Annotated in this window: 55 protein-coding genes and 1 riboswitch (2 of these 56 only partly in view); of the genes, 33 read left to right on the forward strand and 22 right to left on the reverse strand. The window is 68.6% G+C overall.

All coding sequences use genetic code 11. The features are described from left to right. Positions 1 to 284 carry the 5' portion of an SGNH/GDSL hydrolase family protein gene (locus tag AC1MFL_RS14905; RefSeq protein WP_479810682.1) on the reverse strand. It extends 613 nt beyond the left edge of the window, so the window shows 284 of its 897 coding nt (coding positions 1-284); it begins with the start codon at positions 282 to 284; its stop codon lies beyond the left edge, outside the window. A gap of 269 nt (positions 285 to 553) precedes the next feature. On the opposite strand from AC1MFL_RS14905, the gene typA reads away from it, so the two are divergent. The 3 genes from typA to AC1MFL_RS14920 all read left to right on the forward strand — a co-directional run bounded on the left by typA (position 554) and on the right by AC1MFL_RS14920 (position 4,059). Then, entirely contained in the window at positions 554 to 2,482 is a 1,929-nt protein-coding gene (typA, locus tag AC1MFL_RS14910) for a translational GTPase TypA (RefSeq protein ID WP_301224858.1), read from the forward strand. A 34-nt stretch (positions 2,483 to 2,516) separates the two neighbouring features. Next, a complete protein-coding gene (locus tag AC1MFL_RS14915; protein ID WP_479810684.1) occupies positions 2,517 to 2,894 on the forward strand; it encodes a hypothetical protein in 378 nt (125 codons plus the stop codon). A gap of 355 nt (positions 2,895 to 3,249) precedes the next feature. Then, complete coding sequence (locus AC1MFL_RS14920) at positions 3,250 to 4,059, forward strand: type IV toxin-antitoxin system AbiEi family antitoxin domain-containing protein (protein ID WP_479810686.1); 810 nt, start codon at positions 3,250 to 3,252, stop codon at positions 4,057 to 4,059. 255 nt (positions 4,060 to 4,314) lie between these two features. Here the strand turns inward: AC1MFL_RS14920 and AC1MFL_RS14925 are convergent, their stop codons facing one another. After that, positions 4,315 to 4,584 carry a putative acetyltransferase gene (locus AC1MFL_RS14925; RefSeq protein WP_479810688.1) on the reverse strand — a complete coding sequence of 90 codons (270 nt, stop codon included), beginning with the start codon at positions 4,582 to 4,584 and terminating at the stop codon, positions 4,315 to 4,317. Positions 4,585 to 4,751: 167 nt separating this feature from the next. Here AC1MFL_RS14925 and fdxA point away from each other — a divergent pair, with 167 nt between their 5' ends. The 5 genes from fdxA to AC1MFL_RS14950 all read left to right on the forward strand — a co-directional run bounded on the left by fdxA (position 4,752) and on the right by AC1MFL_RS14950 (position 9,284). After that, complete coding sequence (gene fdxA / locus AC1MFL_RS14930; RefSeq protein ID WP_226762298.1) at positions 4,752 to 5,078, forward strand: ferredoxin; 327 nt, start codon at positions 4,752 to 4,754, stop codon at positions 5,076 to 5,078. 11 nt (positions 5,079 to 5,089) lie between these two features. Continuing rightward, a complete protein-coding gene (gene dapC, locus AC1MFL_RS14935; RefSeq protein WP_479810690.1) occupies positions 5,090 to 6,238 on the forward strand; it encodes a succinyldiaminopimelate transaminase in 1,149 nt (382 codons plus the stop codon). Positions 6,239 to 6,467: 229 nt separating this feature from the next. Next, on the forward strand, positions 6,468 to 7,751 hold the full coding sequence (locus tag AC1MFL_RS14940; RefSeq protein WP_479810692.1) for a citrate synthase: 1,284 nt from the start codon (positions 6,468 to 6,470) through the stop codon (positions 7,749 to 7,751). A gap of 225 nt (positions 7,752 to 7,976) precedes the next feature. Continuing rightward, positions 7,977 to 8,615 (forward strand): TetR/AcrR family transcriptional regulator, encoded by a 639-nt coding sequence (locus AC1MFL_RS14945; RefSeq protein ID WP_479810694.1) that lies wholly within the window; start codon positions 7,977 to 7,979, stop codon positions 8,613 to 8,615. Positions 8,616 to 8,672: 57 nt separating this feature from the next. Then, a complete protein-coding gene (locus AC1MFL_RS14950) occupies positions 8,673 to 9,284 on the forward strand; it encodes a hypothetical protein (RefSeq protein ID WP_479810696.1) in 612 nt (203 codons plus the stop codon). A gap of 3 nt (positions 9,285 to 9,287) precedes the next feature. Here AC1MFL_RS14950 and AC1MFL_RS14955 read toward each other — a convergent pair whose 3' ends face one another. Further along, entirely contained in the window at positions 9,288 to 10,139 is an 852-nt protein-coding gene (locus AC1MFL_RS14955; RefSeq protein WP_479810698.1) for a hypothetical protein, read from the reverse strand. A gap of 68 nt (positions 10,140 to 10,207) precedes the next feature. Continuing rightward, positions 10,208 to 11,218: a 2,3,4,5-tetrahydropyridine-2,6-dicarboxylate N-succinyltransferase gene (gene dapD, locus AC1MFL_RS14960; protein WP_479810700.1), complete on the reverse strand. Its 1,011-nt coding sequence runs from the start codon at positions 11,216 to 11,218 to the stop codon at positions 10,208 to 10,210. A gap of 169 nt (positions 11,219 to 11,387) precedes the next feature. Here dapD and dapE point away from each other — a divergent pair, with 169 nt between their 5' ends. Further along, a complete protein-coding gene (gene dapE, locus AC1MFL_RS14965; RefSeq protein WP_479815486.1) occupies positions 11,388 to 12,485 on the forward strand; it encodes a succinyl-diaminopimelate desuccinylase in 1,098 nt (365 codons plus the stop codon). Positions 12,486 to 12,623: 138 nt separating this feature from the next. Here dapE and AC1MFL_RS14970 read toward each other — a convergent pair whose 3' ends face one another. The 4 genes from AC1MFL_RS14970 to AC1MFL_RS14985 form a co-directional block, all read right to left on the reverse strand. Then, positions 12,624 to 13,457, reverse strand: a complete 834-nt coding sequence (locus AC1MFL_RS14970) for an amino acid ABC transporter permease (RefSeq protein ID WP_479810702.1) — start codon at positions 13,455 to 13,457, stop codon at positions 12,624 to 12,626. Beyond that, complete coding sequence (locus AC1MFL_RS14975) at positions 13,454 to 14,104, reverse strand: amino acid ABC transporter permease (RefSeq protein WP_479810704.1); 651 nt, start codon at positions 14,102 to 14,104, stop codon at positions 13,454 to 13,456. Before AC1MFL_RS14975 ends, AC1MFL_RS14970 begins: the two co-directional genes overlap by 4 nt. 99 nt (positions 14,105 to 14,203) lie before the next feature. Next, positions 14,204 to 15,088: a glutamate ABC transporter substrate-binding protein gene (locus AC1MFL_RS14980; RefSeq protein ID WP_479810706.1), complete on the reverse strand. Its 885-nt coding sequence runs from the start codon at positions 15,086 to 15,088 to the stop codon at positions 14,204 to 14,206. Between the two features lie 59 nt (positions 15,089 to 15,147). Beyond that, positions 15,148 to 15,903, reverse strand: a complete 756-nt coding sequence (locus tag AC1MFL_RS14985; protein ID WP_479810708.1) for an amino acid ABC transporter ATP-binding protein — start codon at positions 15,901 to 15,903, stop codon at positions 15,148 to 15,150. 403 nt (positions 15,904 to 16,306) lie between these two features. Here AC1MFL_RS14985 and AC1MFL_RS14990 point away from each other — a divergent pair, with 403 nt between their 5' ends. The 4 genes from AC1MFL_RS14990 (at position 16,307) to AC1MFL_RS15005 (ending at position 19,277) form a co-directional block, all read left to right on the forward strand. Beyond that, positions 16,307 to 17,089 (forward strand): LOG family protein, encoded by a 783-nt coding sequence (locus AC1MFL_RS14990; protein ID WP_479815488.1) that lies wholly within the window; start codon positions 16,307 to 16,309, stop codon positions 17,087 to 17,089. Positions 17,090 to 17,139: 50 nt separating this feature from the next. Further along, on the forward strand, positions 17,140 to 17,502 hold the full coding sequence (locus AC1MFL_RS14995; protein WP_479810710.1) for a DivIVA domain-containing protein: 363 nt from the start codon (positions 17,140 to 17,142) through the stop codon (positions 17,500 to 17,502). Between the two features lie 113 nt (positions 17,503 to 17,615). Then, entirely contained in the window at positions 17,616 to 18,875 is a 1,260-nt protein-coding gene (locus AC1MFL_RS15000) for a hypothetical protein (RefSeq protein ID WP_479815490.1), read from the forward strand. A 234-nt stretch (positions 18,876 to 19,109) separates the two neighbouring features. Further along, positions 19,110 to 19,277, forward strand: a complete 168-nt coding sequence (locus AC1MFL_RS15005; protein ID WP_301224828.1) for a DUF3117 domain-containing protein — start codon at positions 19,110 to 19,112, stop codon at positions 19,275 to 19,277. Positions 19,278 to 19,425: 148 nt separating this feature from the next. On the opposite strand, the gene AC1MFL_RS15010 is transcribed toward AC1MFL_RS15005, so the two are convergent. Beyond that, positions 19,426 to 20,058 (reverse strand): O-methyltransferase, encoded by a 633-nt coding sequence (locus AC1MFL_RS15010; protein WP_479810711.1) that lies wholly within the window; start codon positions 20,056 to 20,058, stop codon positions 19,426 to 19,428. A gap of 340 nt (positions 20,059 to 20,398) precedes the next feature. On the opposite strand from AC1MFL_RS15010, the gene sigE reads away from it, so the two are divergent. From sigE to AC1MFL_RS15025, 3 genes are all read left to right on the forward strand, one after another. Then, entirely contained in the window at positions 20,399 to 21,034 is a 636-nt protein-coding gene (gene sigE / locus AC1MFL_RS15015) for an RNA polymerase sigma factor SigE (RefSeq protein ID WP_226762284.1), read from the forward strand. Positions 21,035 to 21,042: 8 nt separating this feature from the next. Then, on the forward strand, positions 21,043 to 22,155 hold the full coding sequence (locus AC1MFL_RS15020; protein WP_479810713.1) for a hypothetical protein: 1,113 nt from the start codon (positions 21,043 to 21,045) through the stop codon (positions 22,153 to 22,155). 80 nt (positions 22,156 to 22,235) lie between these two features. Continuing rightward, positions 22,236 to 22,631 carry a twin-arginine translocase TatA/TatE family subunit gene (locus AC1MFL_RS15025; protein ID WP_479810715.1) on the forward strand — a complete coding sequence of 132 codons (396 nt, stop codon included), beginning with the start codon at positions 22,236 to 22,238 and terminating at the stop codon, positions 22,629 to 22,631. Here AC1MFL_RS15025 and AC1MFL_RS15030 read toward each other — a convergent pair whose 3' ends face one another. The 3 genes from AC1MFL_RS15030 to AC1MFL_RS15040 are packed head-to-tail and all read right to left on the reverse strand — an operon-like array spanning position 22,632 to position 25,898. Then, a complete protein-coding gene (locus AC1MFL_RS15030) occupies positions 22,632 to 23,831 on the reverse strand; it encodes an Mrp/NBP35 family ATP-binding protein (protein ID WP_479810717.1) in 1,200 nt (399 codons plus the stop codon). 11 nt (positions 23,832 to 23,842) lie between these two features. Next, a complete protein-coding gene (locus AC1MFL_RS15035) occupies positions 23,843 to 24,634 on the reverse strand; it encodes a DUF1003 domain-containing protein (RefSeq protein ID WP_479810719.1) in 792 nt (263 codons plus the stop codon). Then, a complete protein-coding gene (locus tag AC1MFL_RS15040; RefSeq protein WP_301224814.1) occupies positions 24,615 to 25,898 on the reverse strand; it encodes a magnesium transporter MgtE N-terminal domain-containing protein in 1,284 nt (427 codons plus the stop codon). The genes AC1MFL_RS15035 and AC1MFL_RS15040 overlap by 20 nt, the downstream gene beginning before the upstream one ends. A 77-nt stretch (positions 25,899 to 25,975) precedes the next feature. Between AC1MFL_RS15040 and AC1MFL_RS15045 the strand changes: the two genes are divergently transcribed. After that, complete coding sequence (locus AC1MFL_RS15045) at positions 25,976 to 26,890, forward strand: YflT domain-containing protein (RefSeq protein WP_479810722.1); 915 nt, start codon at positions 25,976 to 25,978, stop codon at positions 26,888 to 26,890. Between the two features lie 127 nt (positions 26,891 to 27,017). Here the strand turns inward: AC1MFL_RS15045 and AC1MFL_RS15050 are convergent, their stop codons facing one another. Further along, the gene (locus tag AC1MFL_RS15050; RefSeq protein WP_479810724.1) at positions 27,018 to 28,601 is read right to left on the reverse strand and encodes an aminopeptidase P family protein; all 1,584 of its coding nucleotides are present in this window, start codon (positions 28,599 to 28,601) and stop codon (positions 27,018 to 27,020) included. 93 nt (positions 28,602 to 28,694) lie between these two features. Here AC1MFL_RS15050 and AC1MFL_RS15055 point away from each other — a divergent pair, with 93 nt between their 5' ends. Then, complete coding sequence (locus AC1MFL_RS15055) at positions 28,695 to 29,540, forward strand: PHP domain-containing protein (RefSeq protein ID WP_479810726.1); 846 nt, start codon at positions 28,695 to 28,697, stop codon at positions 29,538 to 29,540. Between the two features lie 114 nt (positions 29,541 to 29,654). Here the strand turns inward: AC1MFL_RS15055 and AC1MFL_RS15060 are convergent, their stop codons facing one another. From AC1MFL_RS15060 to AC1MFL_RS15070, 3 genes are all read right to left on the reverse strand, one after another. Continuing rightward, on the reverse strand, positions 29,655 to 30,527 hold the full coding sequence (locus tag AC1MFL_RS15060; protein WP_479810728.1) for a DNA-methyltransferase: 873 nt from the start codon (positions 30,525 to 30,527) through the stop codon (positions 29,655 to 29,657). Between the two features lie 8 nt (positions 30,528 to 30,535). Further along, complete coding sequence (locus AC1MFL_RS15065; protein ID WP_479810730.1) at positions 30,536 to 32,329, reverse strand: DEAD/DEAH box helicase; 1,794 nt, start codon at positions 32,327 to 32,329, stop codon at positions 30,536 to 30,538. Between the two features lie 311 nt (positions 32,330 to 32,640). Beyond that, positions 32,641 to 34,161, reverse strand: coding sequence for an RNB domain-containing ribonuclease (locus tag AC1MFL_RS15070; protein ID WP_479810732.1), 1,521 nt, complete (start codon positions 34,159 to 34,161; stop codon positions 32,641 to 32,643). A 41-nt stretch (positions 34,162 to 34,202) separates the two neighbouring features. Between AC1MFL_RS15070 and AC1MFL_RS15075 the strand changes: the two genes are divergently transcribed. Beyond that, positions 34,203 to 34,874 carry a ferritin-like fold-containing protein gene (locus tag AC1MFL_RS15075; protein WP_479810734.1) on the forward strand — a complete coding sequence of 224 codons (672 nt, stop codon included), beginning with the start codon at positions 34,203 to 34,205 and terminating at the stop codon, positions 34,872 to 34,874. Positions 34,875 to 34,952: 78 nt separating this feature from the next. On the opposite strand, the gene thiE is transcribed toward AC1MFL_RS15075, so the two are convergent. Continuing rightward, positions 34,953 to 35,660: a thiamine phosphate synthase gene (gene thiE, locus AC1MFL_RS15080; protein WP_479810736.1), complete on the reverse strand. Its 708-nt coding sequence runs from the start codon at positions 35,658 to 35,660 to the stop codon at positions 34,953 to 34,955. Positions 35,661 to 35,686: 26 nt separating this feature from the next. Beyond that, positions 35,687 to 35,820, forward strand: a riboswitch (TPP riboswitch). Between thiE and AC1MFL_RS15085 the strand changes: the two genes are divergently transcribed. From AC1MFL_RS15085 to AC1MFL_RS15100, 4 genes are all read left to right on the forward strand, one after another. Then, the gene (locus AC1MFL_RS15085; protein ID WP_479810738.1) at positions 35,813 to 37,375 is read left to right on the forward strand and encodes an FAD-dependent oxidoreductase; all 1,563 of its coding nucleotides are present in this window, start codon (positions 35,813 to 35,815) and stop codon (positions 37,373 to 37,375) included. (Overlaps the previous riboswitch by 8 nt.) Further along, the gene (gene thiS, locus AC1MFL_RS15090) at positions 37,372 to 37,608 is read left to right on the forward strand and encodes a sulfur carrier protein ThiS (protein WP_479810739.1); all 237 of its coding nucleotides are present in this window, start codon (positions 37,372 to 37,374) and stop codon (positions 37,606 to 37,608) included. Before AC1MFL_RS15085 ends, thiS begins: the two co-directional genes overlap by 4 nt. A 5-nt stretch (positions 37,609 to 37,613) precedes the next feature. Continuing rightward, the gene (locus AC1MFL_RS15095; RefSeq protein WP_479810741.1) at positions 37,614 to 38,429 is read left to right on the forward strand and encodes a thiazole synthase; all 816 of its coding nucleotides are present in this window, start codon (positions 37,614 to 37,616) and stop codon (positions 38,427 to 38,429) included. Positions 38,430 to 38,510: 81 nt separating this feature from the next. Then, a complete protein-coding gene (locus AC1MFL_RS15100) occupies positions 38,511 to 39,176 on the forward strand; it encodes a 4a-hydroxytetrahydrobiopterin dehydratase (protein ID WP_479810743.1) in 666 nt (221 codons plus the stop codon). 55 nt (positions 39,177 to 39,231) lie between these two features. On the opposite strand, the gene AC1MFL_RS15105 is transcribed toward AC1MFL_RS15100, so the two are convergent. From AC1MFL_RS15105 to AC1MFL_RS15115, 3 genes are all read right to left on the reverse strand, one after another. Further along, positions 39,232 to 39,534 carry a hypothetical protein gene (locus AC1MFL_RS15105; protein WP_479810745.1) on the reverse strand — a complete coding sequence of 101 codons (303 nt, stop codon included), beginning with the start codon at positions 39,532 to 39,534 and terminating at the stop codon, positions 39,232 to 39,234. Between the two features lie 72 nt (positions 39,535 to 39,606). Continuing rightward, on the reverse strand, positions 39,607 to 39,831 hold the full coding sequence (locus AC1MFL_RS15110) for a DUF3107 domain-containing protein (protein WP_479810747.1): 225 nt from the start codon (positions 39,829 to 39,831) through the stop codon (positions 39,607 to 39,609). 54 nt (positions 39,832 to 39,885) lie between these two features. Then, positions 39,886 to 40,467, reverse strand: coding sequence for a TetR/AcrR family transcriptional regulator (locus AC1MFL_RS15115; protein WP_479815492.1), 582 nt, complete (start codon positions 40,465 to 40,467; stop codon positions 39,886 to 39,888). A gap of 168 nt (positions 40,468 to 40,635) precedes the next feature. On the opposite strand from AC1MFL_RS15115, the gene moeB reads away from it, so the two are divergent. Together moeB and AC1MFL_RS15125 are read left to right on the forward strand one after the other, a co-directional pair. After that, the gene (moeB, locus tag AC1MFL_RS15120; RefSeq protein WP_479810749.1) at positions 40,636 to 41,856 is read left to right on the forward strand and encodes a molybdopterin-synthase adenylyltransferase MoeB; all 1,221 of its coding nucleotides are present in this window, start codon (positions 40,636 to 40,638) and stop codon (positions 41,854 to 41,856) included. 43 nt (positions 41,857 to 41,899) lie between these two features. Beyond that, complete coding sequence (locus tag AC1MFL_RS15125; RefSeq protein ID WP_479810751.1) at positions 41,900 to 42,934, forward strand: SDR family NAD(P)-dependent oxidoreductase; 1,035 nt, start codon at positions 41,900 to 41,902, stop codon at positions 42,932 to 42,934. Here the strand turns inward: AC1MFL_RS15125 and AC1MFL_RS15130 are convergent. Together AC1MFL_RS15130 and AC1MFL_RS15135 are read right to left on the reverse strand one after the other, a co-directional pair. After that, entirely contained in the window at positions 42,931 to 44,619 is a 1,689-nt protein-coding gene (locus AC1MFL_RS15130; protein ID WP_479810752.1) for an HNH endonuclease signature motif containing protein, read from the reverse strand. The genes AC1MFL_RS15125 and AC1MFL_RS15130 overlap by 4 nt on opposite strands. Positions 44,620 to 44,833: 214 nt before the next feature. Next, positions 44,834 to 46,171 carry a glutamyl-tRNA reductase gene (locus tag AC1MFL_RS15135; protein ID WP_479810754.1) on the reverse strand — a complete coding sequence of 446 codons (1,338 nt, stop codon included), beginning with the start codon at positions 46,169 to 46,171 and terminating at the stop codon, positions 44,834 to 44,836. A 158-nt stretch (positions 46,172 to 46,329) separates the two neighbouring features. On the opposite strand from AC1MFL_RS15135, the gene hemE reads away from it, so the two are divergent. The 8 genes from hemE to AC1MFL_RS15175 form a co-directional block, all read left to right on the forward strand. Next, on the forward strand, positions 46,330 to 47,427 hold the full coding sequence (hemE, locus tag AC1MFL_RS15140; RefSeq protein ID WP_479810756.1) for a uroporphyrinogen decarboxylase: 1,098 nt from the start codon (positions 46,330 to 46,332) through the stop codon (positions 47,425 to 47,427). A 3-nt stretch (positions 47,428 to 47,430) separates the two neighbouring features. Continuing rightward, positions 47,431 to 48,930 (forward strand): protoporphyrinogen oxidase, encoded by a 1,500-nt coding sequence (gene hemG, locus AC1MFL_RS15145; RefSeq protein WP_479810758.1) that lies wholly within the window; start codon positions 47,431 to 47,433, stop codon positions 48,928 to 48,930. Between the two features lie 1,040 nt (positions 48,931 to 49,970). Further along, the gene (gene hemQ / locus AC1MFL_RS15150; protein ID WP_479810760.1) at positions 49,971 to 50,684 is read left to right on the forward strand and encodes a hydrogen peroxide-dependent heme synthase; all 714 of its coding nucleotides are present in this window, start codon (positions 49,971 to 49,973) and stop codon (positions 50,682 to 50,684) included. Then, positions 50,681 to 51,961, forward strand: coding sequence for a ferrochelatase (locus AC1MFL_RS15155; protein ID WP_479810762.1), 1,281 nt, complete (start codon positions 50,681 to 50,683; stop codon positions 51,959 to 51,961). The genes hemQ and AC1MFL_RS15155 overlap by 4 nt, the downstream gene beginning before the upstream one ends. Then, complete coding sequence (hemC, locus tag AC1MFL_RS15160; protein ID WP_479810764.1) at positions 51,958 to 52,956, forward strand: hydroxymethylbilane synthase; 999 nt, start codon at positions 51,958 to 51,960, stop codon at positions 52,954 to 52,956. The genes AC1MFL_RS15155 and hemC overlap by 4 nt, the downstream gene beginning before the upstream one ends. A 20-nt stretch (positions 52,957 to 52,976) precedes the next feature. After that, positions 52,977 to 53,978, forward strand: a complete 1,002-nt coding sequence (locus tag AC1MFL_RS15165; protein ID WP_479810766.1) for a uroporphyrinogen-III synthase — start codon at positions 52,977 to 52,979, stop codon at positions 53,976 to 53,978. After that, complete coding sequence (gene hemB / locus AC1MFL_RS15170; protein ID WP_479810768.1) at positions 53,975 to 54,955, forward strand: porphobilinogen synthase; 981 nt, start codon at positions 53,975 to 53,977, stop codon at positions 54,953 to 54,955. Before AC1MFL_RS15165 ends, hemB begins: the two co-directional genes overlap by 4 nt. After that, positions 54,955 to 55,561 carry the 5' portion of an LLM class flavin-dependent oxidoreductase gene (locus AC1MFL_RS15175; RefSeq protein ID WP_479810770.1) on the forward strand. It continues 497 nt past the right edge of the window, so 607 of the gene's 1,104 nt are visible here — the first part of the coding sequence; the start codon lies at positions 54,955 to 54,957; the stop codon falls past the right edge of the window. Before hemB ends, AC1MFL_RS15175 begins: the two co-directional genes overlap by 1 nt.

Consider the following 55,561-nt stretch of genomic DNA (forward strand, 5'->3'; position numbering starts at 1 on the left):
ACCACCTCGTTGCGGCCGTTGGCAGGATTCCGGTAAATGGTGCCCGCGGGCATGCCTGCCGTTGCGGTCCCCTGGGCGAGTTTCCTGGTGCCGTTGGAGCCTGCAGCCAGAGGCTCGCCGGGAGCCCCGGCAGGCGCAGGAACGCTCTGGCCGTAGAGACCGTAAAGGGGGGATTCCCCGGCGCCGTCGGCGGGGGTGGAAGGGGCCTGCCCGCAGCCGGCAACCAGGATGCCTACGGCGATCATCGGTGCGGCCAAGCGGGACAGAGCCGGGGCGTATCGCATGGATGTCTCCGGGTTGGCTGCTGCTGTCCCAGCAATGATGGGGCATGAAGGCCGTAAAATCCAGTGATTTTACTCACGCCCGCGGCCAGATCTCCCGCGCTGACTGCCCGGGCCGGTATGCCGGGATTGAGGGATTTTAGGCCAATAAATGCCCTTGCGTTTAGAATGGATGAAGGTGCCCTGTGCCAAAGGGGCGTAACCGTCGTGCGTTCCGGTTGGAAATGTCGCGATACAACAGCTGACTTCACCACTGAATCGAGCAATAACGCATGTCTGAAACCACCACCAACACCGCGGTAGCCACTGCATCGCGCAGTGACCTGCGCAACGTCGCGATCGTGGCCCACGTTGACCACGGCAAGACCACTCTGGTCGACGCCATGCTCAAGCAGACCAACTCCTTTGCCGCGCACAACCACCTCGAAGACCGGGTCATGGACTCCGGCGACCTCGAGCGCGAAAAGGGCATTACCATCCTGGCCAAGAACACCACCGTGGCCTACAACGGACCGTCCTCCAAGGGCGAGACCATCACCATCAACGTCATCGACACCCCCGGCCACGCCGACTTCGGTGGCGAGGTCGAGCGCGGCCTGTCGATGGTCGACGGCGTCGTCCTCCTCGTTGACGCCTCTGAGGGCCCGCTGCCCCAGACCCGCTTCGTCCTTCGTAAGGCCCTCGCCGCCCACCTGCCGGTGATCCTCCTGGTCAACAAGACCGACCGTCCCGACGCCCGGATCGACGAAGTCGTCCACGAGTCCATGGACCTGCTCCTGGGCCTGGCCTCCGACCTGGCCGACGAAGTTCCGGACCTCGACCTGGACAAGATCCTCAACGTCCCGGTTGTCTACGCCGCCGCCAAGGTTGGCCGTGCGTCCCTCGAGCAGCCCGCCGACGGTTCGGCTCCCGAGAACGAGGACCTCGAGCCGCTGTTCCAGGCCATCATCGAGCACATCCCGGCTCCGACCTACAACCCGAACGGTGTCCTCCAGGCGCACGTCACCAACCTGGACGCCTCCCCGTTCCTCGGCCGCCTGGCGCTGCTGCGTATCTACAACGGCACCCTGCGCAAGGGCCAGACCGTTGCCTGGGCCCGCGCCAACGGTGAACTCAAGAACGTCAAGATCACCGAACTGCTGGCCACCAAGGCGCTGGACCGCGTTCCGACCGAGTCCGCCGGCCCCGGCGAGATTGTCGCCGTCGCCGGCATCGAGGACATCACCATTGGTGAGACCCTGACTGACGTCGACAACCCGCAGCCGCTGCCGCTGATCACCGTCGACGATCCGGCCATCTCCATGACCATCGGTATCAACACCTCGCCGCTGGCCGGCCGGGTTAAGGGTGCCAAGGTCACGGCCCGCCAGGTCAAGGACCGCCTGGACAAGGAACTGATCGGTAACGTCTCCATCAAGGTGCTCCCGACCGAGCGTCCGGATGCCTGGGAAGTCCAGGGACGTGGCGAGCTCGCGCTGGCCATCCTGGTCGAGCAGATGCGACGCGAAGGCTTCGAGCTGACCGTCGGCAAGCCGCAGGTTGTCACCAAGCTCGTCGACGGCAAGGTCCACGAGCCGATGGAGCACATGACCATCGACGTGCCGGAAGAGTACCTCGGCGCCGTCACGCAGCTCATGGCTGCCCGCAAGGGCCGCATGACCAACATGGCGAACCACGGCACCGGCTGGTGCCGCATGGAGTTCATCGTTCCGGCCCGTGGCCTGATCGGTTTCCGCACCAAGTTCCTCACGGACACCCGCGGCGCCGGCATCGCAGCGTCCATCTCCGAGGGCTACGAGCCCTGGGCCGGCCCGATCGAATACCGCACCAACGGTTCGATGATCGCCGACCGCGCCGGTGTTGTGACGCCGTTCGCCATGATCAACCTGCAGGAACGCGGATCCTTCTTCGTCCGCCCCACCTCCGAGGTCTACGAGGGCCAGATCGTCGGCGAGAACTCCCGCGCCGATGACATGGACGTCAACATCACCAAGGAAAAGAAGCTCACCAACATGCGTGCCGCTTCGTCCGACACCTTCGAGAACCTGACGCCCCCGCGCGACCTGACCCTCGAAGAGTCCCTCGAATTCGCCCGCGAAGACGAGTGTGTCGAGGTCACCCCGGAATCCATCCGGATCCGGAAGCTCATCCTCGACGTCAACCAGCGCGCCAAGTCCAACCGCGCCCGCGCGAAGGTCTAGTTTCCGCGTTCTGCGCTGAAACAACGGATTATTTGTGAATAAGAGAGCTGCCGGCATGGCAGGCGGTATTGCCGCCGCCGTGCCGGCAGCTCTTTTTGCTGCCCTCGCGGGCACGATGCTGCACGGGCAGGACATCCTGGTCGCAGGCGTCGACGTGCCATGGGGTGCCGCCGCCGCGCTGGTTCTGCTGGGGGCCGTGGAGTTGTGGCTCGGCGCCGCGTTCCGCTCGGCGCTTCCGACGGCGGCCTGCGGCGCCCTCTGCTATGCGCTGGCGGGCTGGTGGTCCACGATGGGGAACGGCAAGCGGCTCATCATCGGCGACCTGGCCGGGAACCTCTGGATCTACGGCATCGCGGTGGTCACCGTCGGCATGCTGGCCTGGTGCCGGCGCTACCGCCCGCTCCGCACCTGAGCCCCCGCAGGCGTGCCCGCTGACACCCCCGCAGGCAGTCCCGCTGTCACCCCCGCACCACCCCACCCGCCCGCCCCGGGGGACATGCCCATTCTTGGAGGCCGCGGGTGGGCATAACGGCACTATGTCCAATCTCTGCACCCTGCGGGGGACATGCCCATTCCCGCTCCCCCCGCAGCCGGGGACATGTCCATCCTTAGCGCTCCGCCCGGGGACATGCGCATTGCCGGCAGCGGGGGAGCAACCCCGGACGCGGAGCGTGTCCTCCAAGAGGCCGGTCCACCGGGCCTGTCCTTGTGCACATAGCGGGGCGGGGCCCTGTTCCTTTCTGAGCCTCCGGCGCCACGATGTCCGCATGGTCAATCTCACCGAAGTACTGTCCAACTACGACGGCGTTGCCCGCGCCAAACACCTCGCTGCCGCCGGCGTCTCGGACTTCCAGCTCAAGTCCGCCCTCGCCTCGGGGGCGGTTTCCCGGGTGGCCCGCGGCGTCTACGCTGTCCCCGGCGCCGATGCCCGGCTCATAGCCATCCGGTCGCTGCCGGCGGAGCCAGCATGTGCCACGGCGGCGCAGTTCCAGGGCCTCTGGGTCCTGGAACCGCCCGGGCAACCCCATATTGCCGTCCCGCACAGCCGCAGCTATCCAGGCTTCATTTGCCACCGGTCCGCGGCACCGCCCGCCCTGCTGGACACCGTTGTGCAAAGCCTGCGCTGCCTGCCCGAACTCGACGGCCTGGTGATTGCCGAATCCGCCGTCGTCCTCAAGAGCCTGTCACTCACGGCCCTACGGCAGCGGCTGTCCGGCCGCAATGATGTGAGGGCGCGCCGGATGGCGGCCCGGATCGTGCCGCAATCGCAGTCCATCATCGAGTGCATGGCCCGGTACTGGCTGCGGAGGGCCGGTTTTCATGTGGAGTCCCAGGTCAACATCCCCGGCATGGGCCACCTCGATCTCATGGTCGACGGCAGGCTCGGCATCGAGACGGACGGTGCAGGCTTCCACATGGACCGGGCTAGCTTTGAGGAGGACCGGCGGCGCTGGAACGTGACAACCCGGCGCGGCATCCCCATCCTTGTTGTCAGCTACTCCCTGCTCCTGAACCGGCCCGAGGAGTTCATCGCCATGGTCCGCGAAGCACTGAACGGGCTCTCTGTTGCCGCCTAGCACTGGGCATGGCCTCCGGCTACTGCTTGTCGGCCGCCGGAAATGTCCGTCGTTCACAGCCCCCGCTGGACATGGCCGCCGTCCGGCGCCGGGACTTCAGGGACATGCCCCACGCATCCGGCCGCCGATGGACATAGTGGCTCTATGTTCATCGGTGCAGGCCAAGGGAGGGCATGTCCACTCGGCGGGCGGGTCGGTGCAGGCCAAGGGAGGGCATGTCCCCCCGGTGGCACTGGGCCTGGCGGCGGGGGCACCTCAGGGGAGGGCATGTCCCCCGGGGAGCGCGGGGCCGCGGGGAGCGCGGCGGGGCGGGGCCGGCGGGACCTGCTTGGCGGCCACCACCAGCGCCAGCGGGACCACGACGTCGGAGCGGCGGGTGCGGATGGTGCAGCCGCCGTCGGTGCGTGCCACCAGCTCACCCAGGGCGTCCGTCAGGCCGCCCTCCACCCGGTACCTGACAACCACCCGGGTTCCCAGATCGGCGGCGGCAAGGAACTGCTGGGGCAAACTCGTCGGGGAACTCACACGTTCATACTAGGTCCGGTAGATTCAATAGTGCGGACCCGTGTGACGCCCGGCTAGGTTCGCGGGAACGGCCCGGGAGATAATAGGCTCAGAAGTCAGCAGCCCGGCGCTCAGGCCGGGAGCAGCTTTCCGGCGGTCGCCGGAACCAACGTGGAGAGGCCAGGGACGTGACGTACGTAATCGCGCAGCCGTGTGTAGATGTCAAGGACAAGGCATGTATTGAAGAGTGCCCCGTCGATTGCATCTATGAGGGTGAGCGTTCCCTGTACATCCACCCCGACGAGTGCGTGGACTGCGGTGCCTGCGAGCCTGTCTGCCCCGTCGAAGCCATCTACTACGAGGATGACACTCCCGAGGAATGGGCCGACTACTACAAGGCCAACGTTGAATTTTTCGACGACCTGGGGTCCCCGGGCGGGGCCGCCAAGGTCGGCAACACCCACACGGACCACCCGATGATCGCCGCCCTGCCGCCGCAGAACCAAGAGAGCTAAGGCGGACATCGGTGACATCTGCGCTGCGCAGCTTCGGCCTCAGCCTGCCCGACTACCCGTGGGAGGCCCTGGCGCCGTACATTGCCAGGGCAGCCGAACACCCCGGGGGAGTGGCCAACCTGTCGATCGGGACTCCGGTGGACGCCACCCCCGAAGTGGTTCAGGAGGCGCTGCGCTCGGCAGCGAACGCCCCCGGCTACCCTACGGTCCACGGCACGGCCGGACTCCGGGAAGCGATCGCCGCGTGGTTTGAACGCCGCCGCGGCGTGCCGGGGCTGGACCCGCAGGACATCATGCCCACCGTGGGGTCCAAGGAGCTCGTGGCCTGGCTCCCGTTCCTGCTCGGCCTCAAGGCTGGCGACGTCGTCGTCCGTCCCACCGTCGCCTACCCCACCTATGACATCGGCGCCACGTTCGCCGGCGCTGAGCATGTCGCCGCGGACAATCTCGATGAGCTCGACGCCGCCACCCGCGCCAGGGTGCGCCTGGTCTGGGTCAACTCCCCGGCCAACCCCACTGGAAGCGTCCGCGACGCCGAATCGCTCCGCGGGATCGTCCGGCAGGCCCGCGCGCTCGGCGCCGTGGTGGCTTCGGATGAGTGCTACGCCGAACTGGGGTGGGGCGAATGGGACGTCCAGCGAGGGGGAGCCCCGGTGCCCAGCATCCTGGACCCACAGGTCGCGGAAGGCTCCCATGAAGGCCTGCTGGCCGTGTACTCCCTGAGCAAGCAGTCGAACCTGGCCGGTTACCGTGCCGCTTTTGTGGCCGGTGACCCCGCCATCATGGCGAACCTGGTCAACAGCCGCAAGCACGCGGGCATGATCGTTCCCTACCCGGTCCAGGAAGCCATGCGGGTCGCCCTCGGCGACGATGCGCACGTCCAGGCGCAGAAGGACCTCTACCGGGGGCGCCGGGAACGGATCGTGCCGGCGCTCGAGCGCTTTGGGCTGACCATCCACGAATCCCGGGCAGGGCTCTACCTCTGGGCCACCGCGGGCGAAGCCACCTGGGACACGGTTGGACGGCTCGCGGACCGCGGGATCGTCGTCGGCCCGGGGGTTTTCTACGGCGACGCCGGCAACGGATTCATCCGCGTCGCGCTGACGGCAAGCGATGAGCGGATCGACGCCGCCGCCTCGCGTCTGGCCGCCGGCCCGTAACAATGCTGTGACACGTGCCACAACTGGCGCGTTCTGGCGGGTTCCGGATGGCCTCGGATTAGTGCCACCCGGAAACTGCCGGTAGTTTTTAACTGACTATCAATGGTGGCTTTCCACAAGAAGGCAGCGCAGCCGTTGGAATCCGTGTCCAAAACAGGTTCCGTGGGCGGCTTCACCAAAAGTTGGACCAGCTTTCTACAGAGGCCCCCGAGGCCTCAGAGGAGACTCCATGACTGAGACCACCAGCGCAACCCTGCGCCATGCCGGCGGCGAGCTCGAACTCCCGCGCATCAAGGTTGTAGAAGGAAACGAAGGCTACGACGTTTCCAAGCTGCTGAAGCAGACCGGTGCCGTTGCTTTCGACCCCGGCTTCATGAACACCGCAGCAACCACTTCCGCCATCACCTACATCGACGGCGACGCCGGTATCCTCCGGTACCGCGGATACCCGATCGAGCAGCTCGCCAAGCACTCAAGCTTCCTTGAAGTTTCGTATCTGCTGATCTACGGCAACCTGCCGACCACCACCGAACTGGAAGCATTTGACCAGCGGATCCGCCACCACACCCTGCTGCATGAAGAGCTGAAAGGCTTCTTCAGCGGCTTCCCGCGCGACGCCCACCCGATGCCGGTGCTGTCCTCGGCCGTGTCCGCGCTCTCCACGTTCTACCAGGACTCGCTGGACCCCTTCAACGCCGAACAGGTTGAGGTCTCAACCTACCGGCTGCTGGCGAAGATGCCGGTCATTGCGGCGTACGCCCTGAAGAAGAGCATCGGCCAGCCGATGCTCTACCCGGACAACTCCCACAACCTCGTGGAGAACTTCCTGCGTCTGAGCTTCGGCCTGCCCGCCGAGCAGTACGAGGTGGACCCGGTCGTTGCCAAGGCGCTGGACCTGCTCCTGATCCTGCACGCCGACCACGAGCAGAACTGCTCGACCTCCACGGTCCGGCTGGTCGGCTCCTCCAACGCCAACCTCTTCGCCTCGGTCTCGGCCGGCATCAACGCCCTCTTCGGCCCCGCCCACGGCGGCGCCAACGAGGCAGTGCTGAAGATGCTGCGCCAGATCCAGGCCGACGGCACCAAGCCCGAGGACTACATGGAGAAGGTCAAGAACAAGGAAGACGGCGTCCGCCTGATGGGCTTCGGACACCGTGTCTACAAGAACTACGACCCGCGCGCCAAGATCGTGAAGGCCACGGCCCACGAGATCCTCACGAAGCTCGGCGGTAACGACGAACTCCTGGAGATCGCCCTGCGCCTCGAAGAGAAGGCCTTGAATGATGACTACTTCATCCAGCGCAAGCTCTACCCGAACGTGGACTTCTACACCGGCCTGATCTACAAGGCCATGGGCTTCCCGGAGAAGATGTTCACCGTGCTCTTCGCGATTGGGCGCCTGCCGGGCTGGATCGCCCAGTGGCGTGAAATGATCAGCGACCCCAACACCAAGATCGGCCGCCCGCGGCAGCTGTACATCGGCGAGCCGGAGCGCAACTACCCCTCGGTGTAATACCCGGGGCATGACCCAGCAGTACGACGCCGGCCGCGCACCCCTCGGGGTGCGCGGCCGGCGTCTTTTGCATTCCGGGGCCGGGCCGGGGCCGGGCCGGGGCCGGCCGGGCCGGGCCGGCCCGGGTGCGGCTCCGGTGGGCGGGGGCCGCCCCTGACCCAGGCGGGACGATCCCGGACGGTGTGGCCCGACGTCGTCCGCGCACATCCGTGCTAAAACAGACTAATGCCCAAATTTGTCGACGCCGCACTGCGGCGCCAGGAAGTGGTCGAAGCGGTCTTCCGGATCGTCGCAGCGGACGGGCTGGAACGGGCCTCGCTCCGCGAAGTCGCGGACGAGGCGGAACTGGCGGTCGGGTCGGTCCGGCACTACTTCGCCAGCAGCGACGAACTCCTGACGCATTCCTTCGGGGTCGTTGTGGACCGGATCGTCAGCCGGCTGACGGCGGCCGACGAGCGCCTCGCGGAGGCGCGGCCCGGGACCCCGGAACACCACCAGGGCGTGTTAACCCTGCTGGGCGAGTTTCTTCCGCTGGATCAGGAACGCGCCGTTGACGCCTGCGTCTGGATGGCGTTCAAAAACGCCGCCAGGACCAAACCGTTCCTGGCCCCGGAAGCCGACCGGAGCCACCGCGCCGTCGCCGCGATCGTCGGGCGGCTCGTGATGGAAGTTGCCTCGGCGGCAAACACAGACGCGGCCATGGACCAGCAGCGGCTGGTCACGGAGGCGGAGCGGCTGCTGGCCACCCTGGACGGGCTCACCATGCACGCACTGCTGCAGCCCGAATGGATGACCGCGCAGATGTGCACCGACGTGCTGGAGTCCCATCTCACCGGACTGGTCAGCTACACCGGCGGGCATTAACGTGCGTTAACTTGAGGAATAGACTGGAAACGTACGTCTTGCCAAGGAGGCAATCGGATGCACCACACAGGCGGGCCGGGCTGGCGAATCACCATGGACACTTCGGGTCCCATGCTCATTGCACTTTATGTTCGCGACGCCGCCGGCCTTGACAGCGCGGGGCACCCTGCGCTCTGCCAGGCGGCACCGAAGATCCGGGCAGCGGACCACACCCACCTCATCGCGGAGGTTGGCGGGCTGAGCGCGCTCAAGACGGAATGGGAAGCCTGGTGGGAACAGCTCCTGAAGGCCCATCCCGAGATGTCCCCGGAACTGGGGCCGCCCGGCTTCCGCGCCTTCGGTAATTCCCCTGCCCTCCGCCGTGTGCTGCAGGCGCATTTCGGCGCGGCGCTGTCCTGGGCACGGGAGCGCCGCGGCGAGTACGTTGCCCTTGAGGCGGAGCGCGAAGCCGCCGGCGGGGTGCAGTTGCTGCAGGACATGGTTGAGGACCGGCTGCTTGAGGTGGGCCGCGCCGCCAACGACTTCACCCTGACCATCGTTGAACTGCCCCTTGCCGAGCCGCGGGCCTGGTACCTGGAGCCGGATAAAATCATCATGAGCACCGAGCTGCTGTCCCAGCCGGAACTGTTCCGCAGCTACGTGAAGCCCGTGGTGGACCTGCTGGTCTGAGCTCTACGGCTTCGGTGCCTCGGCGACCGTGACCCTGACCTGTCCCGCCGGTACCTCGGCGGACTGCCAGCCGTTGCGGGCCTGGCGCGACCAGCTACGGCCCTCCGCCTGGACTTCCGTGATGGAGAGGGCCTTGGCGTTGGCAACCGCCCACTGCGCCACGGCCCAGGCCTGGGTCCCCTCGGCGTCCAGCAGGAGTGTGCGGCCCTCGGTGGAGGCCGGGAGGCCGCCGAAGGCCGCGGCCAGACGCTCCTGCACGGCAGCCGTGTCGCCCGCGGCGTCCGGGTCCCGCAGCGAGCAGTCGAGTCCCGCGGGGGTCTGGCCGGTCAGCGACGAGGCGAAGGCGCGGGCCATCACCTCGTGCTGGGCGTAGGCGTCAGGATAGGCGGAGCGCTGGACCGTCTGCGCGGCCACGGTGATGTCGAGTGTCTCGTAGCCGGGGACCTTCGCGAGGGCATCGTAGAAGGCATTGGTCGCGTGGTACGGATCCATCACCTGCTCCAGTGTCCCCCAGCCCTGGGAGGGGCGCTGCTGGAAGAGCCCGCGGGAGTCCGGCCCCGCCTGGTCGCCGTGGCCGATATTGCGGAGTTTGGATTCCTGCATGGCCGTGGCCAGTGCGATGCTTGCCGCCCGGGCCGGGAGCCCCCGGCGGACGGCGACGGCGGTGATCAGGCCGGCGTTGGCGGCCTGGTCCGTGGCGAGGTCCGCGCTGCCGCCGCCCGCGGCCGTGCAGTGTTCGGTGATGAGGACCTCGGACCGCTGCACGAAGGCCATCGCGGTGAAGGTTCCGCCCGCGACCATGGCCAGGGTCAGGAGCAGCACGAATCGACGGCGCAAACTGCCTCTGCGTGCCACGAAACTACTCCCTCGGGCCCTTTCCGGGCCGGTACATTCTGCAAACGCCTGGCGTTCCGCACCCAACCTTAGTTGGCGTGCAGGGCCTCGTTGAGTTCCACGGTCTGCCCCTGACGCGGGAGGACCTCCACTTCACCGGTGGAGGAGTTGCGCCGGAAGAGCAGGTTGGGGACGCCGGAGAGCTCCACGGCCTTTACGACCTGGCTGGTGTCCTTGCCGTCGGCGTCCTTGGCGCCGACGACGCGCACGCGGGTTCCTGCCGTGACGTAAAGCCCGGCCTCGACGACGGAATCGTCGCCGATGCTGATGCCCACGCCCGAGTTGGCGCCCAGCAGCACCCGCTTGCCCAGGGAGATCTTTTCCTTGCCGCCACCGGAGAGAGTCCCCATGATCGACGCGCCGCCGCCGACGTCGGAGCCGTCACCGGCGACCACACCGGCCGAGATGCGGCCTTCCACCATGGACGTGCCAAGCGTGCCGGCGTTGAAATTCACAAAGCCCTCGTGCATGACCGTGGTGCCCTCGGCCAGGTGCGCGCCGAGTCGGACCCGGTCGGCGTCGGCGATGCGCACACCGGAGGGAATGACGTAGTCGACCATGCGGGGGAACTTGTCCACGCCAAAGACAGTGACGGCGCCGCGCTTGCGCAACCGGGCCCGGGTCAGTTCGAAGCCCTCGACGGCGGCGGGCCCGAAGTTGGTCCACACCACGTTGGGGAGATTGCCGAAGATGCCGTCCAGATTGATGCTGTTTGGCTGCACCAGCCGGTGCGAGAGCAGGTGCAGGCGCAGGTAGGCGTCGGCAGTGTCCGCCGGGGCCTCGTCGAGGTGGATCTGGACGAACACGACCTTCTGCTCGGTGCCGCGGTCGGGATCGGCCCCTGTCTCGGCGATGTCCAGCAGCGACTGGTCCGCGTTGGCGACGTCGCGGAGGCGGTCTGTGGCCGTTCCGAGGGCCGGAGCCGGGAACCAGACGTCCAGGACGGTGCCTTCACCGCTGCCGGTGGCGATCGTGGCGACGCCGTAACCATAGGCGGAGCGGGCGTCTGCGGGCACAGCGGAAGAAGCGGTTTCAGTCATGCCCCAAGTCTATAGACGGCACATGCCCTCCCCGAAACCGGTTACAGCCGGGGCGGCGGGGAAGTTCAGCGGATAAAGTGGGACGGTGACTGCCCCGGACTTGAACGCGCACCCGACCGCCCGCCCGCACGCCGCCCGCCCGCACGCCGCCCGCCCGCACGCCGCCCGCCTGGACCTGCGCCAGGACGTGGCGCTGCTGACGGCGGCGCTCATCGACATCTACAGCGTCTCCGGTGAGGAGGGGGAGCTGGCCGATGCCGTGGAGCATGCCCTCCGCGCCATCCCGCAGCTCGAGCTGGTCCGGGACGGGGACTCGATCATCGCCCGCACCAACCTCGGCCGCGCCGAACGCGTCATCCTGGCCGGGCACCTGGACACCGTGCCCCTGCCGACCACGGAGGGCTCCCTCGGCAGCGTCCCGTCCTACTGGCCTTCAGGGGCACCCGGCGAGGGCATCCTCTACGGCCGCGGGTCCACCGACATGAAGGGCGGCGTCGCCGTGCAGCTGGCGCTGGCCGCAGGGCTGTTCGACGGCGGCGCGGAACCGGACAAGGACATCACCTTCGTGTTCTACGACCATGAAGAGGTCGAGGCCGTCAAGAGCGGGCTGGGCCGGCTCGTCCGCAACCACGGCGGCCTGCTGGGCGGGGACTTCGCGATCCTGCTGGAACCCACGGACGGGACGGTGGAGGGCGGCTGCAACGGCACGATCCGCTTCGAAGCGACCACCGTGGGTGAGGCGGCGCATTCCGCCCGGGCCTGGATGGGAAGCAACGCGATCCACGCAGCAGCCCAGATCCTCGCCCGGCTCGCGGCGTACGAGCCGCGGACCATCACCGTGGACGGCCTGGATTACCGGGAAAGCCTCAACGCCGTGAAGATCAATGGCGGGACCGCCGGCAACGTCATTCCGGACCGGTGCGTCGTGGAAATCAACTACCGCTTCGCCCCCGACAAGACCCCGGACGAGGCCGAACAGCACGTCCGGGACCTGCTGGACGGGTTCGACGTCGTCCGGACCGACAGCGCCGCCGGCGCGCGGCCGGGACTCCACCACCCGGCCGCAGCGTCCTTTGTTGCCGCCGTCGGGGCCGCGCCGAAACCGAAATACGGCTGGACCGACGTCGCCCGCTTCAGCGAGCTGGGCATCCCGGCGGTGAACTTCGGCCCGGGCGACGCCCTGCTGGCGCACAAGGACAACGAACATGTCGAGGCCGACGCGATCCGCGAATGCCTGCGGGTGCTGCGGAGCTGGCTCACGGCGTAACCCCGCAGCCGGCACAAGGTAGACCGCGCACCGCCACACGCAAGACCACACGCAAAAGGTCCGGAACCCCCGAGAGGGATTCCGGACCTTTTGCGTATGGGGCTGCGCGGCGCAGGAGCGGGCCGCGTCGCGGGGAGCCTACTTGGTGGGGATCCCTGCGACCGGCACGTGCACGACGCCGCCAGCGGCCTTCTTGGAACCGCGCTTCTCGATCCAGATCGCCAGGCGGGAGACGGAGAAGTTGATGGCGATGTAGATCGCCGCAGCCACGAAGAACACCGGGAACAGGTAGGCCGGGCCGAGGAAGTCGGCCATGATCTGCACTTTGCGCAGCAGTTCCTCGTAGGACACGATGTAGCCCAGCGAGGTGTCCTTCAGCAGCACCACGAGCTGCGCCACGAGCGACGGCAGCATGCGCCGGATCGCCTGCGGCAGCTCGATGCTGCGCCGGGAGGCGAAACTGGTGAGGCCGATCGCGAGGCCGGCCTCGCGCTGGCCTTTGGGCAGGGACTGGATGCCGGCGCGGATGATCTCGGCGAAGATCGCGGAGTTGTAGAGCACCAGGCCGGCCACAACGGCGACGAACGAGCCCGTCGCGAACACCAGCAGCACGAAGAACATCATCAGGACCACGGGCATGCCGCGCAGGAACTCCAGCACGATCCGTGTCGGGATCCGGATCCAGGCGACGTCGGAGATCCGCATGAGGCTCAGCACCAGCCCAAGCGGGAACGCGATCACGGCAGCCACCGCAGCCGCGCTGAGCGTGGCGAGGATGCCGTTGCCGATCAGCGCCCAGACATCCGGGATCTGGAAGACTTCCCAGCGCTTTGCCTCAAAGATTCCCTGCTGGGCGAGGATGGAGATGGCCCAGACGAGCAGACCGGCAATCGCGATGATGCCGATGATGGAGCCGATCAGGGAAATGCGGCGGGCCTTGGGCCCGGGGACGTCGTAAAGGACCGAGGTCATCGGGCGATCGCCACCTTTCGTTCAACCACGGTGGCCACATAGCCAAGCGGGACGGTTATCAGCAGGTAGAAGAAGGCGATGCCGACGAGGACCCACAGCACGGCGTCGCCGTTGGCGTTGGCGAGCTGCCGGCCGTAGCCGAAGAGTTCCAGCACGTAGAACGCGCCGGCGACCGAGGAGTTCTTCACGAGCGCAATGAGGATGTTGATCATGGGCGGGATCACCGTGCGCAGGGCCTGCGGCAGGATGATCAGGCTGAGGACCTGGCTGAACTTCATGCCGATGCTGCGGGCGGCCTCGGCCTGGCCGACGGGGACGCTGTTGACGCCCGAGCGCACCGCTTCGGCGATGAAGGCCGAGGTGTAGGCGCTCAGGGCGATGATGGCGGCGACTTCGAACTGCTGGAATGTCACCCCGAGGCGGGGCAGGACCACTGCGGCAAAGAAGAAGGCGATGGTCAGTGGCGTGTTCCGGACAATCTCCACGTACGTCATGCTGAAGCCGCGCAGGGCTGCGATGGGCGAGACGCGGGCTGCCGCGAGGATGGTGCCGAAGATCAGCGCAAGGATCCCCGAAACCACGGACAGGAAGAGGGTTCTGAGAAAGCCGTCCCAATACTGGGGGAGGTTTTCAATGATGACGTCCATAGGTTCCTTCGGCTGCCTTAAGGGAAGTGGGGCGGAAAGACGGGAGTGGCGGTTACCGGGGCCGCGACGGGCGCGGGCCCCGGCAACCGCCACACCTGGCTAGTAGCGGTCGATCGGGGGAAGCGTGGGCGCGGTCTTGATGACCGTTCCGGCGGTGGCCTCCCAGGCCTTCTTGTAGGAACCGTCCTTGTCGAAGGCTTCCAGCTGGTCGTTGATCCACATGCGGAATGCGGTGTCGTCCTTCTTCAGGCCAATGCCGTACGGCTCCTTGGTGAAGGTCTGGTCCGATGCCAGCTTGAAGGCGTCCGGCTCCTTGGCAACGAATCCGGCGAGGATGACGTTGTCGGTGGTGATCGCCTCAACCTGCTTGTTGCGCAGCGGCTCGAGGCAGGCGGAGTAGGTCGCGGCCGGAACCAGGACTGCTCCGTATTTCTCCACGATCGTCGCGGCGGGGGTTGACCCGGTCACGGAGCAGACATTCTTGCCCTTGACGTCTTCGGGCTTGGTGATGGACGTGTTGTCCTTGTTCACCATGAGGGCCTGACCGGCCTCGTAGTACGGGCCGGCGAAGGAAACTTCGGCTTTGCGCTTGTCATTGATCGTGTATGTCGCCACGATGATGTCGACGTCGCCGTTCTTGATGAACTGCTCACGGTTTGCGGAAACCGTTTCTTTCCATTCGATCTTGTCGGCGGGGATGCCCAGCTTGCCGGCAATCAGCTTGCCGATTTCCACGTCGAACCCGACAGGCTTGCCGTCGAGGCCCTTCTGGCCGAACAGCGGCTGGTCGAACTTGGTGCCGATGACGATCTTGCCGGCGGATGAAAGCTTGGCCATGGTGGTGTCGGCAGCAAAGCTCGGCTTCTCGGCGACAGGCGGGTTTGAAGTGGAGGTGCTGCTGCCGCCGCAGGCGCTCAGGCTGAGGGCCAGAGCTGCGGATGCGGCAACCAGAAGGGATTTCCTTCGGGTCATAAATGCCTTCATGACATTCCTTTCATTGGACGGCCGCCTCACGGCGGCCAGGGTGCGAACTCGGAGGGAACTCAGTGGGTGAGCAGCTTGGAGAGGAAGTCTTTGGCGCGGCTGCTCTTGGGGTTGGTAAAGAACTCTTCAGGCGTGGCGTCTTCGACGATCTGGCCGTCGGCCATAAAGACCACGCGGTCCGCGGCCTTGCGGGCGAAGCCCATCTCGTGTGTCACCACGATCATGGTCATGCCTTCTTTGGCCAGCTGGATCATCACGTCGAGGACTTCGTTGATCATTTCCGGGTCAAGGGCGGAGGTGGGCTCATCGAAAAGCATGACCTTCGGCTTCATGGCCAGGGCGCGGGCAATCGCCACACGCTGCTGCTGTCCGCCGGACAGCTGGGCCGGAAGCTTGGGCGCCTGGTGCCCGACGCCGACGCGCTCCAGCAGGGCCATGGCGTCCTTGTCGGCCTCGGTCTTCGAAATTCCCTTGACCTTGATGGGGCCAAGAGTGACGTTCTCAAGGATCGTCTTGTGGGCAAAGAGGTTGAACGACTGGAAGACCATGCCGACGTCGGCGCGCAGCTTGGCGAGTTCCTTGCCCTCCTCGGGCAGCACCTTGCCGTCGATCTTGATCACGCCGTCGTCGATGGTCTCGAGGCGGTTGATGGCCCGGCAAAGCGTTGACTTGCCGGAACCCGACGGCCCGATGACGACTACAACCTCGCCCTTGCGGACATTGAGGTTGATGTCCTTCAGGACGTGCAACTGGCCGTAATGCTTATTGACGGCGTTCAGGGAGACGAGCGCGTCGCCGGGCACTTGAGTAGTCATAAGAAGAATCTAGCGAACATTGCGGGCATATGATGCCAATCACTCACACTTCCGGCAGATCGTGATTCAAGAGATACCTGCAGGTCAGCCTGCTCGGGGCGGCGTCCGGTACCCTTCGGGGCCGGCTGGCGGATCTGGCTCCGGCGGCCCCAAGCCTCTGCCGTGCCGGACCGGCGCAGGCGGATATCCGCGCTAACCTGTGGGCATGAGTACCGATCCGCAGCACAACGGAGACCCGGCCCAAGCCGGCTCAGCCGCCGGAAAGACCGCGGCAGCAACGGCCGCCACACCCGCCGGAAAGGCCGCCGCGCAGACGGCAGCCGGACACCGTGACACGCCGCCCCCGGGCGGGATCCGGCACAAGGGTCCCCTGGAGCTGCGCCGCAAGGCCGCCAAGGTCACGATGTCCGACCGGACCCTGCTGGACACGAAGGGGCCGGGCCAGTTTGTCCACACCGACCCGTGGCGCGTCCTGAGGATCCAGAGCGAGTTTGTGGAGGGCTTTGGCGCGCTGGCCGACCTGGGCCCGGCGGTCAGCGTCTTCGGCTCGGCCCGGACCGTGCCCGGCAGCTTGAACTACGAACTCGCTGTCGAGGTGGGCCGCCAGCTGGCAGAAGCCGGGCTGGCTGTGATCACCGGCGGCGGTCCCGGCTCGATGGAGGCAGCCAACAAGGGCGCAGTGCAGGGCAACGGGGTGTCGGTAGGACTGGGCATCGAACTGCCCTTCGAGCAGGGCATGAACCAGTGGGTGGACCTGGGGGTCAACTTCCGTTACTTCTTCGCCCGCAAGACCATGTTCGTGAAGTACGCCCAGGGGTTCATCGTGCTGCCCGGCGGCCTCGGGACGCTGGACGAACTCTTCGAAGCGATGGTCCTTGTCCAGACCCGGAAGGTGACGTCCTTTCCGATTGTGCTGATCGGAACGGCGTTCTGGAGCCCGATGGTGGAATGGATCCAGACCACGCTGGTCGCCGAAGGCATGATGTCCGAGGAGGACCTGGACCTGCTGCAGGTCGTGGACGACCCCGCGCTCGCCGTGGAGCTCGTGGTGGAGGGCGCCGCCCGGCACCGGAACCCCAACGGCAGCACCACCGGCAACGGATCCGTGAACGGCAGCACCACCGGCAACGGATCCGTGAACGGCAACGGGGCCGGAAGCGGCGACGCCGGCGGCACGCGGGGCTGACGGGCCCCCACGCGCCCACCGGGCATGCCGTCGTCTGGCACGATGGGGGAGTGAGCTTCTTCCTGGTCTTCCTTGCGATTGCGCTGGCCGGCGCCGCATTCCTCCTCGGCACCGGCAGGGTGTCGAAAGTCTTCCACGGCAGACGAGGCGGTGGCGACGGCGCGGCGCGGGCCCTCGATGACGGCTTCGACCAGCCGGTTGCCAACCTGCCGCCCGTGCTGCTGCCCGCCGAGGCGGAACCGTCCGACGTCGACCGTCTCCGGTTCGCTGTGGGCCTGCGGGGGTACCGGATGGACCAGGTGGACCAGGTGCTGGACGACTTGCGGGAACAGCTCTCAGCGAAGGACCGGAAGATCGCGGACCTGGGGACGGAACTGGGACGCCTGCGCGATGTTCCGGAGCAGGCTCCGTGAGCAGTGAGCACGCCTCGGCCCGGGCGCCGGAGACGGTTCAGCGGCAAAACCGGCCGGCCGCGGAAGGCGCCCCCGGAACGGTCCGGAATGCCGTCGCGACAGCCGGCGCCCGGGTGGCCCGCTGGCCCTGGTGGGTCCAGGTGGGCGGGCTCTACGCCGCCGCGCGGCTGATCAGTGCCTGCATCTTTATGGCAGCAGCCCTGCATCAGGGCGTCAACCCCTGGTTTCCCGCCAAACCGGACTACTGGTCCTTCGTCAATATCTGGGATGCACGCTGGTACGGCGAGGTCCTCAGGAACGGCTACCCGGCGGTTCTCCCCACCGACGGGGCCGGAAACGTCCAGGAAAATGCCTGGGCGTTCTATGCGCTCTTTCCCGTCCTGGGCCGCGTGGTCGCCGGCCTGACCGGTATGGACCCGGCGTTCACCCTGACGCTCATCGCGATGGTGTGCGGCCTGGGCGCGGCGCTGGTCATCTACAAACTCTTCAGGCGCCGGGCCCCGCACCGCACCGCACTGTGGGGAACGGTGTTCGTCTCCACCTTTCCGGTCTCGCCGGTGCTCCAAGTGCCGTACGCCGAGTCCCTGAACCTGCTCCTGCTGGCAGCTGCCCTGCTGCTGGTGCTGGAACGCCGGTATCTGTGGGCCATGCCCGTCGTTGCGCTGATGTGTTTGTCCCGGCCGACCGGTGTGCCGTTCGCGGCGATGATCGGGCTGCTGTTCCTTCGCCGGGCGTGGCAGTACTTCGAGGCGGCCCGCAGCGGGGCCCGCAGCGCGGCGCGCGGCCCGGTTCCCGGCCCGATATCACAGGACCCCGCCGCGGTGGGCCCCGCCGCGAGGTCCGGCGCCGTGCCCCACGGCGGCCGCCAGTTCTGGTCGCTCGCCGGGCTGGCAGTGGTCAGTGGGGCCGGCGCGCTGATGTGGCCGGCCATCGCCTGGGCCGTCACGGGGGATATCCAGGCCTATACCAAGACGGAAACCGTCTGGCGCGGCCACGACCTGGTGCCGTTCAAACCCTGGTTCGACACCGGCGTCCTGCTCTTCGGCCCGGTCCTGGGCCTGCTGGCACCCTTCGTCTTCGTTGCGCTGTTCGCCTGGTTCATGATGTCCCGCCCGGTGCGCGCGCTGGGCACGGAACTGCGGCTGTGGTGCGCCTGCTATCTGGGCTACCTGCTGCTGTTCCTGCACCCCCAGACGAGCACCTTCCGGATGCTGCTTCCGCTGTTCCCGCTGGCCCTCAGCGCAGCCCTGATCTCCCGGTCCCGTGCGTACCGGGGCACGGTGGTCCTCATGTTCCTGCTGCTGCAGATCGTCTGGATCGTCTGGTTGTGGGCCTGGGCGCCGTTGCCCGGCGGAGGCGACTATCCGCCGTGACGCGCTTCACGTTTCGCGGCTGCCGGCCCGGCATGACACGGCGAGGCGGAATGTCCAACGATTAGCTACAGCCGCGTTGTTACGCGATAATAGATGGTAAGCAAGGACAAGAAGCAAACTGACTATATGGCCCTGATGGCTCTGCCATCAATGGCCGCCGGCAGCTTGATTGACTAAGCGGACGCAGCCCGGCCGGGCTGGTATGTCATTGGACTAATGAAGGGGATATTCCTTATGGCGGCTATGAAACCACGCACCGGCGACGGCCCGATGGAAGTTACCAAAGAAGGACGAAGCTTGATCATGCGCGTCCCGCTTGAAGGCGGCGGACGCCTCGTGGTCGAACTCAATTCTGCCGAAGCTACCAACTTGAGGGAATGCCTCGTCGGCGTTACCGAATAGCAATACTTAACTCTTTGACAGAGGGCGGGCTGCAGCCGGAAGGCTGCAGACCCCGCCCTCTTTTGCGGTCCGGCTTTTTCGCTCTCCGTCGGCCCGTGCTCCGTCGGCCCGTGCTCCGCCGGCCGGGGTGCCCGCGGCTGACGGAAGCCTATTTCTTGACGGCGACCAGCAGGCCGTCGCCGGTGGGCAGCATGGCTGACGCGAGGCGCTCGTCGTCGCGGATGGACTTGCCCACCTGGCGCAGGATCACCGTCGTGGCCTCGCGCGCGGCCGGGTTCGCGACTTTGTCCTTGTCCAGCGCATCGTTGACGATCAGCAGGCCGCCGGCCTTGAGCAGGCGGATGGCCTGTTCCACGTAGCCGGGGTAGTTCGGCTTGTCGGCGTCAATGAAGACGAGGTCGTAGGCGCCGTCCGTCAGCCGGGGGAGGACGTCGCGGGCCCGGCCGGAAATGGTCCGCGTGCGGTTGGCCGGGCTGCCGGCTTCCTGAAACGCCTCCCGGGCGGCTTTCAGGTGCTCGACGTCGACGTCGATGGTGGTCAGGACCGCGTGGGGACCCAGGCCCCGCAGGATGCAGACGCCGGAGACGCCCGCGCCGGTGCCGATTTCAACCGCGGTCTGGGCCTTGGACGCGGCGGCCAGGACCGTCAGGACGGCTCCGACGCCCGGGCCCACCGGGGTGACGCCCAGTTCGAACGACCGTTCGCGCGCGTGCAACAGGACCTCGTCCTCGGCAGGCAGATCTTCTGCGTAGGACCAGCTCGTGGACTTATCGGCGCTCATGTAATTCGCTTTCTGGGCGGCAGGGGATTGTTGACTCCAGCCTACTGTGTCCGGTGCTACGCGGCCGGGAGGCGCCCCCGCTCCGGCCGTGATGGCGTCCACCTGGTTCCCCGCCGGAACGGGGTCGACTCTTCCCTGCCCTCCGGGCCCGATGCCACTGCGCCGGCAGCCGGTTCCGCCGTGGGCGGAAGGAGCCCTGGCGTCAGGAAATTCCCAGCTTATTTTGAAATGATGGATATCCGCTCATCCGCGTGGTGATCGGCGCCGAATCAAGGATGCAGGAGCTTGCAGCCGCAAGCACCGTCCATGGCGTAAGCACCATCCACGAGGGGAGCGGACAATGTCGGTTTTGGCAGCTGTCCCTGCAACTGAAGAGTCCCAGCCCGCGGCGGAAGCCGAATGGGTTCGGCCCACCTGGGAGGAAGTGGTCACCAACCACTCCGCGAAGGTATACCGCCTCGCGTACCGGCTCACCGGCAACAAGTACGACGCCGAGGACCTCACCCAGGAAGTGTTCGTCCGCGTCTTCCGCTCGCTCGAGAACTTCAAGCCGGGCACCCTGGACGGCTGGCTGCACCGGATCACCACCAACCTCTTCCTGGACCAGGCGCGGCGCAAGAGCCGGATCCGCTTCGACGCACTGGCCGACGACGCCGAATCCCGTCTGCCCGGACGCGAGCCGGGACCGGAGCAGAGCTTCGAGTTCAACAACCTTGACGTGGATGTGCAGGCCGCCCTCGAAGAGCTTCCCCCGGATTTCCGCGCCGCCGTCGTCCTCTGCGACCTCGAAGGGCTGTCCTACGACGAGGTGGCCGTCGCCCTGGGCATCAAACTCGGAACGGTCCGTTCCCGGATCCACCGCGGCAGGACCATGCTCCGGGAGAAGCTGGCGCACCGTGATCCGCGGCCGCAGCAGCCGGCCAAGTCCTCGCTGAAGCCGCGGTTGAAGCTGCCGCGCATTGCCGGCCTGCTCTGAACCAGGCGATGCGTCTGCTGCTACGCCTGCTGCGCGGCCCCCACGAACGGCGGGGCCGGCACCTGCAATCGTGCTCGGAATGCCGGCTTCAGCAGCGCCGCGAACGCCAGTACCTGGAACGGCTGCGCGGCGCTGAAATCCCGACGGCCAGCAGTGACCTGACCGCGCGCCTGCTGGCACGCACCGAGGAACTCGCCCGCCGGGAACCGCCGGCCCCGCCGCGGCCAGCCGCCCGACGCCTCCCTCCGGCGTTCCGGGCAGCCGTGCTCGTGACCGGCGGCGCGGCAGCCGCTGCGGCGCTGCTGGGCGGAGCGGCCTACCTGATGGGCGCCGACGCCGCTCCGCAGGAGTCCGGAGCGCCCGCCCCGGTCTTCCTGCAGCGGGACCTCTCCATGTCCGCTGCCGTCGAGGCGGGGGCCGGGACGCCCGCGGCCTGGAGCCTGACCGGCAAACCTGACTTCACACCGGACGGGGCCCTCACCGCCGCGCAGCTCGCCACTCTGCGCGCCCAGGGCTGGACCTGCCCGGAGCTCCGTGAGCTCGGATACCACCTGGTCTGGGCCAGGGCCGGGGTGCTGGCCGGCGGGGACATCCTCGAACTGCGTCTCACCGACGGCCGGGATTCCGCCACCATCCTCGAACAGCACCCTGACGGCCCCCGGCAGTCAGGCACTGCAGGAGCCGGGCCCCAGGCCGCCCCTGCAGTCCCGGTCAACGTGCTCACCGGCCACCCCGCGACGTCGGACGGCTTCACCGCGGCGACAGCCGCGGAGCGCGGCCCCGCGGCGGGCGCGGCCGCGGGGGCAGGCCGCGGGAGCCTCTGGATCAACCACTCGACCCCCTTCACCGCCATTTACCAGGCGGGCGACGCCACCTTCACCTATGTCTCGGATCAGCCCGCGGAACACGCGGCCGACGCCGTGGCAGCCCTGGTCCGGTCCCGGCCCGCGGCAGCGGGGGCACCCGGTGACGGGGAGGCCGCGAAGCCGGGAACAGCCGACGGCCCGGCAACAGCCGGCGCCCCGGGGGCGGCCGATGAGGCAGGGGCCGACGCCGGGCCCAACGTCACCGTGCGGCTGGAGCGCGGACTGGGCAGGATCGTGGAGTTGCTGGCCCCGTGACCGGCGGAACCGTCGAGGGCGCGGCCCGTGTGTCGCGGCCGAATCGTCCCGGCCCCGATTGAGAGGGTAATCTTCCTACAGTGCTTGGAATCAATGGACCGGAATTCGTACTTCTGCTGATCATCGGCCTTCTGGTGATTGGTCCCAGCAGGCTGCCCGAATACACCCAGAAACTGGCCAACATCGTCAAGGAAGTGCGCCGGATGGCGTCCGGGGCCCGGGAGCAGATCAAGGAAGAAGTCGGCATCGACATCGATGACGTCGACTGGAAGAAATACGATCCCCGGCAGTACGATCCGCGCAGGATCATCAAGGAAGCCCTGCTGGAGGATGACACCAAGCCCGTCAGCGCGGGCGCCCCCGCCGCCGTCGCCACCGTGGCGGCCGCCAGCGCAGCTGCCGAACGCCAGCCGGCCCGGGCAGTGGAGCGCCTCCCGGACGGCGAGCCGGCACCTTTCGACACCGAGGCGACCTAGCTAGCGGGGCTGCAGTCCCAGCGGCTTTCCCCGCAGCCCGCGCGGCACGGCGGCGAGCTTCCCGGCGATCTCCAGCAGTGCCACAGCCGCCGGGGTTTCGGGACGGCCCAGCACCAGGGGAACCCCGGCGTCGCCGCCTTCCCGCAGCAGGATGTCCAGCGGGATCTGTCCGAGCAGCGGAACCTCGGTGCCCACCGTGGCAGACAGCCGCTCGGCGAGCACCGCGCCGCCGCCACTTCCGAACAGCTCCATCCGGCCGCCGTCGGGCATTTCCAGGTAGGACATGTTCTCCACGACGCCGGCCACGCTCTGGCCGGTCTGGGTCGCAATCGCCCCGGCCCGCTCGGCGACGTCGGCGGCCGCAGCCTGGGGCGTGGTCACCACGAGGATCCGGGCCTGCGGCAGCAGCTGGGCCACGGAGATGGCGATGTCGCCGGTACCGGGCGGCAGGTCCAGGAAGAGGACATCCAGATCGCCGAAGTAGACGTCGGTGAGGAACTGCTCCAGGGCCCGGTGCAGCATGGGCCCGCGCCAGGCGACCGGCTGGTTACCGGTGACGAACATCCCGATGGAAATGACTTTGACCCCGTAGGCCACCGGTGGCAGGATCATGTCATCCACCCGGGTGGGGGCCTGGCTGATGCCCATCAGTGCCGGCACGGAGAAGCCGTAGACGTCCGCGTCCACGATCCCCACCCGCAGCCCCTGGGCGGCCAGGGCGCAGGCGAGGTTCACCGTCACGGAGGACTTGCCCACACCGCCCTTGCCGCTTGCGACGGCGTACACCCTGGTCAGCGAGCCGGGCTCGTTGAACGGGATCCCGCGCTGGCCGCCGGCGCCGCGGAGCTGCTCCTTGAGGGCGTCGCGCTGCTCCTGTGTCATGACCTTTAGCTCGACCTCGACGCCGGTGACCCCGGGTACCGCGGTCAGCGCAGCCTCGCAGTCGGCGGTGATGGTGCCGCGCAGCGGGCAGCCGGCAATGGTCAGGAGCACCGCAACCCGGACCCGGCCGCCGTCGGAAACCTCCACCGTGTCCACCATGCCGAGTTCGGTGATGGGGCGGCGCAGTTCGGGATCGATCACGGTGGCGAGTGCGGCGCGCACTGCGCGTTCCACGGCGGAGGTGCCCTCGGCGGTGCCGGGCTCGGCGGTGCCGGGAGCGGTGCCGTCCTGGGTGGTGCTGTCCTGGGGAGGGTTCATGCGGTGGCTGCTCAGTTCTCGGGGGACCCCGGAAGCGCCGGTGTGTCGGCGCTGTCCGGTCCGGCGCCTTGCAGCGTGTCCGGCGGTGTGGTGTCGGCCTTCTTGTTCGGCCTGGCGTCGTTTTTGCTGTCGGACTTGACCCGGGCGGTCTGCTGGGTCCGGGGGCTGCGCTGCTTGTCGCGGCGGTCCTTGAACTTTTCCTTGATCTTCTCCCGCGGGGACTCGTGGACGCCGGCGGAGGGGTCATGGGTGCGCAGTTCATCCTGCGCTTCCAGCATGTCCTCGAGCAGGCTTCGCAGTTCGGCCCGGACGTAGTCTCGGGTGGCGACTTCCCGCAGGGCGATCCGCAGCGAGGCGAGCTCCCGGGTCAGGTATTCGGTGTCGGAGAGGTTGCGTTCTGCGCGCTGGCGGTCCTGCTGGAGGGAGACGCGGTCACGGTCGTCCTGCCGGTTCTGGGCAAGGAGCAGCAGCGGGGCGGCGTAGGAGGCCTGCAGCGAGAGCATCAGGGTCAGCAGGGTGTATCCGAGGGCCCGCGAGTCGAACTGCCACTCCACCGGGGCGAAGGTGTTCCAGCCCAGCCAGATGACCACGAAGACCGTCATGTAGACGAGGAACTGCGGCGTGCCCATGAAGCGGGCGAAGCCTTCCGTGGTCTGGCCGAAGGCGTCCGGGTTGGGCGAGAACTTCGGCAGGATGCGCTGGCGGCCGCTCAGGGGTGTGTCGAGGCTGCCTTTGTCCGATTTGCTGCCCGGCCGGACATGGGGGTTCCGTGGTGCGCTGTTATCAGCCAATGCGGCCTCCAAGCTTCCTTATCGGGACATCGTCCTCGTGGGCGCGCCAGTCATCGGGCAGCAGATGATCCAGCACATCGTCAACAGTCACCGCCCCCACAAGCCGACCGTCGCTGTTGACGACGGGGAGCGAGTTGAGGTTGTACGTGGCCAGCGTGCGGGCCACCTCGCTGATGTGGGCCTGGTCCGACACCGGCTCCAGGGTCTTGTCCACGAGGTTGCCCAGCGGTTCGGGGGGCGGGTAGCGCAGCAGCTGCTGGATGTGCACGACGCCGAGGAAACGGCCCGTGGGCGTCTCCAGCGGAGGCCGGGCTATGAAGATCGATGATGCCAGGGCGGGTGAGAGCTCTTCGCGGCGGACATGGGCCAGGGCTTCGGCGACGGTGGCTTCGGGCGGCAGGATGACCGGGACCGGGGTCATCAGGCCGCCGGCGGTGTCCTCGTCGTATTCGAGCAGCCGGCGGACGTCGTCGGCGCCCTCGGGTTCCATCAGCTGGAGCAGTTCTTCGGCCTGGGCGGTGGGCAGTTCGGCGAGGAGGTCGGCGGCGTCGTCCGGGTCCATTTCCTCCAGCACGTCCGCTGCACGGTTTACGTCCAGGGCGGAGAGGATCTCCACCTGGTCGCCTTCGGGCATCTCCTGCAGGACGTCGGCCAGGCGTTCGTCCTGGAGCTCGCTGGCGACCTCGAAGCGGCGCTTGTCGCTCATCTCCTGCAGGGCCTCGGCGAAGTCGGCAGGTTTGAGGTCCTCGTGGGTCGCGACGAACTGGGTGGCGGCCTGGGGTTCGGTGCGGGCGCCCTGCTGGGCGTCGGCCCAGTCGATGATCATCGTCTCGTTGCGGCGCAGCCTGCTCAGCGGCGAGAGGGAATGTCCGCGCCGGACAAAGAGCTTGCTGACAAACCAGTCGCCCGAGCGGTGTTTGTCCATCGCAATGTCCTCGATGGTAGCGTCCCCGCTGCCGTCGGCGAGCGTCACGCGGCGGTCGAACATTTCGGCCACCACAAGGGTTTCGGCGCCGCGCTGCTCGAAGCGGCGCAGGTTCACCAGCCCGGTGCAGATGATCTGGGTCTGGTCGATCGACGTGATCCGGGTCATCGGGACGAAGACCCGCTTCTTCCCGGGGACCTCCACGACGATGCCCACCACATGGGGGGCGCTCCGGGTCCCGCGGGAGAGCACGACGACGTCGCGCAGCCGGCCCAGGCGGTCGCCCAGTGGGTCGAAGACGTCCAGGCCGAGGAGGCGCGCAACAAACACCCGCGATAGATTTGTGCTCACCACTACAGGCTACCGAGTCCGCTCTCTTTTAGCTGAATTTACAGCCGGTGCCCAGCCGGATAGGTAAGAATGGTGGTATGTCAAACATTTTTGGTGCTCCCAGGGCTGGCGCCCCCAACGGCCCGGACGAGGCCCGCAGTGTCCCCAAGGGCGACACCGTTGGTTCCTATAACTCCTACCTGGACGCCCAGAAGGCGGTGGACTACCTCGCCGACCAGCAATTTCCGGTGCAGATGGTCTCGATCGTCGGTAACGACCTGAAGATGGTCGAGCGGGTGACCGGCAGGCTGACCTACCCACGGGTGGCGCTCTCGGGGGCGTTGAGCGGCATGTGGTTCGGCCTGTTCGTCGGCATCATGCTCTCCTTCTTCTCCACGACCGACGGCGCCTTCTCGATCATGACGTCGGTCCTCATGGGTGCGGCGTTCTTTATGCTCTTCGGCATTGTCACGTACGCCATGCAGCGGGGGAAACGCGACTTCACCTCCACAAGCCAGGTGGTGGCGACCAACTACGACGTCGTTGTTTCCTTCGAAGCGGCGCACGAAGCGCGGCGGCTGCTGCACCAGCTCCCGATGACCCAGCATGACGCCTCGGCCTCCGCCGGAACGGCCGGCTACTCCCAGCGCGACTACCAGCACCAGCCCTACCAGCCGGGTCCGGAGCAGGGAGCCCAGCAGCCGGGCCAGCAGGGCCACGCCCCGCAGCGCCCGGCGGCCTGGAACGACCCGTACGGCCAGCGGACCCCCGAAGCCGACGGACAGCAGCCCGGTGCAGGGCAGCCCGGCAACCAGCCGGCCGCAGGCCAGCACGCAGAGCCTGGCCAGCACGCGGAGCCGGCCCAGCCGGCCCATACCGCAGCGGAGACGGAAGAGGTCCCCAAACCGGCCGGGTTCGCCTACCCGGACCTGCCGGACGGCCGCCCGCAGTACGGGGTCCGCGTCACCGACGCGCCCAAGCAGGATCCCGACCAGGGCAACCCGCGCCACTAGGCGGCAACGCAGAAGGCCTCCGACCGGATCATCCGGTCGGAGGCCTTCTGCGTCTCACCTTCTGCGTCTCAGCTGTGGCGTGTCACCTTCTGCGTGACTGCGGCAGCGCGGGCCGGGACGGGGTGCCCTAGGCGCTCTGGCCGTCCGCTTCCAGGTAGATGCCCGCCATCCAGGACTCGACGTCATCGGCCCTGCGGGGCAGGGCCGCGCTGAGGTTGACCGGACCGTCGGCGGTCATCAGGATGTCATCCTCGATCCGGACACCGATTCCGCGGAATTCCTCCGGGATGGCAAGGTCCTCGTCCTTGAAGTACAGCCCGGGTTCGATCGTGAACACCATGCCCGGGGTCAGCACGCCGTCGAGGTACAGCTCGCGCTTGGCCTGGGCGCAGTCGTGCACGTCGAGGCCGAGGTGGTGGCTGGTGCCGTGCGGCATCCAGCGGCGGTGCTGCTGGCCCTCGGCGCTGATGGCTTCCTGCACGGAGACCGGCAGCAGGCCCCATTCGGCCAGCCGTTCCGCCAGCACGGTGGTGGCGGCCGTGTGGATGTCGCGGAACCTGGTGCCCGGCTGCGCGGCGGCGAAACCGGCGTCGGCGGCATCCAGCACGGCCTCGTAGACCTTGCGCTGGATCGCGGAGAACGTGCCGTTGGCCGGCAGGGTGCGGGTGATGTCCGCGGTGTAGAGCGAGTCGGCTTCGACGCCGGCGTCGAGCAGCAGCAGCTCCCCGGCGTTGACCTTGCCGGTGTTCCGGGTCCAGTGCAGCACTGTGGCGTTGTTGCCGGCGGCCGCGATGGTGTCGTAGCCGAGCTCGTTGCCTTCCTCCCGGGCCCGGGCGAAGAACGCGCCTTCGACGACACGCTCGCCGCGCTGGTGGGTGAGCGCCCGCGGCAGGACCCTAACGACCTCGGTGAAGCCCTGCACCGTGGCGGCGACGGCGGTTTTCATCTGCTCGATTTCCCACTCGTCCTTGAGCAGTCGCAGCTCGGAGAGGGCTTCGGTGAGCTTCTCGTCGAGGGCGTCCAGGATGCCCAGGTCCAAGTTCTCCGGGTCCTTGGCGGTGTTGTAGCGGGCGGTGTCCACGAGGGCGTCGATGTTCTCATCCACCTTCCGCACCAGCCGGATGGAGATCCCGCCGATTTCCGGGGCGCCAACGTTCTTGGTGATCCCCAGTTCGAGTTCGCTGATGTCGGCGGTGTCCAGGCCGAGGCGGGCCTTGAACTCGGCCAGGGTGGGGCGGGCGCCGATCCAGAATTCGCCCGACCGGGAGTCGGCGTAGAACTGCTCGGTGTCGCGGCCGGCCAGCGGACGGAAGTAGAGCGTCGCGCGGTGGTGGCCGCCGTCGTCGCCCTTGCCCTCCCCCGCAGGTTCCAGGATGAGCACGGCGTCGGGCTCGTGGTCCAGGCCCAGGCCGGTGAGGTGCGCGAAGCCGGAGTGTGGGCGGAAGCGGTAGTCGCAGTCGTTGGAGCGGACCTTCAGCGGACCGGCGGGGATGACCAGGCGTTCGCCTTTGAACTGCTCTGAGATGGCGCGCCGCCGGGCGGCGGCGTGCCCGGCGACGGCGTCGCGTTCCGGACGCTGCACGGGGGACGGGGCCCAGTTGCTGGCCATAAACGCCTTGAAGGCATCGGAGCTGGGCCGCTGTGAGCGGTTGTTGACGCGCTCGTCGAGGGGCTGGGAAGCGGAGACTTGGGTGTTATCTGCATCGTTCACCGTCCCATCGTCTCACCAGCGGAGCGGCTTAGGCCAACAGGCCGGCGGAGCTGATCCCGGGGCGCCGCGGCGCCGATCTACTAGGCTGGGGAGGTGAGGATTGACCTGCATGCCCACTCGAATGTTTCCGACGGCACCCAAGCGCCCGCGGCGGTGATGGCCTCTGCCGCGGAGGCGGGGCTCGACGTCATCGCCCTGACCGACCATGACTCCACCGCCGGGTGGGCCGAGGCCGCCATTGCCGCCCGCGGGCACGGTGTGGCGCTGGTTCCCGGCATGGAGATTTCCTGCCGGACGACGGAGGGCATCAGCGTCCATCTCCTCTGCTACCTGCACGACCCGGCACACCCGGGGCTGCTGGAGGAAATCACCAAGGCCAAGGATGCACGCTTCACCCGGGCCGAGCGGATGGTCAGTCTGCTCGCGGAGGACTACCCGCTGAGCTGGGACGATGTCATCCACCATGTGGCGCCCGGCGCCACCCTGGGCCGGCCGCACATCGCGGACGCCCTCGTCGCCGCGGGCGTGGTCGCGGACCGCACGGAGGCCTTCGAATCCATCCTGACCTCGCATTCACGCTATTTCGTGCAGCACTACGCGCCCGACCCGGCCTTCGCCGTCGAGCTGGTCCGTGAGGCCGGCGGCGTGCCGGTGTTCGCCCATCCGGTGGCGTCCGCCCGCGGCCGGATCGTGGGGGAGCGCGTCTACCAGGAAATGATCGACGCCGGGCTGGCCGGGCTGGAGATCTACCACCGGGACAATCCCGAGGAGGGCCGGACGTTTCTGCGCAAACTCGCGGCCCGGCACGGCCTGCTGGTCACGGGGTCCTCCGACTACCACGGGACAGGGAAGCCGAACCGGCTGGGCGAGAACCTCACCTCGTCCGAGGTGTTCGCCCGGATCGAGGAACTGGGAACCGGAACCCCCGTGGTGCGCTGACGGGCCAGGGCAGGGTCAGGTCCCCGCCCCGCCACCCGTTGCGCTATCAGTTTTGGTCCCCATGGGGCCCAAATGGCCACCAAAAGTGAGAGAGCAACAGGGGGCGGGCGGGCGTCAGGTGCCCGGGAACTCCGTGAAGGCGGCGTGCGGGGCAAGCCGCTTGGCCATGACATCGATGGCCGGCTGGTTCTGGTCCACGCAGACAAACTTCCGGTCGAGCTTCGCGGCGACGGCGCCGAGGGTTCCGGAGCCGGCGAAGAAGTCCAGGCACCAGTCGCCGGGGCGGCTGGAGGCCGCCACCACGCGGCGGATCAGCCCTTCGGGCTTCTGCGTGGGGTAGCCGGTCTTCTCCTTGCCGGTGGGGGAGACGATCGTGTGCCACCAGACGTCGGTGGGCAGTTTGCCGAGCTCGCGTTTGGCCGCGGTCACGAGGCCGGGGGCCATGTAGGGCTCCCGGTCCACTTCGGCGCTGTCGAAATGGTACTTCGTGGGGTTCTTGACATACACGAGGATGTTGTCGTGCTTGGTGGGCCAGCGGAACTTGGCGCGGGCGCCGTAGTCGTAGGCCCAGATGATCTCGTTCAGGAAGCACTCGCGGCCGAAGATGGCGTCCAGCATGACCTTGGCGTAATGCACCTCGCGGTAGTCCAGGTGCAGGTACAGGGTGCCGTCGTCGGCGAGCAGCCGCCAGGCCTCGACGAGCCGCGGCTCCAGGAAGGACCAGTAGTCGCTGAACGCGTCGTCGTACTTGTGCAGCGCTCCCTTGATCGTGTCGTAGGAGCGGCCCTTGAACCCGACCCGGTCGCCGTCGCCGCCGGCATTGAGCACCATCTTGGTTTCCTGGCGCTTCTGGACCCGGCCGGTGTTGAAGGGCGGGTCCACGTAAATGAGTGTGAAGGCGCCGTCCGGCAGCGTCGGGAGGTACTCCGCGTTGTCCGCGTGTACCACCAGATTGCCGCCGTCCGGCGCCCAGACGGTGTCAGTCATGAGGGGGTTTAGGCCTCGGTGCTGCCTGCCGGAGCCCCGACCTGTGCCTCGCCGGCAACCACTTCGCCGTTGTGGCGGCGGGTGCGGGTGCGGCGGCGTGCGCGGGTGGCGCGGTCGACTTCGGTCGGTGCGGCCGCACCGGACCGGGTCGGTGCCTCGGCGGCGGGACCGGTGCTGGCTTCAGCCTCGGCCGGACGACGACGGCGGTCGCCGGAGCGTCCGCTGTCCTTAGCGGCGGTGGCGCCGCCACTGCGGCGGGTGTCGCGGCTGCCGCCGGTGGTGCGGGCGCCGTCACGGCCGCCGCCGGTGGTGCCTGTGGCGCTGGCGTCGCGTCCGCCGGTGCGGGCGCTGTCACGTCCGCCGGTGCGGGCGCTGGCGTCGCGGCCGCCGCCGGCCTGTCCGGTGCGGGGGGCGTTCTTCTTGCCGGTCTCGCCCAGGTCCTCCAGGACCTCGGCGTCAACGCCGGCCAGCACGCGCTTGTCGCGGGGCAGACGGCCCTTGGTGCCTGCAGGGATGTCGAGTTCCTCGAAGAGGTGCGGGGAGGAGGAGTAGGTTTCCACCGGCTCCGGGACGCTCAGGCCCAGGGCCTTGTTGATCAGGCCCCAGCGGGGCATGTCGTCCCAGTCAACGAAGGTCACGGCCGTGCCCTTGTTGCCGGCGCGGCCGGTGCGTCCGACGCGGTGCAGGTAGATCTTTTCGTCCTCAACGCACTGGTAGTTGATGACGTGCGTGACGTCGTCGACGTCAATGCCGCGGGCGGCGACGTCGGTGGCGACAAGGACGTCCACCTTGTTGTTGCGGAAGGCGCGGAGCGCCTGCTCGCGGGCGCCCTGGCCCAGGTCGCCGTGGATGGCGGCGGCCGCGAAGCCGCGGTCCACCAGTTCCTCGGCTACCTTGGCGGCGGTCCGCTTGGTCTTGGTGAAGATGATGGTCCGGCCGCGGCCGCGGGCCTGCAGGATGCGGGCAACAACCTCGATCTTGTCCATGCTGTGGGCACGATAGATCAGCTGGCGGATGTCGCGCTTGGTCAGGCCTTCGTCGTCCGGGTCGGCGGCGCGGATGTGTGTCGGCTTGGTCATGTAGCGGCGGGCCATGGCGACGACCGGGCCGGGCATGGTGGCCGAGAACAGCAGCGTCTGGCGGACGGCGGGAGTGCCGGCGATGAGGGTCTCGACGTCGGGCAGGAAGCCGAGGTCGAGCATTTCGTCGGCCTCGTCCAGGATGACCATCTTGACGTTCTTCAGGACGAGGTGCTTCTGCTTGTAGAGATCGATGAGGCGCCCGGGGGTACCGACGACAATCTCGACGCCCTTCTGCAGCGACTCAACCTGCGGCTCGTAGGCCCGGCCGCCGTAGATGGTGGTGATGCGGGCGTTGCGTTTGCGGGCGGCGTTCTGCAGGTCGCCGGCGACCTGGACGGCCAGTTCGCGGGTCGGCACGATCACGAGGGCCTGCGGGGCACCGGGAGCGGGGAGGGCGTCGTAGCCGGCGTCGTCCGGTCCGACGACGCGCTGCAGCGCCGGGATGCCGAAGCCAAGGGTCTTGCCGGTGCCGGTCTTGGCCTGGCCGATAATGTCGTGGCCGCTGAGGGCGACCGGCAGCGTCATGGCCTGGATCGGGAAGGGGTGCGTGATGCCGGCGTCGGCCAGCGACTCCACGATATCGGCGCGGACGTTGAAGTCCGCGAACGTCTTCTCGGCGATCTCATGCGGCTTCTCGTCCGAGATGATGGTCTCTTCCGGCTCGATCGTTTCCGTTCCGGATTCGTCGGTCAGAAGCTGGTGCGTGTGCAATTCACTCACTAGGGGAGTTTCCTTATTCATTTTGGGCTGCGCTGCTTGCTCAACGGGGCCGGCCGGGTGGCCGTTCCGGAGCACGCTCAGGCGCGCAGGCAATTCCAGTGGAAGCCGATCGCGGGCTATCTAATTGCTGGCACTGGGGACCAGCGGGTCTATCTCAAGATCGCGTAGGGGCGGGCTTGTTGAATTCGAAAATCAAGGAAATCAACGACCGGGCATCCATATCTACCCTTCCAGTCTAGCTGTACGCGGCCCGGAACCTCGACGGACCGCGCTGTGTCAGAAAAGATGCGCGCGGGAACCCTGCCGGGCGCTCAGCCCACCAGCTCCAGCCTGACCTCGCGGGTGGCGATGTCGGAGGACACAATCCGGACCCGGACCTGGGTGCCCGGCTCCAGTTCGCCGGGGCAGCGGGCGGTGACGGCAGGCTCGGCGATCTGCACGATCCCGGAGGGCCCGCTTCCGTTGCCCGCCTTGGTGCCGGCGGCGCCGTTGCCGTTCCTGCCGTTCGCTGTTTTCCCGTTGGCGGGTTTCCCGTTCCGGGCGGGTTTGGAGCCGGAAATGACGACGGCGTCGAACTCCTGGCCGACGTGGTTGACCAGCAGCGCCGCCTCGACGGTGTCGAGCGAGAGGCGTTCCAGCCTCGCGGCCAGCTGGTCAGACGCCGCCATGATCGCGGGAAGGGACGGCAGGGCCTGGCGGGCCCAGTCCGGAACAGCGGTGCCGTTGCTGAGCGCCTCGCAGATCACCAGGACGAAGCGGTCGATCAGGCGGCGCAGCGGGGCCGTGGAGTGGGCGTAGGCGGCGCCGATGGCGGCCTGGATGGCGGCCTCGGGAACCGTGCCGTCGAAAGGTGTGTAGCCGGCGCCGCGGAACAGCATGCCAGCCGAGTGCACGATCGCCAGCTGCCGGGGGTCGGTGGGGTCGAGGGTGCGCAGGTACTCGCCGTAGCTCATCTGGCCGTCCCAGGGTTTGCCCAGGGCGCGGGTCTGGCGGTGGAAATGCGCCAGCGAGGCTTCATCCGGCGGCGGCATCGTGCGCAGGATGCCGACCTTGCCCGCCAGCATGATCCCCGCCGCCGCCATTCCCGTCATCAGGGAAATCTGGGCGTTCCAGTCCTCCACTGGCAGCGGCGGCGCAGCCACGATCCGGTATCCGCCGTCGGGCAGCTGTTCGATTTCCTGCTCCGGCATGTTCAGGCTGGCGCCTCCGCGGAGCCGTTCCAGCTCCACGCGCTTCATCCCGACTTCCTTGAGCAGCTCCAGGACGGGCGCGGCGGTGCCGGCGTCGAGCTCGGCCTGCACTCCGTGGTAGCTCAGCTTGGCACGGCTGCGCACCCTCGCACGGCGGACCTGCACCGCAGAGACCTCGGCGGCGTCGTCCAGCATGAATTCCCAGACGAAGGCGGCACACAGCTGCCCGGCGAGCAGGCTTCCCGCTTCCTCGCTGATGACTTCCGGATGCAGCGGAATCCGGCCGTCCGGGGTGTAGAAGGTCTGGCCCCGGCGGCGGGTCTCGGCGTCGAGCGCCCCGCCGGGGGCCACAAAGGAGGGGACGTCGGCAATCGCGTAGAACACCTTGTAGCCGGCACCGGAACGGTCGATGAAGAGCGCCTGGTCCAGGTCGGTGGAGGACGCCGGATCGATGGTCACGAAGTCGATATGCGTGAAATCCAGCTCCGGAAGCTCGTGCCCGGCCACGGCTTCCTTCGCCTCCCGGAGCGCGTCTTCGGGGAAGGGGCCCGGCAGTTCCAGCGTGGTGCGCAGCGCGTTGAGCGCCTCGGCAAGTTGGTTCTTCTGCTGGTGCACATTCGGGGTCAGACGATGATGGGACACGAAAATCAGATTAGCTTCATTTGCCCCATTAGTCTTGAATCATGAGCGCATCCCCGGCCGATCCTGCCCCTTACAACAGCTTTCTGATGGATCTGCTCGGCGTGATGGCCTACGGCGAGCTTTCCGCCTTCGAACGGCTCTCCTCCGATGCCCGCTATTCACCCACGCTGCACGACCGCGCGGTGCTGGGCCGGATCGCCGTGATCGAATTCCAGCACTACGAACTCGTCAGCGCCAAGCTCGAGGCCATGGGCCTGGATACCGAGGCCGCCATGCTGCCGTTCCAGCCGTCCGTGGACCACTTCCACGAACGCACCCGCCCCGCGGACTGGTACGAATCCCTGATGAAGGCGTATGTGATCGACACCGTTTCCGCCGATTTCTACCGCGCCATCTCCCGCTATGTCGACGCCGACACCCGGGCCCTGGTGGAGCAGATCCAGGCCGATGAGGAGGCCACGGCCGTCTTGCGGGAGCGGCTCAAGACCGCCCTCGCCGATGACCCGAGGCTGGCGTCGCGGCTGGCGCTGTGGGCAAGACGCCTGCTCGGCGAGGCCCTGACCCAGGCCCAGCGGGTGAGTTTCGAGCACGCGTTCCTCGGCGGCCTGATCGGCGCCGACGAGGACCGGACCAGGGAACTCGTCCGCGGGCTGATGGCGGAACTGGCGGCCAACCACTCGCGCCGGATGGCGCAACTCGGCCTGGCCGGCTAACCGTGCAGCCTGGCCGGCTAACCGTGCAGCCTGGCCGGCTAACCGGGCAGCCTGGCCGGCTAACCGGGCAGCCCGGACTCAGCGCTCCGCGGCGTCGAGTGCGGCGAGCAGTGACTTGGCGGCGGCCGCGGGATCGTCGGCCTCCGTGATGGCGCGGACCACCACGATCCTGCGGGCGCCGGCCTCCACGACCTGCTCCACGTTTCCGAGGTCTATGCCGCCGATCGCGAACCACGGCACGACACCCGCGACTTTGCCCGCGGTCTTGCCCCCGCCTGTTGCCTCGGCCCGGCGGATGGCGTCGGCCGCGTAGCGCACGAGTTCGAGCCCGACGGCGGCGCGCCCCGGCTTCGTCGGGGTGGCCCAGACCGGCCCGACACAGAAGTAGTCCAGTCCGTTGCGGCCGGGGGCGGCCGCGATGGCGGCATCGACCTGTTCCGGGGTGTGCGTGGACAGCCCGATCACGGCGCCTTTGCCGAGGAAGTCGCGGGCGGCGCCGAGTGGGATGTCCTTTTGCCCGATGTGGAACACCGGAGCCCCGGAAAGCGAGGCGAGGTCCGCTCTGTCATTGACGGCCCAGAGCCGGCCGTGACGCTGGGCTGCCTGGTGCAGGACTTCCAGGAGTTCCAGCTCCTCGGCTGCTTCCAGGGACTTGTCGCGCAGCTGAATGATGTCGACTCCGCCGGCAAATGCCGCATCCACGAAGTCGGCAAAGTCGCCGCGGTCCCGTCGGGCATCGGTGCAGAGGTAAAGGCGGGCGGTGGTGTGGACGGCATCCTGGCTCATAGGTCCAGCCTAGTTCCTCTAAACTGGGCCAATACCGCGGGAGCCCGCCGCAGCCGTCCATGCCTTTGGCGTCCGGCGCCGCAGGCTGAGAGGGCGTCAGAGCCGACCGCTTGACCTGATCCGGCTAGTACCGGCGTAGGGAAGGAATCCTCATGGGCGACATATCCGCCCGCGGCGCGGCCGCATTTACTGAAGCAGCGGCAGCCGCCGCCTCCGATGATGACGCCGGAGCCCGGAAATATTACGACGTTGCTGTAATCGGCGGCGGCGTCGTCGGCCACGGGATCGCTTGGGCGGCGAGATGCTCGGGCCGGTCCGTGGCCCTGATCGATGATGCCCCCGGGAGCGGCGCCAGCTGGGCTGCCGCCGGAATGCTTGCCCCGGTGAGTGAACTTCACTACCAGGAGGAGGCGCTCCTGGAGCTCATGCTTGAGTCCTCCCGCCTCTGGCCGGCTTTCGCTGCCGGACTCGAGCGCGGAGACGGCGGCCCCGGAACGGGCGCCAGCAACACCGCAACGGGTTCCGCAGGCGCCGACGGCAGGACCGGCGCCGACGGCAGGACCGGCGCCGACGCCAGCGCCGCCGGCGGGACCGGCACCGCCACGGGGTACCTCACGACGCCGACCCTCGCCGTGGGTGCCGACGCTGCCGACCGCCGGGCGCTCGCAGACCTGCGCACCGTCCAGCAGGCATACGGCCTGACCGTGGAGCCTCTGACCGTCCGCGCGGCGCGGATGCGCGAGCCGCTGCTGAGCCCGGGGATCTCCTGCGCCTTCGACATTCCCGCCGACCACCAGGTGGACCCGCGCCGCCTGCTCGCCCGGATGGGGGAACTCCTGGCCGCGGACAGCCACTGCCACACCGTCAGCCGGCGCGCCGCCGGGCTGCTCTGGGAGAACGGGAGGGTGGTCGGTGCCAGCCTCGAAGGCGGAGGCTTCATCCAGGCGGGCGAGACCATTGTGGCCAACGGCCTGGGGGCCGCGTCGCTGGACGGATTGCCCGCCGGACTCCGGTTGCCGCTGCGGCCGGTCCACGGGGACATCCTCCGGCTCCGGGTGCCGGCGAGACTGCGGCCGCTGCTGACCTCCACTGTGCGGGGGCTGGTCCGCGGCGTGCCGGTGTACATCGTCCCCCGGCAGGACGGCACGGTCGTGATCGGTGCCACCCAGCGGGAGGACGATCTCGGTGGGGGAGACAGAGCGCCGGCTGCGCCGACCGGCGGCTCCTCTACGGGCCGGGCTACGGCTGGCGGCACCTTTGGGGGCGCGGCCCCGGCTGGCGCCGCCGTGTCCGCCGGCGGCGTCTACCAGCTGCTGCGCGACGCCCAGCAACTGGTCCCCGCAGTCGCCGAACTGGAATTGCTTGAGGCCACCGCGAGGGCCCGCCCGGGGACCCCGGATAACGCGCCGCTGCTGGGCCGGGTGGCGGAGCAGGGGCGTCCGGGGGACGTTGCGGGTCTGATCATCGCCACCGGGTTCTTCCGGCACGGAATCCTGCTGACGCCCGCGGCGGCTGAGATCTGCCGCCAGCTGCTGGACGGCGTCGCGGACCCCCGCTGGGCCCATTTCCGGCCGGGCCGGTTCGCTGCCGGCACGCCGGCCGACGCCAAATCGGCAGCCCCGACGTCGGTTGCCGGCATGCCCGCGGGCGGCACGCAGGAAACAGCCCCCCGCAACGCCAATCCCAACCCTGAGCACAGCAAGGAAACGGTATGAACATCAAACTGAACGGAAACGAGCACATCCTCGCCGACGGCGCCTCGGTCAGCACCCTGGTCAGCCAGGTCACCGGGCGCCCGCTGGCGCCCAACGGACAGTCCGCGGACGGCACGAAACTGGGCGTCGCCGTGGCCCGCAACGCCGAGGTGGTTCCCCGCAGCCAGTGGCACGGCACCGCGCTCGCCGACGGCGACGACATCGAGCTGGTCACGGCGGTACAGGGAGGATGAGCAGCATGGAGGACACCACAACAGCAGCGCCGGGAGTAAAGCCCGCCGCGGCGGATCCGTTCATGGTCGACGGAGTGGAGCTCGGGTCGCGCCTGATCATGGGCACCGGCGGGGCGCCCAGCCTGGACGGTCTGGGGGCCGCGCTGCTGGCGTCCGGCACCGAACTGACCACAGTGGCGATGCGCCGCTATTCGCCGGCGGAGGCCGGCTCGCTGTTCCAGCTGCTGCTGGACCACAACATCCGCGTGCTGCCCAACACCGCTGGGTGCTTCACCGCCAAGGACGCCGTGCTGACAGCCGAACTGGCCCGCGAAGCCCTCGAAACGGACTGGGTGAAACTGGAAGTCATCGCCGACGAGCAGACCCTGCTGCCGGACGCCGTGGAACTCGTCGAGGCCACCGAGGAACTCGTGGGCCGCGGATTCAAGGTCTTCGCCTACACCAACGACGACCCGGTGCTGGCCCTGCGGCTGGAGAACCTCGGGGCCGCCGCGGTGATGCCCCTGGGGGCGCCGATCGGTACCGGCCTGGGCATCCTGAACCCGCACAACATCGAACTGATCGTCTCGCGGGCCTCCGTTCCCGTGGTCCTGGACGCCGGGATTGGCACGGCCTCGGACGCCGCGCTTGCCATGGAGCTGGGCTGCGACGCCGTGCTGCTGGCCACGGCCGTGACCCGCGCGCAGAATCCGGTGCTGATGGGGGAGGCCTTCAAGCACGCGGTGATCGCAGGTAGGCTGGCAAAAAGGGCCGGCAGGATCCCGCGCCGGGAGCACTCGCTGGCATCCTCGGCGATGGATGGCCGGGCCGAATTCCTGTAGGCCGAACGACTCCTCCCCGTTCTCCCGGGGTGGGGGACTTCGGGCCGGAAGGCCTGGCACGACACAGCGAAGGAGGCTGCCATGGCAGCCACAGAGGACGTCCTCACCCAGGAGCAGCTCGATGCGGCCCTGGCGGAGCTGCCGGACTGGAGGTACCGGCTGGGCGGTCTCGTCACCGTCTACAAGGCGCCTTCGGCGGCTGCGGCGCTGGAACTGATCGCCGCCGTCGGACGCCTTGCAGAAGAACAGAACCACCACCCGGATCTGGACTGGCGCTACAACCGGGTCTTCCTGCGGTACAGCTCCCACGACGCCGGGGACGAAGTCACGCTGCGGGACGTCGCGGCCGCGACGGCCGCCGTCGAAGCGGCAGCACGGATCGGCGCCGCCGCGGAGCCGGGACTTTACCGGACCATCGAGGTGGCCATCGACTCCGAGGACCCGGCCGCCATCTCGGAGGTCTGGCGGGTGGCACTGGGCTACCGCCGGGGCAGATCCGATGGCCTGGTGGACCCCTTCGGGCGGGGCCCGACGCTCTGGTTCCAGGCGACCTCCGCCCCGAACCCCAACCGGCTCCACCTCGACATCCACCGCAGCCTGGCCGAATCCGGTTCCGTGCTGGAGAAGACGGCAGCCACCGGGGCGTTAATGAACCATGACCACGCACCCAGCTGGGTGGTGGTCACGGATGCGCAGGGAAACCGGTTGTGCCTCTGCACGGAAACAGGCCACGGGCCGGAAACCTGAGCCCAGGCAGCCAGGCAGCCAGGCAGCCAGGCAGCCAGGCCGCGGGCCGGCCCGCCTAGTAGCGCAGGATGGCGGTGAGCCGGGCGGTGTCGCGGCTGGTGCGGGTCTTGCCCAGGTAGAGCACAGCGGCCACGGAGGCGGCGGCACCGAGGACCATGGGCAGCACCCACGGAATCCAGGTCAGCCCGGGCTGGTAGCCCAAGCCGGCGGCCATGAAGATGATCCAGCTCAGCATCCCCACGGCAAGCGATATTCCTGCAGGCACCGCAATGCCGTATTTGGCGTGCCGCTTGTCGTTGGCCCAGACCACAAAGCCCGCGGCCACGGTCACCAGGGCAACCACAATCAGGGAAAGCATGTTCGGACTCCTCGCGGATCGGTGGACCGGGTCAGCTGCGGTGCTGCCCGGAGGGGCAGCACCGGGTGGTCGCTAGAGGGCGCCGAAACCGACGCGGCGTACTTCCTCGGCGCCGATTTCGACATAGCCCAGGACGTTTGCGGGAATGATGATCTGGCGGCCCTTTTCGTCCGTCAGGCGCAGCTCTGTGCCCTTCGCGAGGGCCTCGCTGACGACCTTGGCCACGGTGTCGGCATCCTGGGTTGATTCCAGGACAATTTCGCGGCCGATGTTCTGAATGCCGATCTTTACTTCCACTGCAAGGCCTCCCAGCCAATCAAAGTTCTCTAGAGTGTCATGTCTATTTGTAGTCTAGGTTTCCTTGGGGAAGCGTGAGATTCCGCGCCAAGCTAAACGGTAGATCAGATCGCTGGCGACATCGAGGTCAAGGTTGCCGTCGGTTTCCAGCCAGTACCGGGCGCTGACCTGTGCCATTCCAGCGAGTCCGCGGCCCAGCAGCTGGGACTCCAGCTCGGGCAGTTTCGTGTCCTCCGCGATGACCTGGGCCACGGCGTCGGCGAAGGTCTTGTTGAAGGCTTCCAGCCGCGCACTGACATCGGGGTCGTTGACGAGGTCGGACTCGAAAACGAGGCGGTGGGCCTGGTCGTCGCTGGCGATGAAGCGGAAATAGGCACGCATGACGGCCTGGACGCGCTCATCGTTGTCCGTGGTGGAGTTGAGGGCACCCAGCAGCAGCGCGATCAGTTTGCTCAGCTGGCTGTCCAGCAGGGCCATGTACAGCTCGCGTTTGGACGGGAAGTGCTGGTACAGCACGGGCTTGCTGACGTGGGCGGTTTCGGCGATTTCGTCCATCGCGGCACCGTGGTAGCCGTTGGCGACGAAGACCTCCTGGGCGGCCGCGAGCAGCTGCGCCCGGCGTTCATCGCGGGGCAGCCGTGCCGACCGCTGTCCGTTTCGTGCCGGTACCTCCGTCGACTTTCCGGCGTTTCCCCGCTCAACCGGTGCCTGATCAACCAATGTCGGCCTTCTTTCGCTTGCTGTTACGTCCACTTTACGTGCCGGTAATATGACCTGGCGGCATCTTCGGGCATAGATTGAAGTATGGCTTCCAAGTTCACCCAAAACGCAGCCCCCGCAACCCCTGAAAAGGCGCCCGCGGCGCCCGGGCCGCTGGTGGAGCCGGCCGACGCCCTGAGTCCGGAGGAAGTGGAACGTTACTCCCGGCACCTGATCATTCCGGAGATCGGGGCAATCGGGCAGCGCCGCCTGAAGAACGCCAGGGTCCTCGTGATCGGCGCCGGCGGCCTCGGTTCTCCCGCGCTGCTCTACCTCGCCGCGGCGGGCGTCGGCACCCTCGGAATCATCGACGACGACACCGTGGACCTGAGCAATCTCCAGCGCCAGGTGATCCATGGTGTGGCGGATGTGGGACGGCCCAAGATCGAGTCCGCCCGGGACGCCATTGCCGCGCTGAACCCGCTGGTGGACGTCCGGCTGCACAACGTCCGGCTGGACGCCTCCAACGCCCTGGAACTGTTCGGCGGCTACGACCTGATCCTCGATGGCGCCGACAACTTCGCCACGCGGTATCTCGTGAACGACGCCGCAGCGATCCTGGGCAAGCCCTACGTCTGGGGTTCGATCTTCCGCTTCGACGGGCAGGTCAGCGTCTTCTGGGAGCAGTACGGCCCCACCTACCGGGATCTCTACCCGGAAGCGCCTCCCGCAGGCTCTGTTCCGTCCTGCGGTGAGGGTGGGGTATTCGGGATGCTCTGCGCTGCTGTGGGCTCGCTCATGGTGACGGAGGCCGTGAAACTGATCACCGGCGTCGGACGTTCCCTGCTGGGGCGCGTGGCGCTCTTCGATGCCCTTGGCGGGACCTGGCGCGAAATTCGGGTCTCCCGTGATCCCGAGGCGGAGCGGATCACGGAACTGACCGACTACGAGGCCTTTTGCGGCATCACGCCCCCCGCGGAGGCGGGCACCGAACATACCGTGACGGCGCCCCAGCTGGCCACGATGCTGGCCGCCCGCAAGGCCGGGCTCAAGGACTTCCACCTCATCGATGTGCGGGAAACCGGGGAGTACGAGATCGTCCGGATCGACGGGGCGGTGCTGATCCCGCAGGGCAGGATCCTGGCCGGTGACGCGTGGCAGGAGTTGCCGCAGGACATGGACATCGTGTTCCACTGCAAAGCCGGGACCCGGTCCGCGGCCGTCCTCGCCGCTGCCCGGGCCGCCGGCTACGAGCGGGTCAGCCACCTCGACGGCGGAATCCTCGCATGGGTGCGCGACGTCGAGCCCGGAAAACCCGTCTACTGACCGCCTAAGCCTGAAGTGAGCCCGCTACGAAAAGGCCAATGACATGAGCGATGACATGAGCGTGACCCCGCAGCACACGATCGGTTCGGGCTTCGGACGGGACTCAACAGCCGCCGAGGTGATAGCCGGGATTGACCTGCACGGGAAGACCGCCATCGTCACCGGCGGGTATTCCGGTCTGGGACTGGAAACCGTCCGGGCGCTCGCATCAGCCGGCGCCGTGGTGGTGGTGCCGGCCCGGCGGCCGGAACATGCCCGCGAAGTCCTCGCTGAGGCCGGCGTCCCCCCGGGGCCGGCGGGCGGCGAAGTGAGCGTCGCGGCGCTTGATCTGGCCGACCAGTCCAGCGTGAAGGAGTTCGCAGAAGAGTTCCTGGGCTCCGCAGCTTCCGGCGGCGCTGAAGGCGGCGTCCGTAGCCTGGACATCCTGATCAACAACGCCGCGATCATGGCCAGCCCCGAACGCCGCGTGGGGCCCGGCTGGGAGTCGCAGTTCGCTACGAACCACCTGGGACATTTTGCCCTCACCAACCTGCTTTGGCCCGCCCTGGCTGCCGGTTCGGGGGCCCGGGTGGTGTCGCTGTCCTCCACCGGGCACAAGCTCTCGCCGATCCGCTTCGATGACATCAACTTCGACACCGGCTACGACAAGTGGCGGGCCTACGGACAGGCCAAGACGGCGAACTCCCTGTTCGCCGTCCAGCTGGACCGGCTCGGCCGAGACTTCGGGGTGCGTGCCTTCGCCGTGCACCCGGGCGGGATCATGACGGAACTGCAACGCCACCTGCCGCGGGAAGAAATGATCGCCGCCGGCTGGATGGACGAGGCTGGCAAGGTCGATGCGCGGTTCAAAACCCCCGCCCAGGGGGCCGCGACGTCCGTGTGGGCGGCAACCTCGCCAGCCCTGGCCGGCATGGGCGGCGTCTACTGTGAGGACTGCGACATCGCGGACCCCACCAACGTGGGATCGCCGGAGGCGCGGATCAGGGGTGTGGACGCCCACGCGGTGGACCCGGCCGACGCCGCCAGGCTCTGGGCGCTGTCCGCCGAGCTGACAGGAATAAACGCCTTCGGCAGCTAGTGCGCGTGTGCCACTGACTTGGCGGGGTCGGGCCTGGGGGGCCGCCGGGCTGACGGCGTGCAGGCACTTTGGGGCGGGACGCATTCGGGGTAAACGTCGTCGACTGGCTCTGGCCAGTAAAGGTCCTCCGGATACACCGGATCTTCCGGCTCTGCGGCGGGGAATCCGTGTGCGGCCGTGAAGAGGTGCCAGTCCGGGAAGGGGTCTTCGGGCAGTGCCTGGTCCGCGTCCGTGTCCAGGTCCGGGAACGTGAACGTGAACGTGTCCGTGTTCGCGTCGGTGGGTGTGGTCAGGAGGCCGGGTGGCCAGTGGGGTGGTTCCCAGTCCTGTTCTTCGCTGGGGTAGTACCGTCCCGAGGGTGAGGTCCAGCCGGGTGGTTTGTCTTTGCTGGCCCCGGAGGGTGTCCACGCCGAGCCGTGTTTGAGTCTGTGGTGTCTGGGGCAGGGCTGGCCGAGGTTGGTGATCCCGGTGGTCCCTCCGTCGGCCCAGGCCAGGAGGTGGTCCGCGTCGTTGTCCAGCGAGGCGTTGTTGCAGCCCGGGAACGGGCACTTCCCGTCGCGCAGGCGCAGCCACCGGCGCTGGGCTTTGGTGAGGCGGTAGCGGGTCCGGCCGATTTCCATCGGGGCCCCGTCCCGCGGGTCGGTCAGGACCCGGTAGAACGACCCTGCACCCTCGGCGATGAGGCGCCGGGCCATCGAGGGCGGGATCGGCCCGTACCCGTCCAGGACCGCCGGTTCCCCGGACACGCCCAGCAGGGACAGGACCGGGACAGTGATCAGGACCTGCGCCCGCGGCACCGGAACACCCCCGCGCCCGGCCCCCGTGTCCCCGCCCAGCCCGGTGCCGGCGAGAAGCAGGGTCGCGGCGATGTCGGCGCGCAGCTGGGCCAGGGTGCGGGCCTCGCCGGGGCCCTGCAGGGCCCGGGCGGCGGCGGTGGTCCGGTCCCAGATCCCCGCGGCGGTATCCGCCGGCAGGTACGCGGAGAACCAGGCCATCCCGTCCCGGTCCGGGCGGAACTCGACCCGCCGGTCCGCGGCACCCTTGGTATGGCGTTTCTCGATGCTGACGGGGTGGTGGCGTTCCCGCCAAACACGTGTTTTGGCCCGGAACCGTCCCGGGACAAGCTCCCCTACCGGGCACCCCCGGGCCGGGTTCGGTGCGTCAGGGTCCAGGAAGTGCGCTTCCAGCCCCGCCGCCCCGGCCGGGTCCAGGTTGGTGGTTTCATCGACCATGATCCGGGCGTGCTGCCAGGAGATCGTCCCGGCCTGCAGCGCCGCCAGGGTCAGCGGCAGCGACGTGGTCAGTGCCTGGCAGTCGCCCAGGAACGCGTCCGCGGTCCGTTCGCTGACGGTCAGGACACCGGCGACCTCCGCGGTCACGGCCATCTCCTGGACGGAGTCCGGCAACGACGCCGGCGTCAGGAGCCGGGTGGCCTGCAGGTATTCCGCGGCCAGCCGCACCTTCAACGCCGCGGTCCTCGCCTCCAGCCGGGCCACCCCCGCCAACGCATCCAGGCAATCATCGGCCAGATCCCGCAACGGATCGATGCCCCGGAACGGATCCGTGTCCCGCAGCTGCGGTCCGTCCGCGCCCGCCCCGATGAACGCAGCAAGCGCAGCCGTGGACGCGGCGACAGCCGCAAGGGCCTGTCTGCTTTCCACACTGAACGCTGTTCCGCTGTCCATACTCAAAGAATATAAGCGGCCTCTGACAGTAACTGGCTGGTTGCCGCGAGAACCTGGAACGACCGACAAACAGAGGGGATCCGGATCCAACAGAGTGCTGCCGGGGCGCTGATCCTTCCGCATCCGGGCCGGCGGCACAGGGCTACAGCACAGGGCTACATTGTGAGTGAGCCAGCGGCGGCGCAGTCATCGACTGCCGAAGCGGATAGCGGTATTAGGCGGTTTCCCGCACGCCGCCAGGGGCGGGACGTTCCTGATGTTCGACCGGGCATCCGGGGTCGGCCGCTTTTGCCGCGGGCTGTTCGACCGTGATGCCGTACAACGCCTCCAGGGCGGCGACATAGTCTTCCTGCTGGCCGTTAGCGGCGAGCTCTCGGGCCCGGACCGTCGGGACATGCAGCAGCTGCTTGACCATCCTGCGGAGCGCGAATTCAACTTCCTCGGCCGCAGCGGTGCAGCCGTGGCGGGCCCGGACCTTTTCCATTTCCGCGTCCAGCACGTTCATGGTGTGCCGGCGCAGCGCGACAATTGCCGAGTCCACCGACCGGGCCTCGCGCTCCTGTTCAAACGCGCTGGCTGCGCCGGCCACAATGCTGCTGGCCTGGGCCAGGGATTCAGCCTGCTCCTGCGGGGCGGCCAGACGGACCGACTCCAGCGTGAGGAGTTCGACGCCGTCGAGTCCTCCCACGGCGGGATCGAAGTCGTGCGTGAGGGCCAGATCGATGGCGATGAGGGGCTGCGCTGAGTCCGCCCGGACCCTGGCCAGTTCCCCGGCCTCGACCCGGGTGTCCGCACCGCTGCAGCCGATCATGACGTCCGCGGCGGCGACGGCGGCCGGGAGGGTGTCACCGTCCAGAGCGGTGCCGCCGCGGGTGGCGACGAAACCGGCGGCACGGCCGGAGGAGGAGTAGACCGAGACGTCGGTGCAGCCGCGTTCGCGCAGCAGCGACATGGTGGCACCGGCATAGGCGCCGGTGCCGAAGACGACAACCTTCTTGGTGGACCAGTCTGGGTCCAGGGAGAGCTCGGTGGCGAGATCCAGGGCCACGGAGACCACGGAGAGGCCGCGCGCGCCCAGGGCGGTCTGGGCTCCGACGTCCTTGGCAGTCTTCGACGCCGCCTGGAACAGCCGGACGAGCCCGGAACTGGCCGTGCCCTCGTGCTGGGCGGTAATCAGGGCCCGGCGCACCTGCCCGGCGATTTCGCGTTCACCGACGACGGCGGAGTCCAGCCCGGAGCTGACCGAGAAGAGGTGCCGGGTGACGTCGGGTCCTGTGCGGGTGTTGAAGGACCGCGCGACGAGCTGTTCGTTAAGTCCGGTGGATCCGCTGAGCTGGGCGATGAGGGCCGCGCGGGCGTCGTCGACATCGTCCGGGCGGGACGCTTCACCGTAGATTTCGAAGCGGTTGCAGGTGGCAAGCACAATGGCACCCGCCACGGCCGGCGATCCGGCGAGGGCGGATGTGGCGAGCTCAGAAGCGCCGGTGCTCAATTGAGCAACGGTCTCGAGGTCGATGTCGGCGTGGGTCGCCACCAGAGAAAAAAGAACCACAGCAGGACAATCATAGCTTTTTCGTTCCCGCGTAGAACAACCAGGCGGCATGTCACCGCACACACCGGTCTGTGATCCCCGCCACCGCACGGGGCCGCCCAGCAGCTGTGACAGTCTGTCGTTATCTTTTGGGGCCGATTTTCGGCACAATCGAAGGCATGACTCCTCGCACTGCGGCAACTCCTGAAATCTCCGGCCTCGACTCCGGGCACCCGCTGATGGACGGCCGCACCGCGGATTCCCCGCTGATCACCGCCTACCGCGGCGGCAAGCCCTCCCGCCGTCCTGTCTGGTTCATGCGCCAGGCCGGCCGCTCGCTGCCGGAATACCTCAAGCTCCGCGAAGGAGTCGCGATGCTGGACTCCTGCCTGCGCCCCGAGCTGGCCTCCGAGATCACCCTGCAGCCGGTTCGCCGCCACGACGTCGACGCCGCCATCTTCTTCTCCGACATCGTCATTCCGCTCAAGCTGGCCGGAGTCGGCGTCGATATCGTCCCCGGCGTCGGTCCCGTCCTGGACAAGCCGGTCCGCACCGCAGCCGATGTCGCCGCGCTGCCCCAGCTGACCTGGGAAGCCCTGGAGCCGATCCGCGAAGCCGTCCGGCTGACCGTGGCCCAGCTGGGGAAGACCCCGCTGATCGGATTCGCCGGCGCCCCGTTCACGCTCGCCGCCTACATGGTGGAAGGAAAGCCGTCCCGCGACCACCTCGGCCCGCGCACCATGATGCACGCCGATCCCGAGACCTGGACCGCGCTGGCGAACTGGGCCGCGGACGCCTCAGGCATGTTCCTCCGCGCACAGCTCGAAGCCGGTGCCTCCGCCGGCCAGCTCTTCGACTCCTGGGCGGGCTCGCTCGGCCTCGCCGATTACCAGCGCTTCGTCGCTCCGGCCTCATCCCGTGCCCTCGACCACGTGCGGGACCTCGGGGCCCCGCTGATCCACTTCGGCACCGGCACCTCTGAGCTGCTCGTCGCGATGCGCGACGTCGGCGTCGACGTCGTCGGGGTGGACTACCGGCTGCCCCTCGACGAAGCCAACCGCCGGCTGGGCGGCTCGGTGCCGCTGCAGGGCAACATCGACCCGGCCCTGCTGTCCGCACCGTGGGAGGTGCTGGAAGCACACGTCCGCGAAGTCATCGCCGCCGGCGCCTCGGCCCCGGGACATGTGCTGAACCTCGGCCATGGCGTGCCCCCGGACACCGATCCTGACGTGCTGACGCGCGTCGTTGAGCTTATCCACTCGATCTCCCCGGAGTAGGGCATGGAGCCAGCGGGCGGCACCGCCCTGGAGGCAGCGGGCGGCACCGCCCTGGGGGCGGCAGCGCAGACCGCCGTCGTGGTGGGCGGCGGGGTCTCCGGACTGCTCGCTGCCCGCGAGCTTGTCCGGGCCGGCGTCCGCACCACGGTCCTGGAGGCCTCCGGTGCCTGGGGCGGCTGCGTCGGCAGCCACGTGGTGGCCGGGCTGACCCTGGACAGCGGCGCCGAGTCTTTCGCCACCCGCTCCTCCGCCGTGGCCGACCTGGCCGGCGAGCTCGGCCTGGCCGCCAGCATCGTGGCACCCAATCCCGGCGGCGCCTGGGTCCAGTTGCCCGATGGCCCGCGTGAACTTCCCCGCACCGGGGTCCTCGGCATCCCGGCCAACCCCTGGGACCCGGAAGTCCGCCGCTCGCTCGGCCTCACGGGTTCTCTCCGTGCCTCGCTCGACAAGCTGCTGCCCGCCTCGCTGGGTACCAATGCGGAGGCCACGAGTGTCTCGGCGCTGGTCCGGGCGCGGATGGGCCGGCGCGTGCTCGAACGCCTTGTGGCCCCCGTTGTCGGCGGCGTCCACTCCGCGGACCCGGACGTCCTCGACATCGACATGGTGGCCCCCGGCCTGCGCGAGGGGATCCGGGAGTACGGATCCCTCGCCGCCGCCGTCGCGGCCCAACGCAAAGGATCACCCCGCGGGCCGGCGTCACCCGGCCCGGCGCCAGCAGGGCTGCAGAAGGCGGGGTCGGCCGTTGCCGGACTGCGCGGCGGCATGCACACCCTCGTCTCCGCGCTGCTGGCCGAGCTGCGCCGCCAGGGCGTGACGCTGCTGGGGGGCACACGGGCCGACTCCGTGGAGCGCACCACCGGCGGCTGGCGGGTTTCCGCCGGCGGCACCGCGCACGACGCCGGGCTGCTGGTCGTCGCGGTGGAAGGCCCGGCCGCCGTCGCGCTGCTCGCCGGTGCCCTGCCGGAACTTGCCGGCCGCCGCCCCGAGGCCGGACCCGACGTCAGCCTGGTCACGCTGGTGGTGGATCTGCCGCAGCTGGACGCCCGGCCGCGGGGGACCGGGGTCCTGGTCGCACCGCAGAGCCCGGGGATCCAGGCCAAGGCCCTCACCCATGCCACCGCCAAATGGGCGTGGCTGGCCGACCAGGCCGGCCCCGGAACCCATGTTGTCCGGCTGTCCTACGGTCGCGGCGACGCCCGGCACGGGGCCCAGGCACGCCCGGAGCCCCGCACCGACGCCGAGCTGTTCGCGGCTGCCCTCAAGGACGCATCCTCGCTGCTCTCCGTGCCGATCACCGGCGGGGATGTGGTGGACTGGGACGTCGTGCGCTGGGGCGGGGCGCTGCCCTTCGCCTCGCTCGGCCATAAACGCCGCGTCGCCGAGGTGCGGAGCATCTGCGCGGCGGACGGCGCCCTGGCAGTGGTGGGTGGCTGGCTTTCCGGCAACGGCCTCGCGGCGATCGTTGCCGACACCCCGAAACAGGTCAGGCAGCTGCTGTCCTGAGCCTTATCGGATCCAAAATCCGGGCCCAATGTCCGCGCGCCAACCCCGGCTCCGGTACCGGGAATCAGGGCGAACAGCAAATTTTCCCCCGCGTCCTGCGACGGCTAGGCTCGATGACCATGGTTACTCGCAGGTCTCACGTCCACAAAACGCAGGCCGGTCACCATGGGGGGCTTCGACGCGGCATGGCAGCCGCAACGCTCGGAGTGGTGCTGGCTCTATCCGCAGGCGCGCCCGCCTCACAAGCCGCCGCGGGGCTCCCGGCCCCTGCCTCAGTTTCTGCCGGGACGGACCTCCTGTCCGTTGACCTCAACGGTTTGGCCGGCGGCCTCTTCGGGCCGCTCAAGCGGCCCATCCCAACGCCCTGGCCATCGGGCCCGACGCCCCAGCCCACTGCCTCCGAGGAACCCTCCGCACCCGCGCCAAGCCGCACTCCGAGGCCAGCTCCCACGCAGCCCGTCACTCCGCAGCCGGTTACTCCGCAGCCCGTGGCACCAGCCGTGCCGACAGGGCCCGCGGCCCCGCCTGTGCCGGCCACGCCTGTGCCGGCCCCGCCTGTGCCGGCCCCGCCTGTGCCGGCCCAGCCGGCCGTGCCCGCGGTCCCCGTCCCGGGTGGGCCGCTCGCGGAGCCGGCACCGGCCGCCGAAATCCCCGCCGGGACTCAGGCCCCCACCGAAACCCCGGCACCCCTGTCGAACACGGCGGCCCCGTCGAACACGGCAGCGGCCACCCCGACAGCTCCGGGCGGCTCCGCAACTGCCCCGGCCAAGCCCCGCTCCGGGAGTACTTCGATGGAGGCAACGTCAACCCGGGAGCCGTTCAAAGCGCCGCTGCTCGGACTGGGCCTTGGACTCGTCGTGCTGTCCGTGATCGCTGGCATTGTGGTGCTGCGGCTGCGCCGCGTCTGAGGTCCCGGAGGGGAGCTGCCGGGCACTCCGAATCCGGGCGGGAATCCCCATCGATGTGAAATTACGCACTTCTACGCGTTGTAGAAGTGCCTGATTTCGACTTAGCTGAGGCGAAGGGGCAGACTGGTATGCATGAGCCACACTTCTGCCGAAACTGTCACTAAAACCGAATCAGCAAGCGAAGAATCAGCCGAGCAGTTCTTCACCCTCTGGACGGTTTTCAAGCGCTCCGCCGACGTGGTCCGCAGCGGGGACGCCCCCATCGAGTTCGATGCCCTCACCGCGCGGCTGGCCGAGGCCGGCGTGGTCCACCGCGGCAGCTACGACGTGTCGGCGATGCGCGCGGATGCGGACATCATGGTCTGGCTGCACGGGGCCCGGCCGGAGGCCCTCCAGCGCGCTGTCCGGGACATCCGCCGCAGCGAGCTGTTCACCGGCACCGAGATCGCCTGGTCCGCCATGGGCGTGCACCGTGAGGCCGAGTTCGCCAAGAACCACACCCCTGCCTTCTCCCGCGGTGTCGAACCGGCAGAGTGGCTCTGCGTCTACCCCTTTGTGCGCTCCTACGAGTGGTACCTGCTGCCCGACGCCGAACGCGGCGCGATGCTGCGCGACCACGGCATGCTGGGCCGGGACTTCCCCCAGGTCATCTCCAACACCGTGTCCTCCTTTGCCCTCGGCGACTGGGAGTGGATCCTCGGCCTGGAAGCCCCCGAACTCGTGGACCTTGTCGACCTGATGCGCCACCTGCGCGCCACGGAAGCCCGCCACCACGTCCGCGAAGAAATCCCGTTCTACACCGGCCGCCGGGTGAGCGCCGCCGAGATTGCCGAGGTCCTTTCATGAGCCCGCTGGATCCCCAGGACACCGCCACCGGCGAAACAGTCCTCAACGAGGTCACCGAAGCCGGCCGGATGGCCCCCAAGGACTACGACGCCGTGCTCCTCGCCTCCTTCGGCGGGCCCGAGGGCCAGGACGATGTCCTTCCCTTCCTGCGCAACGTCACCCGCGGCCGCGGGATCCCGGACGAGCGGCTCGAAGAGGTCTCGCACCACTACCGCGCCAACGGCGGCATCAGCCCGATCAACCAGCAGAACCGGGAGCTCAAGGCCGGCATCGAAGCCGAACTCTCGGCCCGCGGAATCGACCTGCCGGTGTTCTGGGGCAACCGCAACTGGGCACCGTACATCCCGCAAACCCTCCAGGACATCTACGACGCCGGGCACCGCAAGGTCCTCATGGTCACCACCAGCGCGTACTCCTGCTACTCCAGCTGCCGCCAGTACCGCGAGGACATCGGCGTCGCACTGACCGAGACCGGCCTCGACGGAAAGCTCGAAGTCGACAAGGTCCGCCAGTACTTCGACCACCCCGGCTTCGTCGAGCCGTTCATTGAAGGCACCGCCGCCGGCCTCGCCGACGTCCGCGCCAAGCTGGCCGAGGCCGGCACCCCGGACGCGCCGGTGCACATCCTGTTCGCCACCCACTCCATCCCCACCCGGGACGCCCAGGCGGCGGGCCGTTCCGAGGCCGAACCGCGCCACTTCGAGGGGGACTCCGCCTACGTCGCGCAACACCTCGCCACCGGCACCGAAGTCATCCGCCGGGTCGAAGCGGAGACCGGCGACACCGCACCCTGGTCCCTCGTCTACCAGTCCCGTTCCGGGGCCCCGCATGTGCCGTGGCTGGAACCGGACATCAACGACGCCATCGAGGAACTCGCCGGCCAGGGCGTCAAGGGCATGGTGATTGTGCCGCTCGGCTTCGTCAGCGACCACATGGAAGTTGTCTGGGACCTCGACACCGAAGCCCTGGAAACCTGCGCCAGACTCCACCTCGCCGCGAGCCGCGTCCCCACGCCCGGGACGCACCGCAAGTTCGTCGGCGGAATCGTGGACCTGATCTGCGAGCGGACCGCCGCGAACAACATCGCCGACCGGCCGCACCTGACCAAACTGGGCCCCTGGTACGACGTCTGCCGCCCGGGCTGCTGCGCCAACTTCCGTGGCGAAAAGCCCACCATTGCAGGCGCGGACACGACCATCGGCACCGGCCACGCCCCCTACCCGGCGGCCGCCACCGCCGGCACCTCCGCGCCGGCGGCGGGTCAGGAAGCACTATGACCGTCCGGATCGGAACCCGCGCCAGCAAACTGGCACTGACACAGACCCAGCAGACCGCTGACCAGCTGGCCGCCGTCGGCGGATTCCCGGTCGAGCTGGTCCGCATCCGCACCGACGGCGATGTCCTCACCGGATCGCTGTCCCAGATGGGCGGCACCGGCGTTTTCGTCGCGGCCCTGCGCGACGCCCTGCTGCAGGACACATGCGACGTGGCTGTGCACTCGCTCAAGGACCTGCCCACCGGTCCGGCCCTGGGACTGACGCTCGCGGCGACGCCGAAGCGCGTCGACGTCCGGGACGTGCTCTGTGCCCGGGACGGGCTCAAGCTCGCCGACCTGCCCACCGGCGCCACCGTGGGCACGGGTTCCCCGCGGCGCGCAGCCCAGCTCCGGGCTGCCCGCCCGGACCTGGACATCCGCGACATCCGCGGCAACGTGGACACCCGGCTCGGCCGCGTCCCCGGGCTGCCGGGCAACAGCACGGACGCCGTCGTGGACGGCAAGAGCTGCGACCTCGACGCCGTGGTGCTCGCCGCCGCCGGGCTGCACCGGATCGGCCGGCTGGACGCCGTCAGCGAGTTCCTTGAGCCCGACGTCATGCTGCCCGCCGCCGGGCAGGGTTCCCTCGCGATCGAATGCCGCTCCGCCGATGCGCCGCGTAAGGCAGGATCCACCGAGGGCTCGCAGGGCGTGCTGGCCCAGGCCCTCACCGCCCTCGACGACCCCGACACCCGGCTCGCCGTCACCGCCGAGCGGGCGCTCCTGGCCCGCCTGGAAGCCGGCTGCGCCGCGCCGGTGGGCGCCTACGCCTACCGCAAGGGCAGCCTGCTGCACCTTGAAGCCGTGGTGTGCGCCGTCGACGGAACAGCCACCATCCGGGACCGGAAAGCCACGGACGGACTCACCGAGGTCGGGGCGACCCTGCTCGGCATCGAACTCGCCGAAGTCCTGCTCGCCCAGGGTGCCGCCGACATCGCGGATCTGGCCGCATCCTGATCCGCGGAATTCTTCAATTCATGGGACGGCACAGTGCCAGAAACGCCGGCGCCCGCACCCCCGCCCGGGACGTTCGGGTCAACGGTGAACAGCTCGGGCAGGACGCCGTGAGGGGGCCCGACGGCGCCCGGATCCTCGTCGCCCGCAGCCCGGACCGTGCGGCGGACCTTGTCAGTGCCCTGCGCGCCGTCGGCGCAGAGCCGCTGCTGCTGCCGCTGATCGACTTTGAGGTCGCCAGCGACCAGCACTCCCTGGATGTCGCGTTTGATGCCTTGGGCGCCGGTGCCTACAACTGGCTCGTGGTCAGCAGCGTGACCACGGTCCAGGCGCTTGAGGTTAAGGCCTCCGAGCGCGGAACCACGCTCAGCAGCTGGCTCCCGGGCAGCCTCCTGGTGGCAACGATCGGGCCCGCAACGCGCCGGTTCCTCGAATCCCGGGGAGTCGCCGTCGACCTTTCACCCACGGGGCAGCAGTCCGGCGCGGGGCTGACCGACATCTGGCCGGAGCACCAGGGCAGCGTCCTCCTGCCGCAGGCGGACATCGCCGACCCCCGGCTCCGCCGGGGGCTGGAGGCCAGGGGTGCCTTCGTCCAGGCCGTGACCGCGTACCGCACCGTGGATTACCCGGCCGACCCCGGCCGGAGCCTAGCCGCGTGCCGGCCCGCCACCCCCTCCGGGCATAATGCAGCCCCGGGAGCACCCCTGGACACCGGAGCCACCGTACTCACCCCGGCCCAGGCGAAGGCCGAAATCGGCGCCGGCCGGCTGGACGCCGTCGTCGCCGCTTCCCCCAGCGCAGCCCGGCGCATCCACGAGGACCTCGCCCCGCTGGGTGACTGCCGTTTCGTCGCCATCGGGCGGTCGACCGCCGGCGAGGCTGAGGCGCTCGGCCTCACCGTCGCCGCTGTCGCCGAGGAACCCACCGCCTCCGGCCTGGTCGACGCCGTCATCCGGTCGCTGGCAGACCGGCCGTCCCCACTTCATCAGCCAGTCGCAGAGCCCACAGCAAAGGACACCATATGAGCTTCCCGACCCACCGCCCCCGCCGGCTCCGCACCACCCCGGCCATGCGCCGGCTGACGGCTGAGCACCGTCTCTCCGCTGCGGAACTGATCCTTCCCGCCTTCATCCGGGAAGGACTGTCCGAGCCGAACCCGATTGCGTCGATGCCCGGGGTGCAGCAGCACACCACCGAGACGCTCAAGCGCGCTGCAGCCGAAGCCGTGGCGCTCGGCGTCGGCGGCATCATGCTCTTCGGCATCCCCGCCGTCCGCGACGCCACCGGCACCGCCTCGCTGGACCCGGACGGTGTGCTGAACAAAGCCATCCGGGACGTCCGCGCCGAGGTCGGCGACGAACTGGTCATCATGAGCGACGTCTGCCTGGACGAATTCACCGACCACGGGCACTGCGGGGTCCTCGACTCGGACGGCTATGTGGACAACGACGCCACGCTGGAGATCTACGGCCGGATGGCCGTGGCCCAGGCCGAGGCCGGCGCCCACGTGCTGGGCCCGTCGGGGATGATGGACGGCCAGATCGCCGTGATCCGCCAGGCGCTCGAGGCAGCCGGCCACGTCAACACTGCGGTCGTCGCCTACGCGGCGAAATACGCGTCCGCGTTCTACGGACCCTTCCGGGAAGCCGTCGACTCGCAGCTCAAAGGCGACCGCCGCACCTACCAGATGGACGCCGCAAACCGCCGCGAGGCGATCCTCGAAGTGGAACTGGACCTCGAAGAGGGCGCGGACATGGTCATGGTGAAGCCGGCCATGAGCTACCTGGACATCCTCGCCGACGTCGCCGCCATGAGCCCGGTACCGGTCGCGGCGTACCAGATTTCCGGTGAGTACTCGATGATCGAGGCCGCCGCCGCCAACGGATGGATCGACCGCCGCGCCGCAATCACCGAATCCGTGCTGGGCATCAAACGGGCCGGGGCCAACATGGTCCTGACCTACTGGGCGAGCGAACTCGCCGGCTGGCTGAAGGAATCCTGATGCACACGTCGACTGACCCGGCGTCCGCGGCGAACCCCACGTCCCCGGTAGGGCCGGGGCGCATCCTGCTGGGTCTGAACAGCTTTGGCGACGTCGGGGTCTTCCCCGACGGGCACCCCGTCCCGCACGCCCAGGTGCTGCGGCAGCTGCTGGAACAGGCCGAACTCGCGGACGAGGTGGGACTCCATGCCTTCGGGGTGGGGGAGCACCACCGGCGCGACTTCGCAGTCTCCGCTCCCGAGGTGTTCCTCGCCGCGGCGGCCGCCCGCACCAAGAACATCCGGCTCGGCTCCGCGGTCACGGTCCTGAGCTCCGATGACCCGATCCGCGTCTTCCAGCGCTTCTCCACCGTGGACGCCATCTCCAACGGCCGGGCCGAGGTCATGCTGGGACGCGGGTCCTTCGTCGAGTCCTTGCCGCTTTTCGGCCTCGACCTGGCCGACTACGAGATCCTCTTTGAGGAGAAGCTCGAGCTATTCGACAAGGTCCGCGCCCAAAAGCCCATCCACTGGGAGGGCCGCACCCGCCCGGCCATCAACGGGCTCAGCGCCTACCCGCCGCTGGAACACCACCTGCTGCCCGCCTGGATCGGGGTCGGCGGGACCC

The organism is Arthrobacter sp. BG3 (assembly GCF_056680185.1).

What these genes read in the sequence shown, in the direction of transcription:
- typA (WP_301224858.1), top strand. Translation starts at nt 554, where the DNA reads ATGTCTGAAACCACCACCAACACCGCGGTAGCCACTGCATCGCGCAGT.
- AC1MFL_RS14920 (WP_479810686.1), top strand. Translation starts at nt 3,250, where the DNA reads ATGGTCAATCTCACCGAAGTACTGTCCAACTACGACGGCGTTGCCCGC.
- AC1MFL_RS14940 (WP_479810692.1), top strand. Translation starts at nt 6,468, where the DNA reads ATGACTGAGACCACCAGCGCAACCCTGCGCCATGCCGGCGGCGAGCTC.
- AC1MFL_RS14945 (WP_479810694.1), top strand. Translation starts at nt 7,977, where the DNA reads ATGCCCAAATTTGTCGACGCCGCACTGCGGCGCCAGGAAGTGGTCGAA.
- AC1MFL_RS14950 (WP_479810696.1), top strand. Translation starts at nt 8,673, where the DNA reads ATGCACCACACAGGCGGGCCGGGCTGGCGAATCACCATGGACACTTCG.
- dapD (WP_479810700.1), bottom strand. Translation starts at nt 11,218, where the DNA reads ATGACTGAAACCGCTTCTTCCGCTGTGCCCGCAGACGCCCGCTCCGCC.
- AC1MFL_RS14970 (WP_479810702.1), bottom strand. Translation starts at nt 13,457, where the DNA reads ATGACCTCGGTCCTTTACGACGTCCCCGGGCCCAAGGCCCGCCGCATT.
- AC1MFL_RS14975 (WP_479810704.1), bottom strand. Translation starts at nt 14,104, where the DNA reads ATGGACGTCATCATTGAAAACCTCCCCCAGTATTGGGACGGCTTTCTC.
- AC1MFL_RS14980 (WP_479810706.1), bottom strand. Translation starts at nt 15,088, where the DNA reads ATGAAGGCATTTATGACCCGAAGGAAATCCCTTCTGGTTGCCGCATCC.
- AC1MFL_RS14985 (WP_479810708.1), bottom strand. Translation starts at nt 15,903, where the DNA reads ATGACTACTCAAGTGCCCGGCGACGCGCTCGTCTCCCTGAACGCCGTC.
- AC1MFL_RS14990 (WP_479815488.1), top strand. Translation starts at nt 16,307, where the DNA reads ATGTCCGACCGGACCCTGCTGGACACGAAGGGGCCGGGCCAGTTTGTC.
- AC1MFL_RS15005 (WP_301224828.1), top strand. Translation starts at nt 19,110, where the DNA reads ATGGCGGCTATGAAACCACGCACCGGCGACGGCCCGATGGAAGTTACC.
- AC1MFL_RS15010 (WP_479810711.1), bottom strand. Translation starts at nt 20,058, where the DNA reads ATGAGCGCCGATAAGTCCACGAGCTGGTCCTACGCAGAAGATCTGCCT.
- sigE (WP_226762284.1), top strand. Translation starts at nt 20,399, where the DNA reads ATGTCGGTTTTGGCAGCTGTCCCTGCAACTGAAGAGTCCCAGCCCGCG.
- AC1MFL_RS15020 (WP_479810713.1), top strand. Translation starts at nt 21,043, where the DNA reads ATGCGTCTGCTGCTACGCCTGCTGCGCGGCCCCCACGAACGGCGGGGC.
- AC1MFL_RS15030 (WP_479810717.1), bottom strand. Translation starts at nt 23,831, where the DNA reads ATGAACCCTCCCCAGGACAGCACCACCCAGGACGGCACCGCTCCCGGC.
- AC1MFL_RS15045 (WP_479810722.1), top strand. Translation starts at nt 25,976, where the DNA reads ATGTCAAACATTTTTGGTGCTCCCAGGGCTGGCGCCCCCAACGGCCCG.
- AC1MFL_RS15060 (WP_479810728.1), bottom strand. Translation starts at nt 30,527, where the DNA reads ATGACTGACACCGTCTGGGCGCCGGACGGCGGCAATCTGGTGGTACAC.
- AC1MFL_RS15075 (WP_479810734.1), top strand. Translation starts at nt 34,203, where the DNA reads ATGAGCGCATCCCCGGCCGATCCTGCCCCTTACAACAGCTTTCTGATG.
- thiE (WP_479810736.1), bottom strand. Translation starts at nt 35,660, where the DNA reads ATGAGCCAGGATGCCGTCCACACCACCGCCCGCCTTTACCTCTGCACC.
- AC1MFL_RS15085 (WP_479810738.1), top strand. Translation starts at nt 35,813, where the DNA reads ATGGGCGACATATCCGCCCGCGGCGCGGCCGCATTTACTGAAGCAGCG.
- thiS (WP_479810739.1), top strand. Translation starts at nt 37,372, where the DNA reads ATGAACATCAAACTGAACGGAAACGAGCACATCCTCGCCGACGGCGCC.
- AC1MFL_RS15095 (WP_479810741.1), top strand. Translation starts at nt 37,614, where the DNA reads ATGGAGGACACCACAACAGCAGCGCCGGGAGTAAAGCCCGCCGCGGCG.
- AC1MFL_RS15100 (WP_479810743.1), top strand. Translation starts at nt 38,511, where the DNA reads ATGGCAGCCACAGAGGACGTCCTCACCCAGGAGCAGCTCGATGCGGCC.
- AC1MFL_RS15105 (WP_479810745.1), bottom strand. Translation starts at nt 39,534, where the DNA reads ATGCTTTCCCTGATTGTGGTTGCCCTGGTGACCGTGGCCGCGGGCTTT.
- moeB (WP_479810749.1), top strand. Translation starts at nt 40,636, where the DNA reads ATGGCTTCCAAGTTCACCCAAAACGCAGCCCCCGCAACCCCTGAAAAG.
- AC1MFL_RS15125 (WP_479810751.1), top strand. Translation starts at nt 41,900, where the DNA reads ATGAGCGATGACATGAGCGTGACCCCGCAGCACACGATCGGTTCGGGC.
- AC1MFL_RS15130 (WP_479810752.1), bottom strand. Translation starts at nt 44,619, where the DNA reads ATGGACAGCGGAACAGCGTTCAGTGTGGAAAGCAGACAGGCCCTTGCG.
- hemE (WP_479810756.1), top strand. Translation starts at nt 46,330, where the DNA reads ATGACTCCTCGCACTGCGGCAACTCCTGAAATCTCCGGCCTCGACTCC.
- hemG (WP_479810758.1), top strand. Translation starts at nt 47,431, where the DNA reads ATGGAGCCAGCGGGCGGCACCGCCCTGGAGGCAGCGGGCGGCACCGCC.
- hemQ (WP_479810760.1), top strand. Translation starts at nt 49,971, where the DNA reads ATGAGCCACACTTCTGCCGAAACTGTCACTAAAACCGAATCAGCAAGC.
- AC1MFL_RS15155 (WP_479810762.1), top strand. Translation starts at nt 50,681, where the DNA reads ATGAGCCCGCTGGATCCCCAGGACACCGCCACCGGCGAAACAGTCCTC.
- hemC (WP_479810764.1), top strand. Translation starts at nt 51,958, where the DNA reads ATGACCGTCCGGATCGGAACCCGCGCCAGCAAACTGGCACTGACACAG.
- AC1MFL_RS15165 (WP_479810766.1), top strand. Translation starts at nt 52,977, where the DNA reads ATGGGACGGCACAGTGCCAGAAACGCCGGCGCCCGCACCCCCGCCCGG.
- hemB (WP_479810768.1), top strand. Translation starts at nt 53,975, where the DNA reads ATGAGCTTCCCGACCCACCGCCCCCGCCGGCTCCGCACCACCCCGGCC.